The sequence below is a fragment of the Lentzea albidocapillata genome, assembly GCF_000719115.1.
Classification (GTDB): domain Bacteria; phylum Actinomycetota; class Actinomycetes; order Mycobacteriales; family Pseudonocardiaceae; genus Lentzea; species Lentzea albidocapillata.
Window position 1 is genome coordinate 1 of record NZ_JOEA01000008.1, and the last position, 55923, is coordinate 55923.

The following is a 55923-nucleotide window of genomic DNA, read 5'->3' on the forward strand; positions in this document are numbered from 1 at the left end:
GCGACCATCGCGTCCAAGCCGACCTCGCGCGTGTCGCCCTGGGCGACCGTGTTCGTGGCGACCAGTCCGACGGTGCCCTTCCTCTGCAGGAGTGAGGTCGCACGAAGAAAGAAGTAGGCGACAAGATCAGCGTTTCCCTTTGTTCCTCCTGCAAGCTGGTTGACCAGCCACTCGCGCACCTCGGTGCTCACAGCACCACTGATCTTTTTACCGCCCAGGAAGGGCGGGTTACCGACGACTGCATCGAAGCCACCGTTGTCGATCATGACGTCGGGGGCCTCGATGATCCAGTGCAGAGGCTTCCAGCGCTCGTAGTCCGTTTTCACCGTCGGCTTGAGACGGTCGTCGATGAGCGACTCGAGAAACGCACTGTCGCCCTCGCCCTTGTCTGGGTACGCAGCACGAACGGCGACGCGGAGGTTCTCGTACGCCTCGTCTAGTGCCTTGCCGGGTTTTCCACCCAGTGGAAGACCAGCGGCTACGACGCCGTCAGCGAGCTTGCGAAGATCCGAAGTCACCTCGCGGAACTGGGCGAGCTGACGGCGTTTCGCCGTGCTGTTGCGGACAGGGTGGGTTTCGTCGATCTCCTCCAGCAGTCGGCGCCGGATCTCGGCGGCGCGGTGGAGAATCGCGTCGACATCGATGAGGCGGCTGAAGAGGGATTCTCCGCGGTCCTTGGCCGGGTTGATGTGAAGCCGTTGGAGCTGGTCGATTCTGGTGAGGCCGAGCAGTGAGTTGCCGACGAAGACCTTGTCATCGACGAACGAGAACGGCAGGTCGCGGTCGAGTGACACGAGCCAGAGCGAGAGCTTGCACATCTCGACGGCCATGTCGTTGATGTCGGCGCCGTAGAGGCAGTTGGCAACAACCTGCCGCATCGCGCGGGTGTAGAGGTCCTTGCGTCCGATGTTGGCCGGGTCTTCCGCGGTCAATGCCTCGACCACGCGTTCGGAGAGGTAACGGGCTGCTGCGACGAGGAAGGCGCCGGAGCCGCACGCGATGTCAGCGACCTTGAGCTCCAAGAGCTCGTTAGAGGGCCTGAGCTTCCACTGTTCCTCGGCAGCAGTCTGGTGTGGACCGGGTGAGTAGCAGAGTGGCTGAAGTGCGTGGAGGACAACCTCTTCGGCCAGTGACTTGGGCGTGTAGTGGGCGCCGGCGTTCTTGCGGGAAGGCGTCTCCTTAACGATGAGACCGTCCTTGAGGACGACGAAGGGGCGCTTGCGGAGGTCAAGGCGGATCAGCCCGAGCCACGGCTTCACCCGGTCACGCAGATGAAGATCGTCTCCGACGGCCTGCGTGAGCGCGCTGACCACACTGGGCTCGACTTGGGCGTCGGTAGCCTTAGCGATTGCGGCTGCGGAGGACGGCTTCGACGAAGGTTGATCTTCCTCGACGAACGCACGGATCGCGGCGGCAAGCTTCTTCGGATCAGCGTGCTTGGCAGCGAGCGCTTCAAGCTTCGCAAGCGGGATCTCAGGTTCCTCGCCTGGGGTGCCCTTCAGTCCGACGGTGGTTTCGCCAGCAATGACCGCGGTGTAGCCGAGCAGGCCCTCGTAGATGTAGCCGATCTGCTCAACGTCGATGTCGCGGAAGGAGATGCGGCGCGCTTCGCCCTTGATGTCGGCGATCTGGACCGACCGAAGGACGTGGAGCATGACTCGGTCCGACACCGTGATCGCTAGCGTGCCTTGTTCGTTCGTGTCTGTCAGGAAAGGGAACCTCACCGGGTCGAACAGTGAACCGCCGTAGGCTGGCATACGGAGGTTCTCAAAGCTGGCGCCCTGGTAGAGGGCCTGGCTTGTGGCGAGAAGTCGATGCCAGGTGAGCGATGTGGAGTCGAGCGCTTCCTCGCTCTCCTCGGTCTCGCGTTCGATGAGACGGTCGAGTTCGCGGGCGATGCCGTAGCCCTGTTCGAACAGCTCACCAGATGGCAGGAGCCCTCGTTCCTCGGCGAAAAGCAGGAAGACGACTCGCATCATCACCGTGACAGCGCCCTCGTAGCTGTCATGGGTGCGTTCCGGCAACGGGTCAGGGAGACCGCGGAGACGTTCATCGGCGGCCGATTCAGAGAATGACTGGACCAGCAGTTCGACGGCTCGCCGCACCTGAGCGCCGAGAGCCTCGGTGATCTCCTCGGCTGCGGCGACCGACTCCTTGAACAGAACAGGCAGACGCTCCGCCGGGTCGCCACCAATGAGGTATTGGCGCCCGATCAGGGTGAGGAACGCGTCGCGTGTCCGGGGCTCCTCAATCCAGGTCAGTGCATCGATGATGCCGGATGCGGCCATCATGCCTTCATGTGCGCAGACCAAGCCCCACCAGCGACCGTCGGTGACGATGCCGATTGGGATCTTGTTCTCCCGCAACATCACCTCGACCCGATCAATCGGGTTCGCCGCCCACAGGTCACCAGATGTCTGGCGCAACGAGTCGACAGGTTCGACGACGTGGACGAGGGCGCCGATGCCGTCGGCACCGTTGAGGGCTGCCTGCGCTCGGATCGTGACGGCATGGCTAGGTGACTGCGCCTCGATGCCTGGAACCTCGCCCCACGACAGCGACTCGGCCCAACCCGCGACATCACGCAGAACCGTTTCGATCCACTTGTCGCGGGCGACGCGGTAGTCATCGAGGGCAGACTCGGAGTCTGGGGATCGGTCGAGGCTCTCCCACGCAGACTCGAAGTCCTTGCGGGCACCGGTGAGTGCGTTCTTGCGGTCAGCTGCGAGGCTGGGCATCCCCTGTGGCCACACCCGCTTGAGCGGCGGAATGGCGAGGAACGGGCCTTCGGCGTCGACGAGTTCGAGCCATGCCCTGTGTTGGTCGGTAGCGTTGATCACCTTGCGACCACGTGACGTTGCGCGTGCCATCACTCAGACCACCTGTCTGCATCGCTGCGGGTCAACGCGAACACGACCGCTGCTGCGGTGGCGTGCGGCTTGACATCTGCATAGCGGTCAGTGATGGCCGCAATCTCTCGCGTCTCTTCGTCGTCAAGCTCGTCAAGACGACGGGACATCGCCTCGATGTCACGCCTCCACTGTCGCTGCTGGTCGGGGTCGCTGAACAACTGCCCACGCGCCTCGGCTTCTTCGTCCCTCAGACGGGCGAGTGAGTCTCGCAGGTTCGCGCGGAAAGCCGCGAAAATCTCCTTGGCACGCTGTACGTCTGCGGCCTGACGCCTGGTGAGCTGCTCCAGCACCAACTCATGCCGCCTTCCAGCACGAGCCTCCATCGACTCTTCGAGCCGGAGACGAAGTGGAGCGTCGGGGACGTTCCACAGGTTGCAGAGTTGATCGCGCACTCGCTCGTCTGCGGGCGATAGGCGCTCACGGTCAAGTGCCTTGTCGAGCGCCAACTCGGCCTTCTCCTCGGCCATTGCCCGGCGTCCCTTCAATCGGACACCGGCGAGGAAGACCTCCTCATGCAGGCGAACGCCACCGCGGCCGACCAAGACCATACGGGTGACCGCTGCGACGAAAGACTCGTCAAGATCGTCGACCACGACAGCGGTAACGCGGCTAAGCGGTGAGTCGACGCTCCAGAGCGAGCGGCGCAGAAGTCTTTGAGCTTTTTGCACAATCGGATGTCCCAAGTGGACGTAGACCAGATCGGCACGTCCTTCTGCCGCTTCGGAATCGAAGGTGATGGGGCGAAGAACGCCGGGATTGAGACGGGTATCGAGTCCGCGCAAGGTGCCGTGCCAGCCAGCCGTGAGGACCGGGACTGTAAAGACCTCAGCATCCGTGTCCTGCGCGAAGTCGTAGTTCGGTATGAGCGGTGACTGGTGATTGATGCGCAGTGCAGTGTCGACGACTCGCCGGAGGTTGGCTGGATCGAGGTGCATCTCGGTGCGCGACACGCGATAGCGCTGCTCCAACTGTGTCAAGCGAGCGTTGAGCTCCATACCGCCGGCGAGAGCGGAGTTGATGACCTCGTTGGCGTCGAGACGCTTTGACTTCACCTTGGTCAGAGCCCGCTTGCCGAAGTGACCCTGGATCTCTTCGCCGACGACCTGGTTGGCCGACCCCAGGTCGTATTCGACCTGGGCGATCTTGCGGGCGATGCGCTCCATGAAGCTCAGGTCGGCACCGTAGGTGGACGAGTCGGCCACGGGGACGAAGTGGAACACCCGGGGTTCCTCGGTCTGGCCGTAGCGGTCGATTCGACCGATGCGTTGCTCAAGACGGGACGGGTTGAACGGGATATCGAAGTTCACCAGGCGATGGCAGTAGGTCTGGAGGTCGATGCCCTCACCTGCGGCATCGGTGGCGAGCAGAACCCGCACAGGCTCCTTCGCAGGGTCGGCAGTGAACTGCGATCGGATGTACTCGCGCTCGTCGGTCGGTGTCGAGCCCTGGATCACCGCGAGGCGGTCGCCTGCGTAGCCGCGCTGGTTCAGGACGCGGGCGACCCAATCGATCGTGTGGGCGTATTCCGTAAACACAACGACGCGCTCGTTGGACCATGTACTGCCGTCGGGACGGCAAACGGCCTCAAGGAAACCGATCAGCCGGTCGAGTCGAGAGTCAGCACGGCTCTCGTAACTAAGCCCCCACTCCATGAGGGCTTCCAACTGGCCTGACTCGGCAGCGATCAGCGGGTCAGAGCCCTTGGACTCCCGAAGCTTCTCAGCCTCGTCCTGCTCCCACAGGCCTTCTTCCTCATCTGCCTGACCCTCGCCGAAGATGTCGTCGTACTCATCGTCCGACAACCCACGACCTGCCTTGGACGACAGATAGTGGCTCAGCGTCATCCCGAATGCGAACGGGCTGGAGAGGAAGCGCTTCTTCAGCAACATGGTGACGATGTCACCGCCAGGTTTGGTGCCGTTCTGCTTTGCGCTCTTGGTGACGATCTCGTCCAGCAGAGAGAACATCTGCTGCTCGGAGTCTGACGGAGTGACGTCGAGAATGCTGACCTTGCGCTGCTTGAAGCCCTTGCCGGTCAAGTCGGTCTTGAGCCGCCGAACCGTAACGTCCTTCAACGCGACGGGGTCCAGGTTCGCACCGCGGGCGAATCGACGTGGATCGATCATCGCCATCAGAGCGGTGAACGACTCCGGGTGACCGTTATGTGGGGTCGCGCTCAGGAACAGGCGGTGCTCAGACTTTTCTGCGATCTGACGGACCGCGACCGTACGTTGCGTGTCCACTGCGTAGCCGCGGCCACCAGCGATGGCCGACGGGCTGGAAGGTGCGACGTGATGAGCCTCGTCGACCACCAGAACGTCGAACGCGTACCGTCTCCCGGTCCTGGGATTGGTGGCCTGGGCGTATACATCACGGAGCAGCCGTTGAGCGCGGACCTGCGGAAGCCAGGCCATGCTGACGATCACACGAGGGAAGAGTTGGAACGGGTTGGCGTGCAGGCCATGGGTGCGACGCACCTGCGCCATCAACTCGGAGTTGACGACCGTGAACTCGAGTCCGAACTTCTCGCGCATCTCGTCCTGCCACTTCAGCGCAAGGCTCGGCGGGCACACGATCACTGCGGTGCGTGCACGGTGCCGCAGAAACAGCTCCTGAATGACCAGGCCTGCCTCGATCGTCTTGCCGAGACCGACGTCGTCCGCCAGGAGGAGGTTGGCGCGGGGTGCGCCGAGGGCGCGGCGGAGCGGTTCGAGTTGGTATGCCTCGACGTTCACGCCTGACCAGAAGGGCGCCTGGTAGCGGTTCGGGTCGGCACTTGTGACCGCTCCCCAACGCATCGCGTCGATGAATCCAGCGAGTGTTGCCGGTTCGTCGAAGGCGTCCGCGTAGACGATGTCCGGCAAACCCTGCGCCGGCGTGACGGTGTGGCCGACTTCCAGCTCCCACACCACCGAGAGCTGCTCACCGAGACGTTCCTCGTCCAGCGACTGGAGGACGACGACGTGGGAAAGCTGCGCGGTCGCCTCATCAGCCGGACTGCGTGGCAGCCCTTGAGCGCGAACATCGGCGACGGCCCATGTCGAGCCACGCACCTCGACAACCTGCCCAGGCTCGGGCAGGGGCGGTATAGCCGATGTGCTGCGCTTCGAACTCTCCGCAGCGACCGTGGCGGTATCAATCCCAGGCACGACTAGAAACTTATCAGCGACCTGCACCGAAAGCGTCCCCTTCGCGAATCCCTCCGACACAAGACGCTGGCTGAGCAGCACGATTCACTCTTTCGGCAGCAGCAAGAGGCGATCCATGTCGGTGTCGTCCCGCTGCGTCGCTGGAGATCCGACCAGCGCAAACCGATCCAGGGCTCGATATCGACCCCGCTGTCAGCCGCCTGCTACGAGCGTGGCCAGCAGAAGTCGTCCAGGAGAAAGTGGTCTGGATCTGGGCAGCAGACTCGCGCCAGCAACTGGATCTCCCATCGCCTGTAACACAGCGCAGGTAATAGTCGATATCTTTCTCCAACGCCAATCAATCCGCTGGACGAGCCACGGTCCCAGCACAAATTGGTCAATGACCGTCTCTGCAAATACGCCACGCGCTCGAGGGGCCGCTGACACTCGAACGTGAGACGCAGGTCACTGCATGGGGTTTCCGTCGCTCGTGACGTTCTACAGCCGACACGAACCTGAAGACTGTTCGCTTTCTTCTGACAACTGCGAGTCGGGGGACGTCGCCGAGCCCCTACATGCTGGCCTTCACCGCATCCAATGCCGCCTGCCACGGGTACGAGTCCATGACCTTGCCGCCAGTGCGAGGCGGATGCGGGATGAAGCCACCTTCCCCAAACAGCACGGTCACATCGGACTCTCGCAGCTCTGCCACGCTGCGATGGAAGACCCGGTTGTTCGCCAACGCCGTGTTCACAAACGGAAGCACGGCGATGGGTACGCCGAGTCCAGTCAGCTCGGCCAGCTGGGTCAGCACGTAGGTGTCGGCTATGCCGGCAGCCCACTTGTTGATCGTGTTGTACGTAGCAGGGGCCACGATGACAGCCGCGGCTTTGGGCAACGCCGGCTGTCCGGCCCGTTGGTGACCCGTCCGTACCGAGTGACCGCTGAGGGCTTCAAGCGCCTCCAGGTCGAGGAAGTGTTCAACCGCGGACGGCGAGGCGATGCACCACACGTCCCAGCCGTCCACCTGGGCCAGCTTCACCATGCGGTCGATGTGGTCGGCTGGACCCGCTCCGCAGATCATGAGGTATAGAACGGGTGCACTCACGCTTCGACTCCCGCACGACTGGCCATCTGACCGACGAGCCGGGCTGACTCGCCGCTGGTGCTACCCAGAAGCGATCGCAACAGGCCGTGCGCAAGCGGCCGACAGCGAACCTCCTCGGGTGCGATCTGTTCGGCGCGACCCAGCATCCGCACCGCCTGGCGGTAGTTGCCGACGCCGGTATGCGCCTCGGTGAGGTCGAGCAAGTAGTTGGACTGCCGCTCGGCAGACAAGCCAGCGACCGCCTTGGGGTCGATGCTGGCGGCAAACTCCAAGGCCTGTCCGCACTCACGGAGCCGCACCAACGCCGCTACTCGGTGAATTTGGGTGTTGGTCATCCCGAAGAAGGTGTGATGGTCGTTGTAATGCGGCTCGTACCGCAGGGCCGTCGCGCGTGCTGCTTCGTGCATGTCCCGCGCAAGACCTGGATCCTCCTGCTCAGCCGCAGTAATGGAAGCGGCCAGGTACAGCATCCCGTGCAGCGATAGCAGCTCGGCCGCGTTGGTGTTGACCTCACCATGCATGCGATCTGCCATCGCCAGCAGCGTGGTGATGGCCTGAGCCTGTTCATCGATGCTCGTCATGGCGCGGGCGACACTGCGGGTGGCTCGCGCAAGAGACCAGGTGTCGTCGACGAGCATCGCGGTGTGCATCGCTCGGTCAGCCGCCAGCCAGGCGACGTCGTTGGCCTCGAATTTGAGGAGCATGGATGAAGCCAAGCGGTACACGGTGACCAGAACGCGGTAGGCCGCCACCTGGTCACGGCCAGAGGCCGTCTGGACGGCTCTTTGCGCCTCAGCCATCAGCGACGGCAGATGCCGCGCCACGACGGTGAAGCGCGAGGTCATCCACGCATGGTCCAGATAGAAGGCTTGGCCCGTGACGGCTTCCAGTGCAACGACTTCGGGCTTTCCTGACTGCAGGCCGGGATAGGCCGCCAGCGCGCGGCGAATCGACTGCACCTCGCAGGCGTCAACGCACTGCCGGGCGCGCTGGGCGCGGGACTCGTCGCTCAGGACGGCCGGGTCCAGTCCGAGCGCCTCGGCCACCCGCTCGATCATGGGCAGCCGCACCAGGTCGCGTTCGCCGGATTCGATCTTGTCCAGCCATGAGGTGGAGCGCCCGACCATGTCGGCGAACTGCTTGCGGGACAGCTTGCGCCGTTCCCGCCAATACCGCACTCGCGCGCCAATGTGCTCGTCAGATGGCTCCATGCATCACCTCCCCGGCTCCTGCGAAGACGGTTTCACTCTACCGATCAGACAGTCACACATTTTGTACAAGCCGTGACGCGCTGTCGCTCTAACGTCCTCGTTGGCACCCGGCGGCGGGTTGACAGACCTCTCCCCGAACCGCAGGCGAGCAGCCTCACATAGCTCTCCCTCGCTCGTCTGCGGCTGAGATGTCCCCACCGCTGGGTGCCGCCAAACGCCCGCAACCAGGAGCACCGATCATGGCGACGACGCTAGCCCGCGTGATTCCGTTGGTACGTAAAGCAGTGGCGCCACTTCGGCCCCTGCCCGAGCCGGCCGACCTGTACTGCCGCGTCGTGATCGCGTTGTTTCTCCACACGCCGCAGAAGGCCTCGGGGCTGTGCGAGGCCTGTGGTGAGGGGTGGCCGTGCGCCCAGATGAAGCGGGCCTGTTTCCTGATCGAGGCGTTCTAAATGATGGCAGTCACAGACGACGAACTGCTGCAACTCCTCGCTGTCCCCCGCGTGGTCTACGGCTACCTCCGTCCTGAAACGTCTGGCGCGCTTGAGATTGCCGCCTGGCACAAGGACATGGCGCATTTCTGCGGCGAGGCGGGCTACCAGCTCGCGGGCGTGTTCACCGACCGCGGCGTACCGCACGACTGCGTCAAACGAGCGGGCCTGAGTGGCCTGCTCGATGTGCTCGAACTACCCGAGACGTACGGCCTGGTCGTGCCGAGCATTGAGCACTTGTCACGCGACGACACCACGCTGAAGATCCTGGGTTTGCTCATTTCCAACACCAAGGCCCACATCATCGTCATGGATCGTGCCTGATGGACGGGCCAACCCAACTCGCGTTCGTTGTCCTCGGCCTGATCGGCGCGGGCGTCCTGTGGTGGGTGCTAGCCGACGTACTGAAAGAACGGCGACGCGTGAGGGCTGAGGTCTGGGCGCTAAAGCAAGTGTCACCAGACGCCAAAGCGCCCGCGTATCCGGCAGAAGACGACCATCCAACGCTGGTGCTGGCCGCCTGGCAACTGGAAGAACCACCCGAACTTGTGCGGCCCTACATGCGGGCTCGCGGCAACACCAAAAGTGTGCCGTCGCCGCATCGCCCCGGTAAGCGCACGTCATAAGCCGCCCTCCTTGGAGGGATCTAGGAAACCAGTTATCCGAAGGGAGGTGACGTATGACCGCACCCGAAGAGTTGGTGCTCGGCGTCGAGCGGACGCCGATCGTCCAGGACCGCACGGAAGTGCAGTTGTCCGATGGCGCGCAGGGCGATTGGGGCGACACCCGTGACCCGTAAACCGCCAGCTCACTAGTTCGCACTCGTAGTCCGGGAGGGACTCCGCTCTGCCCACAGCGGGGTCCCTCCTGCCAATTCGGAGGACTCTGTTATGAACCATCATCGATTGGTTGGCGCTATCGAGAAGGCGCTGTGTTGGGACGGCCCGTCAGAACTCGGCGACACGTTCGCCCGAGGCAAGCTCGCCGATCGCGACCTATGCGGGCGGCTGATGACCCCTACCCGTCTCCTTGATCTCATCATGCGGCGCAGCCTCAGCGCCGCTCGTATCAGTTGCCTTCAAGACGGCGACTACGTGCACCCGCAGACATACCTGACCACGAAAGCGATGCGGCGCGCCGAGGCCGTTCAGATGGTGGACATGGAACGGCTCGGCATCCTCCTCAAGGAGGGTTGCACGCTGGTGCTAGACGGCGTGAACGCCTACGACGCGACGCTGGAAGTGGCCTGTCGGGCGCTGCAATGGCGGTCGCGCGAACTGGTGCAGGTGAACGCTTACCTCACCACCGGGAGCGCGGCAGGCTTCCAGATGCACTGGGACGATCACGATGTCGTGATCGTGCAGGTGGCCGGGGAGAAGTCCTGGGAAGTGCGTGGCCTGTCGCGACCCGTACCGATGTACCGCGACGCGGTGCCGAACCCGACGCCGACTGACGAGATCGTGTGGAAGGGCACGCTCCAAACCGGCGAGGTCATGCACATCCCGCGCGGCTACTGGCACCAGGCCACGCGGCAAGAACGCGGCGATGGGTTCAGCCTGCATCTGACGTTCGGGTTCCCCAAGCGCACCGGCGTGGACTACTTCACGTGGATTGCCGACGAGTCGCGTCAGGCCGAGCTGATGCGCCATGACGTAGACCGCTGGGGCACGACCGGCGCGCGCAAAGAGCAACAGCTGGCCTTCACAGACATGGCGGTGCGACTGGCCGCCACTCACTCGCTGGACGACTTCCTGGCGGCGCGTGAGGACCAATCGTCCAGCGCTCGTCATGTCATCACCCACGGGCTGTTCGGGATGCCGCTCTCGGTCGTCTGCATGACCGAGTTTCCGCCGCGTATCGAACAGGACGGTGACCGCATCGTCGTGGCTGCCGCTACACGGCGCATCACCTTCGCCGCCAAGGCGTTGCCTGCTGTTGAGCTCTTGACGTGCGGCAGGCCGGTCTTCGTCGACAAGGTGGCCGCAGCGACGGGCCTCGACGCGATGACTATCGCGGAGACGCTCATCCGCGAGGGCATCTGCGCCGAGGTCACGCCCGAACTCGCAGCCGGATACGACGGCTTGCTTACCCCTGAAGCTCCTTGACCAGCCCTGCCGCGTGGGCCTCGGCTGGTTTGAGCAACGGCCCGGCGTAGCCGGCGGGGGCGGCCATGATCTCAGCACAGTGGTAGAGGCGTGCGAGTTTGCCAGTGGGGCTGTCAAGGTCGGCCTGGCACGCACGGTAGACGCGGTCCGCTAGCTCGGGCACGGCAAGCGACGCACTCCACAGCGCCGAAGCATCGAAGCCGCGGGGCGCCATACCCCAGTCCTCCCAGTCGAGGAAGTAGCAGTTCGGGGCGGTCAGATTGCCCCAGGCGAGATCTGCATGAGCCACCCGCCACTCCCCGATGTGGGAGTCCAACTCAGGGAAGGCCTGGTGGATGGTGGCGCTGAATCGCCTTTGCGTAATGGGTTGCAGGTGCGGGGTGGCCGTCCGGGTCGTGGTGTGCGCGGCCAGCGTCGTCATTGAGGCGCTAAAGGTCGACCACCACGATTCGGACAGGTCCGGCGCGGCGGTGAGAGTGCCACCGAGCTTCACAGCCTGGTCCGAAACACACTCGGTTTCGTCTGCTCGCCACATCACACCGCGTTCGTGGTCGATCCAGGAAACTCCTTGGTACCAGGAAGGCATAGCGATGCCAGTCAGCATCGCCGCGCATTCAATGCCCCAGCCTTGACCGTCGATGCGGTCGAGACTTCGGACCTCAATGCGCACCCACGTACCGCGGCCTGCGCGGAAGCCCAACGAGCGCCGTTTTCGCACTTCGGTGTCTATGTCGAAGCTAGTCTGCAATGCCGTCTGCGCGCGGGCAATGATGTCATCGCACGAGACTTTACGAAGATCGAGGGACATACAGAATAATATAGCGCACGTCGAAGCAAACTAGACACATCTCGCAATTGGAGAATGAATCCACCTACGACTCGAACCGCCGACACCATCACCTGCATGAGTGACGCACGGGCACCACCAGTCAGGTTTTCCGCAGAGGCCGTCGCGCGATCGACCTGCAGTCACCACCGCGCAGTTGCTACCGAATCGGCCGATGATTGCACCGAACGCCCACTCATAGAAAAGGCAGACGTTCGATATCCCTCCGGTGTCGTCCCACAGTTTGTTCCGCCCATAAGACCTACAGGCGGACGGACTTTTCGACTGTTTGACTTGACGGTTGGCAAGCTTGATCTTGAGTTCGTCACCGCGAGCGACCGCTCGTCGGGAAAGCTGACTGACGGCTTGAGTGCACTCCTGCCGACGGTCTTTTGGTCAGCTCTCGACGCAGGTTTGTTGCAGCCATCGGCGGCGCGAGAGCTGGTGGTTCCAGGCGGTTTGCCTGCACAGGCACTATTTGATCGAGCACACCGTGGGTGGCCCACGCGTGCCGAGCCGCGACGTGGCGCTGGTGCGCCTCGTGCCAGGCCGCAATCTCGGCGACGAGCGCTGCCACCGCTATCAAGAGCGCGATGAACTGGCCGGGTGTGGCCCGTTGGCGTGCTGGATTACGCATACCTGCTCTGATCAGTTGGTTGGCAGCCGTACGCAGATCGCGCGACACCGCTGCCCACCGCCGCAGCAGGATCTGCTCGGGTACGCGGCCGGCCCGCGCGTATGTCTCCCATGCGTCGATCAGCAGTGGCACTCGATCCGCATCCGCGACAACGACGAGAGCCAACAGCATGTCGCCTGTCGCATGAGCGATGCCCTGCATAGCCTCCTGTCCGAACTCGGTCTTGTTCAATGGTCCGCGGTGCCGCATCCGCTCACGTGCAGGCAGAACAACCTCATCGACGATCACCTGCACCGAGGCAGGCACGGCCGTCTCCACCGATTTCCACCGGCTCATGAGCTTCGAGTAGGTGAGATCCGGACCGAGCTTTCCTCCGGCGAAGTACAGCGGATCACCCGACGCGGTGCGGCACGCCGGGTCGGAGGCGTCCGTGACCGAGTAGCCGAGGATCCGGCCGTGGTGACCTTGACGGACGCGTACCGTCGCATTCGCCAACGCCAGGTACTCCAGGAACTCGTCCCAGTTCCGCGCGGCAGCAGCGGCGCTGGATACCTGGCGGCGCAGCCTGATGCGAATCGCAACGTCCGCCTGCCTCTTGCCGGCGGCGTGGAGCCTGGAGGCCTTCTCCAGCTCAGCGCGAGTGGGACGAGGTGTCGCTGTCCGGTCCGCGGCGCCGGTGCTTGTGAGGCGATATCGCTCCTCGGCTGCGTTGCACGCCTCCTTCACCCGCCGGAAGTCGTAGTTGCGGTGCGGGTGCACAAGTTCGCCGGTGTCTTGTCGAACCAGCACCGCGGCGATGTGCACGTGGTCAGGCGCGTGACGGATCGCTATCCATCGGCAGCCGCCGGGATCGTCGCGCTCGGCAATCCCCGTGCGGTGCAGTACGTCCGCCACCACCTCTGCCCACTGCTCGTCCGTCAGCAGAGGGTCGTCAGGATGGTTGCGCAACGAGCACTGCCAGACAGGACCTTTCGGAACCCGGCTGACAGTGCCTGGCCAGCCGTCCTCACGCGGACGCCGTTTCGGCACCCCGGCGAGCGCTGCAGGTGCCCGAAGAGCTGCGACCAAGGCACCGATGTCGAACCGGTCGGTTCCGAGTTGCTCGGGCTGGTGCACCTCGGGACGACTGTCCCACGTCGCGAAGACGTGCTGATCCGTGTGCGCCGACTGCTCGGTGCTTCCTGGTCCCATCAGGTAGCGGATGAGGCCGTAGACGTTCCAGCCGCGCGTCACCTTTCCGATCATGTCGACTCGAAGCGATCGACGATGCGTGCCAGGAGTGCATCGACTGCGGACAAGCGCTCATCCAGTTGAGCCACGACTCGATCGATGTTCGCGATGACGCGAGACGAAGCGATGCCGACTTCGCCGGTCGTGTTCGCTACAGCCGCCAACTGGTTCAGGTTGTTGCCGTGCAGGACGCTCGCGCGACGTAGCTGCTGAAGCTCCGTCTGTACCTGCATCAGCTGCTGCCCGATCGCCTTCGCGGCTACTCGCCGCGGGTTGTTGTCAGCGAGTGCCGCTTCAACGGCTGCCTTTGCGATCCATGCACCGACTTGGAGCTGTGCTCGCGCTGCGGCTGAAACGACTGCACTCATCTCGGGCTCGTTGAACCGTGCTGTCTTCGCGAAGTCACGCTTCTGCAGAGCGTGCGGTCGGTATCCCCCGATGCTTCCGTTACGCGCCATGCCATCCCCCCGGATGAGCCAAGCTTGATGGCCGTCGGCCAGCGAGGCCAAAGGCTGCTTTTTGTCTACCTTGCTCCTGTCGACACTCCTGCTGGGAGCGGCGAGGTGCCGGTGTCACAACGCGCACCGGCACCCCGAAAATCAAGCCGGTCAACGACATCCGCCGCGTGGACTGGAGTCGTCGCCGGTCGACAAGATCGCGGCAATCCTCAGCCGCTGCCGCGCGCTGAACGGCGGCGCGCTACGCACGATCTCCTCGACGTAGTCGTCGATGTGACGAGCAGGTTTTTCGCGTGTCCTTCTACTGCGGGTCACGGGTCACCCCCGCTACCCGATGGGCCGCCGCGAACGCGTCGAGGTCGTCGACGGCGACCCGCACGAGCCGTCCAAGACGGATGTGCGGGAGCTTTCCGGCCCTGATCGCCCGGCGGATTGTGACCTCGGAGACGGACAGATGTGCGGCCGCCTCCGACACAGGGAGGTAAGCAGGTGGAGTCTTGTCTGCCACGGTGTGGCCTTTCCTGAACAGGAAGGCCAGCGACGCGCTATGCGGCTACAGCGTTCCCCCGAACGCGCACAGCCCATCCCGGCCCTCGCTGCAACGAGCTGCGAGGGACGCGGCGTCCTGGAGCACGGGCAACGCGCGGACCGGTGACGACAAGTCGACCTGGTGGACGCGCTCGACGCGCGGGTGGCGCGTTCTGCAACGGCTCGGTAGCCGGCGGCGCGACGAACTCGCCGGCGAGGAGGTCAAGCAGCCACAGCAGGACCGACACAGGAAACTTTTGTTCGGCAGCCCTGGACAGCAACACCAAGAGCCGGATGAGTCGCATCGCAGCGTCGACCTCAAGCGCGATCGTTGGTCGATCTGCGGACTTCACACCGAAGCCGTACGCACGGCCAAAGTCACGGCTTACGGACCGCTTAAACGGGTCATGTTCGCTGAGGATCATCAGCTCTTGGTGAACCGTGAACGGAAGATCCATCACCTTCGCCAGCAGCCTGAGCCGCTTCGGATGACTCGCGGAAACCCGCGTGTTCGCCGCGTCGATTCGGTCGGCGAAGGCCTCGAAGCCCCCGAGCAGACCGCGAGGCAACGCCGTTTCGATGGCCTGCATCTCTTCAGGCGGAAGGGACTTACGCAGCTCGCGAACGAGGTGCACTCGTCGATGGATCTCACGCGCGGAGTAGCACTCGGCGCGAGCGGCGGGCGCGGTTACCTGACGCACCACTGCGTCCCGCCGCGCCTCTGAGCTCCCCCGAGTACCCATGTGACCACAGTAGACAGCTCAGGAACGGGCTTCCAAGAGATCCGTGGCCAGATTGCGAATCGCTTCGCGAGTGGCTTGATCGTCGTCCCGTTCGAACTGGATCTTGACCGACTCGGGCTTGAAGCCCGGGCCACCTCGGGACGGCATGATCGTGACCGTGACACCCATCGCCGTGAGGAGTGCCCGGCGCTGAAGCACGGTCAGTTGCTTCCAACGCTCCTGCGCTTGAGGCCCAACCATCTCGGTGACCATGTCGCTGGGAACACCGACAACCAGACGCATGGCTTCTCGGTCAGCCTCTTCAAGAGCCGGCCGGAGCTTCGCGTTGATCCTGTGGAACTGCTCGCGATCAAGCAGGTCGTCCGCGTAGTCGTCGGCTGCGGCCTGGAGCCGGGCGCGGATGCCAGCGGCATGCTCTCGTGCGGCTTGCGCGGCGACATCGTCCCGAGTCAGCAGGTCGCGGGCATCGGGTTCCTGGAGCCGTCGCACAACCACGCGTTCCACCAGGTCGTCCACCCATTCCTGACGCCGCCCGACGCACGAGGACGCCGCATCACAGACGTAGAGCGGTGTCTTGCCGAGCTCCTTGCGGCGCTGGTTCACCCACCTGTTGGAGACTCGAAGCGCTGAACCGCACTTGCCACAGCAGCCGATTCCGAACGTCAGAAGATGCTGTCGGGCACCTCCACGCGTCTGCACTCGCGAGGGATCGGTGAGGAGCGCGACCACCTGATCGTGCTTGTCCTGCTCGACGATCGGCGGCCAGGCTGCCGGTCCGAAGTCCTCTCCGGCGCGCTTCCGACGAGCGATGTTGGACAGCCGAAGCGCCAACTTCCGGACTGAGCTTGTGCCCCACGATCGGTCGCCGCCGTACGGCGTTGGGACCTTGCGGGCGTTCAAGTCCGCGGTGATCACGTTCAAGGACTCCCGTGCGAGCAGGCGATCGACGATCTCGCGCACGATGGCCGCTTCCGCCTCGTCCACCTCGTCGGTGAAGCCCAAGACACGACCGTTCTTGTCTTGCTCGTAGACCCGCCGCCACCCGTATGCCACGGCACCGTTGGCACGGCCCTCCTCGGCGCGCTGCAGTGCGGCACGGGCAACGCGTTCGCCTTTGAGCTCTGACTCCAACGTGTCGGCTTCGCCGAGGATGCCCGCGACCATGCGGCCGGCTGCGCTCGTGAGGTCGATGTCGGAGCCTTTCACCAGCGAAATGGACACGCGGGCCGCTGCCAACAGCTCGATCGCGTCCACGCGTTCCTTGCGATTGCGCCACAGCCTCGCCATGCCGTAGGCGACGATGCGGGTGATCTCGCCGCGCGAAGCCGCTTTCATGAGCGCCTCGTACGCAGGCCGCGGTCCCCCGCGCAGTGCGCTCAGGTCGTTGTCGACCCACTCGTCGAGGACAGTCCACCCACGGGACTGCGCGAGTACACGACCGTCCTCAAGCTGGCGGGTGACGCCCTTCTCCTGCAACATCGGGTCTTCGCTGATGCGCGCGTAGATCCCCACGACCTCGGTCATGAGAATAGGCTACCGATGTTCACCGCTAGTGTGATTTACTCTTTCCGGGGGGTGTGGGGAAGACCACGTCCGCCGACAACTTCGCGTCGCTGATCAACGACGTCGAGGACCGGCTGTTCGCCGTGCTGCCCGACGACACGTGGTTCTACCCCGGTCACGGCGACGACTCGACGCTCGGCAAGGAGCGCCCCTCGCTCGCGGAGTGGCGTTCGCGCGGCTGGTGACCTGACCGGACGGGGAGCCTGCCAGTGCGGGCTCTCCTGGCGACCGCGATCAGACCTCGATGATCGTGACCATGCCGTCGAGCCCTTTGAAGTCCTCGGCATTTCGCGTGTAAAGCGGCAATCCACGCGATGACGCGACAGCGGCGATCATCAAATCCGTCCGCCGAGGCTTCGGATTCCGGTTCGCCGCCATTGTGAGCGCGACCAACGTGCCGTACCGGGCGGCTGCCTGACCGTCGAAGGGCAGTGGCTCGAAGTCCACTATCGCCGCTCCGAGCTTCTCGGTGCGTGCGGCCCTGGAGGCCGCGTCCTTGGCCATCACCACACCCTGGTGCAACTCAGCCATCGTGACGCGGTGAGTTCAGGTATCGCCGGCAGTTCGGCCGGGTCCAGAAGACCGAGGTCGATGTAGGCGCACGTGTCGAGCACCCCGGATTCGGGACGTTCAGCCACGGTTGCGCTCCCACGGATCGAAGTCGCCCACGCGGTCCTCGTCGCGGTAGAGGCTGATGAGCAGGGCAGGCCACGGTCGACCGGCCATCGCGGGTGACGGCCAGCACGCCGATGACGATCAGCACCGCACCGGCGACGCCCAGCCAGTCGATAATGCCCGAGGTGCCCGGCCTCAGACTGAAGAAGTGCACCTGCGACTCGACCGACGCGACCAGTACACCGGCGCTGCCCAGGACGAGCAGCCACTGCCTGTGTCTCGTGAGACACACGCCGGCGATCACCGCCAGCGCCGGGAGGCCGAGCGTCGCGACGGAGTACTTGCTGACGCCGAAATGCGCGCCGCGCTTCGACAGCAGGGCATAGTCGCTGACGTTGAAAAGAGCGAGGAGCACCAGCGCCACCGGGCCCCAGAGCCATGCGAACTCGCGGCGACTGTTCTGCACGGCGCGCAAACCAGCGCGGCGGACGGCTCGGCCGTCGTGGTTTCGGCGTCAGTCGACCACGTCGAGCAGGTCCAGATATCCGGTGGTCGTGCGCCACAGGGCGTCGGAGTACGGCGTGAGCTTGCCAGGGCTCCAGCGGTGGTCGGTGTAGGCCTGGTTCTCGCGCCGCAACGCCCTCAGGCTCACCGCGAACTCGTCCTCGACGCGCTGCCGCAGGTCCTCCGCCGACGGCGCGGCCAGGCGCACGAGCTCACCCGTGCCGTCGCTGACCGCGACGAGCGCTTCCTCGTTGATGCCGTCCGCCGCGCTCCAGACCAGCGCGGGCCGTTCGATGCGGTGGTTCCACACCGGAGCGTCCTTCGATCGCCACCGCGCCTCGAACGGGTTGCGCGACAGCCGCGTCGAGTTCGCCCAGTGCTCGGCCCCGACCGGTTCGCTCATCCACGGCACCTCCTCGACCGGCAGGTCCGTGACCAGCGCGACCTCGATGGCGTCGACATCCCGGGGGACGTCGAGCAGCTCGCCGAACACCCACACCTCGACCACCTGGAATCGGGAGAACGAGGCCGGCAGCTCGCCGCACTTCTCGGCGAGTTCGGCCAGGTGGTGCACAGCGCGAGTCCATTTCACGAGGTGGATCATGCCTGACCGCGTGGCCGAGGCGATGGCACGGCTGGCTTCGATGGAACCCACGCTGTGTGCGTTCCACGAGGTCTTCCGCACACCCTCTCTTGAGGTCGACCCTTCGCTGCCGTTCGCGGGCATGCCCATCGCGGTGAAGCGAGGCGAACGCCGAAGCCACCGGGAAGCGTTGGTCGCCATGGGTTGCGTACCGATCGGCCTGACCACCACGCCCGATGGCAGCACCCCGTGGCAGACGTGGGGCCGCAACTCTCGCGGCCTCACACGCAACCCGTGGAACCTGAACCGCACACCGGGCGGTTCATCAGCGGGTTCGGCCGTCGCGGTGGCGTCCGGCATCGTGCCGCTGGCCACCGGCGTGGACGGCGCGGGCTCGATCCGCATCCCGGCCGCGTGGTGCGGCGTCCTCGGCCTGAAGACGACCTCGGCCGAACGGGCGGCGGTCGGCGTCTTCACCCGCGACCCGTCCCTGCTCGCGACCTACCTCGGCATCACCGAGGTCAGCTCGCCCTCTGCCGTCTGGTCCACGGACCTGGGCTTCGCCGCGGTCGACGACGAACAGGCGTCGATCGCCCGGCGTGCGGCCGCCGCCCTGCGCCCGCGCGCTGTCTCGCTGTCGCTCAAGGACCCCGCCTCCGACTGGTTCGCGGACCGCTGCGGCCCGAATCCGGCGCTGGACTCGTTGTTCGAGACCACGGACCTGCTGCTCACGCCGACCACCCCCGGCCCACCGCATGGGCACGACGGCCCGGGTCCGCGCATCAACACGGCGCTGACGTGGGCGTTCAACCTCAGCGGCCATCCGGCGATCAGCATCCCGGCCGGGTTCGACTCGTGCGGCCTGCCGGTCGGGCTGCAGGCCGTGGCGCGGCATGGCCGGGAAGCGGACCTGGTCGCCGCCGCCCGCGCCGTTCTGCAGAACCGCCCGATCGAGTTCTTTGGCCCCAATTCACCTCGCTGATCACGGCCCATGCGGTGTCCTCGTCACCCGAAGGAGGCCACGGGCGAGCTGGCTGCCGCACTAGACCGTCACGGCACGATGTCGAGAAACGGCGAGAGGCTGCGACACAGGGCTATGGACACACGTGTTGACGACTACATCGCCGGGCTGCCGGACTGGCAGCAGGACATCTGCCGCGAGGTGCGCAGGCTCGTGCACGAGGCCGACCCGGACGTCGAGGAGACGATCAAGTTCACGAACCGGCCCTACTTCGTGCTGGACGGCAACGTGTGCGCGTTGCTCGGCACCAAGGACCACGTGAACGTGATGCTCTACGACAAGGCGATCGTGCCGGACCCGCACAACATCATCACGAGCGGCCACGGCAACAAGACCGCGCGCATGATCTCCGTGTATCGAGACCAGCCGATCAACGCGCCGGCGCTCGTCGAGATGTTCCGCCACATCATCGCCAACAACCGTCAGCGCAAAGGTGTCGGACCGCGTCGGTAGCCTCATGCCGCATGGAGGTCGAGATCTACACCGACGGTGCGTGCAGTCCCAATCCCGGACCGGGTGGCTGGGGTGCCGTGCTGCGTTACGGCGCGCACGAGAAGGACATGTACGGCGGTGACATCGGCCCGACGACGAACAACCGCATGGAACTGATGGCGCCCATCATGGCGTTGGAGAGCCTCACCCGCGCGTCCACCGTGAACCTGTACACGGACAGCACCTATGTCCGAAACGGCATCACGTCGTGGGTACACGGCTGGAAGTTGAACGGCTGGCTCACGAAGGCCCGTGAGCCGGTCAAGAACTCCGATCTGTGGCGCCGCCTGGAGGAAGCCGCCGATCGGCACGAGGTCGAGTGGCACTGGGTCAAGGGCCACGCGGGTCACCCGGAGAACGAGCGCGCCGACCGTCTCGCCGTGCGCGGTGTCGAAGAGGTGACGGGGCGTGAAGTCAAGCAGCCCCAGGCGAAGCCGAAGAAAGCCGCGAAGCCCAAGCAGCCGCGCGAACTGAGCGGCGAACCGTGCGGCGCGCCCACGAAGAAGGGCACGCCCTGCCCGATCACGGCGGGCTCGAACGGCCTGTGCCACATCCACGACCCGGCGTTGCAGTGCGGTGCCACCACGAAGAAGGGCACGCCCTGCTCCATCGCCACCGGTGGCGGGCGGTGCGAGCACCACCAGAACGCGCTCGAACTGTTCGGGTGAGCGCTCGCAGACGTCCCTCCCGCAGGCTCACAGCAGCACCTTCGCCAGGCGCGCCATACCCTCCCCGATCTCCTCCACCGTGTTGGCCGTGAACGACAGCCGCAACGTGGCGTGGTCCGGCGTCGTCGCGAAGAAGGCCGCACCGGGCACGAAGGCGACATCGTGCTGCAGGGCGTCCTTCAGCAGCACGGCGCTGTCCGCGTCGCCGGGTAGCCGCAGCCACACGAACATGCCGCCGTCCGGGTCGCTCCACGTAGTGCCGGCGGGCATGGTCGCGGGCAGTGCGGCGAGCATCGCGTCGCGGCGGGCGCCGTACTCGGCGCACAGGCGGGAGATGTGGGCGTCGAGGTCGTTGTTCGCCAGGTAGACCGCGGCGGCGGCCTGGTCCACTGTGGACGTGTGCAGGTCGGCGGCCTGCTTCACGATCGTCAAGGTGCGCAACAGGTCGGCGGGGGCTCTCAGCCAGCCGAGGCGCATGCCGGGGGCGCCGATCTTCGAGAAGCTGCCCAGGTAGATGGTCCTGTCGCTCATCGACGCGAGCGGGGGCACGGCGGAGCCGCGGTAGCGGAGTTCGCCGTACGGGTCGTCCTCCACGATCCACAGGTCATGGGCCGCGGCGATCTCCGCGATCTCCGCCCGGCGCGCGGCGGAGAGGGTGCGGCCGGTCGGGTTCCCGAACGTCGGCACCAGGTAGAGCAGTCCTGGGTTCTCGGCGGCGACGACGGACCGCAGCGACGAGGGAACCAGTCCGTCGGCGTCGCTCGCGACGGGCACGATCCGGGCACCGGTCATCTGGAAGCACTGCAGCGCCGCCAGGTACGTCGGTTCCTCGACCGCCACGACGGCGCCCGGCCCGAGCATCGCGGTGGCCACGAGCGCGAGCGCCTGCTGCGAGCCGGTCGTGATCAGGACGTCCGAAGTAGGCAGTCCACGACCGGTCAGGCGCGCCGAGACCAGGTCGCGCAGCGCCGGATCTCCTTCTGTGGGGGCGTATTGCAGGACGGCGCGATCTCGCAGGGCGAGGTCGTAGGCGGCGCGCACACCGTCCAGGTCGAACAGTTCGGGGGCGGGCAGCCCGCCGGCGAACGAGATGACCTCGGGGCGGGAGGTCAGCGCGAGCAGGTCGCGCACCGGGGAACTGGCCACGGAGAGGGTGCGGTGCATGAACTTCACGTTAATCGGCGCCTCTTGGTTCCGGACGCCCATTTTGGCCATCCGCCTCGCGGGCTGAGTGGCGCTTATATGCCGATCGGGCTATATTTCTGGAATGGCATCTACATTCGCCGTGCTGGCGGATCCGAGTCGCCGGGAGATCCTCGACCTGCTGCGGGAACGCGAGCGGCCGGTCGGCGACCTCGTCGACCGGCTGACACTCGCCCAGCCGACCGTCTCGAAACACCTCAGGGTGTTGCGCGAGGCCGGTCTCGTCGAGGTGCGCACCGACGCCCAGAAGCGCTGGTACCGGGTCTCGCCGGGGCCGCTGGCGGAGATCGACGCCTGGCTCGCGCCGTACCGGCGGATGTGGGAGAAGAGCCTCGACGCGCTGGAACGCCGACTCGACGAGATCGAAGGGGACTGACCGTGGACGCCGAACTGCGGATGATCGAGGGCAAGCCCGTGCTGCGCTTCGAGCGCACACTGCGGCACTCGCCGGAGAAGGTCTGGCGGGTCGTCACCGATCCGGCCGAGATGAAGCACTGGTTCCCGGCCGAGGTCGAGATCGACGGCAGGAGGATGCGCTTCACGTTCCCGGACGAGGCGCCGGTGGACTCCGACGGCGGCGAGGGCGAACTGCTGGAGTCCGACCCGCCGAAGGTCTTCGCCTTCCGCTGGCTCACCGACGTGCTGCGCTTCGAGATCCTGCCGCGCGAGGCCGGCTGCCTGCTGGTCTTCACGGCGGTCGTCACGAACAGGCTGTCGGTGGGCCGCGACGCACCAGGCTGGGCCACCTGCCTCGACGCCCTGGTCGCGCACGCCGACGGCACGGAGTTCGAGCCGCCCGCGGAGTGGCTGTCGCGCATCGAGCACTACGTCAGGCACTTCGGCCTCGACGAGGGCACCGACGAACCGCAAGGCGTGCGCTTCGAACGCGATCTGGTGTGGACGCCGCTGGACGAGGTCTGGAAGCTCCTCACCGAGGACACGGAGAACGGCGTACCGGTCCGCTCCGCGCATCCCGGCATCACGCCGGGCGAGGTCACGAGGTCCGAGGCGCCGCGCCTGCTGGAGTACGAGTGGCTGCAGGACGGCGAGCCGAAGGGCAAGGTGCGCTGGGAGTTCGAGCACGTACCGCTGCAGGGCACCACGGTCACGCTCGTCCAGGAGAACGCCCACGGCCCCGCAGTGCTCGCGGCCTGGCACGTGCACCTCGAACTGTTCTTCGCGGCCACGCAGGGCGAGATCCGCTGCCCGTGGCCCGTGGACCGGGAGGAGGAACTGGCCCGGCGCTACGCCGGGCGCTGACCGGACATCACGAGCGCGGCCGTTCCCGAACCGAGGTCCGGCCGCGCCGAGGACCTCAGTCGTGCTGCACGCGGTCAATGAGACACACCCAGTCCGGCGCGCTTCGCCGGACGAGCCGTCTCGGTGTCCTCAACTCGTGTTCCAGCACCGCGCGCCGCCGATCTCCCGGATTCGGCGCGAGTTCCTCGAGCCGGTCGAGGTCGGCTGCGGTGAGACGGACGTCGGTCACCTTCGAGGCGTCGTACCTCGCGATCTTCCACCAGCAGGTGTCCGCGGCGCGCTCGCAGCCGAGTCTCCGGTACGACTCCTCCGCGGCGACCAGGTCGCGCAGCGCCGCGGCCTTCTCCCTGGTGGCGAGCAGGAGGTCGGCTCGTACCTGCCGGGACTTGGCCACCACCTCGGGGAAGTCCGCGGTGGCGATGACGGCCGTGACCAGTTCCTTGCCGTCGTTGTACTTCTTGTCGGCGAGGCACAGCCGCGCCTGCAGCACCGCGAGCCAGTGATAGGGCTCCGTTCCCGGTGTCAGCACCGTCTCGGCCGCGTGCGCCCGCCGGACCGCTGCCGCGAGCTCATCGGGACACCCCGTCGACTCGTGCCGAAGCAGTTGCAGTTCCGCGTGCAGCGAGGCGCACACCCCGAGCTCCTCGCTGGTCGGACCGCCGATCGAGCAGAACAGCTCCTTCGCGATCATCAACAGGTGCTCGCCCTTGCCGAGGTAGTACTCGCGGTCGTACCCGACCGCCTCGGCGGCGAGATGCAGGAAGACCCTCGCCTCGGCACGCTTCCCCCTCGCGGCCGTCTTCAGATCGCGGACCTTCTCCGCGATGTGCGTGCCGTCTTGTGCCATCAGGGTCGCCTCGCTGAAACGGTGCTCACGCAGCAGATGCCACGCCCGCCCCGCGACGAGCACCTTCGCCTTCAGCTCTTCCTCCCCCCTCAACGGCGGCCCGGACGCCAACGTCCGCAGGCACACCTCGGACAGGCGCCGAACCAGCCGGACGTCACCGCGGGCCTTGGCCACGGCCGCGACCGACTCGAACCCTCTGGCCAGTTCGAAGTCACCGGCACCGCGCTCCACCAGCTCCCGCGCCAGCAGGTACGCCTTCTCCGAGGACAGCGGCTCTGCCTGCAGACCGCTCAACGTCGCACGGGTGCGGTACACCTCGTCGCTCTCCTGCACAGCGGGCGACGAGCGGCTGCAGCTGCCCTCCTCAAGTGCTTTGAGACTCCGCACCAGTTCCTCCTCACCGTCGCGAGTGCCCGGATCGAACCGATGAACCACGAGCTGTTGCAGCAAAGCCGGCAGCGAGTTCATCTCGATCCCCGGCGGCACGACCACCACCACCGGACACCCGTCCGCCCCGACGTGGTGGTAGAGCTTCTGCCGGATCAGCCCCAGCTCGTAGCGGACACCCAGGCGTTCCATGAAGTCGTTGGACAACAACGCTTTCAGGTACGACTCCGACACGATGACCACGATGATCCGTTCGCGGACCGCGTTCTCCATCCAGGCCTGGATGGACATCGGATGAGAGGAGCTCAGATCGGCGTCCCAGAGCACGTCGAAACCGTGCCCCCGCAACACCTCGACCACCGGCGCCGCTATCTGTCCTCCGTCGCTGCAGCTGTAGCTAGCGAATATGCCCATCTCGGCGGCCTCCCCCGTCTCGCGCGCAGGGGACGAGGGGAAGGACGGGATTTCTGGTGCTGCTGCACATGGTGCGCCTCCTGGGGACGGGTTCGACGAACAGATCCGGGCTGGATCAGTGCGGCGAGGGCCAATCACCTGAAGGGGACCTGGATGGCGGAACTCATCAGGGGTCGAACGTCATACGCTGACGAACGGCGACGTTGCCTCGCCTCATGGGACTTGGGGTCGGTATTGGTTGCCATCGGGCAGGTGGCTGTTCCAGCAGCCACCCGCCCGGCCACAGCGATCAAACGCCTCCCAGTTCTTCAAGCCGCCGGTCGATCACGTTCGGGGTCTCGCTCGCGGGCAGCGCGAACTTCTCCAGCTGGTAGAAGTAGTTCAGGTACTCCTTCAGCTCCGGCCCCGCGGTGAGCAGGTTGTCCTTGTACGGCTGCTCGATCAGCAACGCGAAGTCGTCCTCGTTCTCGGAGAAGTCGAGGATGGAGAACGAACTCTTCATCGCCGGATGGATGCCCTTGGAGAACGGCAGGATCTGGATCGTCACGTGCGGCAGCGCGGCGACCTCCTTGATCCTCACGAGTTGGCGCCGCAGCACGTCCTCGCTGCCGATCACCCGGTGCAGCACGGCCTCGTCGACGACGATGAAGATCTCGGGACCACCAGGCTCCAGCACTGCCTGGCGGTGCAGGCGAATCTCGACGCCACGCGCGATGGCGACCTCATCGGGAGCGTTGCCGGCGACCAGCACGCGCGCGTAGTCCGAGATCTGCAGCAATCCGGGAATGACGTTCAACTGACACTGCCGAAGTCGGATGGCGGACGTCTCCAGCTCCAGGAACCTCGCGAACTGCTCGGTGAAGAAGCCCTTGTACTTGTCCATCCACGCGGAACGCGACCGCTTGATGGCCCTGGCCAGCCCGACGAGCTCGTCGACTCGCTCCTTGCCCGTCACCCCGTAGTAGAAGAGCAGGGCCTGGACGTCGGTGACCGAGATCTTGTTCTCGCCCTTCTCGACCCTGATCAGTTTCGAGACCGACCAGTCGAGCGCGTCCGCGACGGCCTGCTGGGTGAGATCTAGATCGTCCCGCATCTGCCTGAGCTCGTCGAGCAGGCGTTTCTGCAGAACAACGGGACTGTTCACGGCGGTAACACGTCTCCCTTCATTCTGCGTACTAGCAGAATGGTAGCGCGCATATAGCGCGACATCGTAGTGCTGTCAACCATTTGGCAGACAGCAGAAGGAGACCTATCAGATCAGACGAACACGTATGCGTGCCACGCCGCCGGTGATCACGGCTTCACCCGTTGATCGGGTGACGGCTCAGTCTTGGGACAAGGCCATCAGAAACACGAGCCAGCTCACGAACGGAACCTCGAGTCGTCGGCCGACATCCTTGGAGTCTCTGATCCACACGGTCGCGCCGTTGCTTGCACATTCAAGGCAGTCACCGCCGGTAGCGTTGCTGTACGAGCTGCGGATCCACCTGAACTCCGAAGCCATTCGTCGCTCCCATCGCACGGGGTCCCCGACCGAACCCACAGTCCTCGCCCCGGCCCGCCCGCGTGCTCAGAATAAATCAGCGAGGACGGTCATCAACACCGCCAGAGGTACGCCGTAGCAAGGGAAAGAGGACACATCAAGGACACCGCGCACACGGAACCGTTGACATCACTTGGAATCAGCGGATTAGGGTCGGAATCATGACCGAGACGCAGGCGGAACAGGAAGGCGAGCTGTGGGGCCGCATGGCCGCGCAGCGAGCAGCGCTGGGCGCGCAGATGTCCATGCCTGCCTGGAAGACCGCGATCGAACGCACGGGCATCACGGCAGGTACCAAGGTGCTCGACCTGGCGTGCGGAAGCGGCGAGTTCTGCGCCGCCGCAACGGATGCGGGTGCAGAGGCGACCGGCATCGACATCTCGCCGTCCATGATCGCGCTCGCGCGGCAGGCGAGCACCGCCGAGTTCCACGAGCTGCCGCTGGGGCGGTTGCCTTGGCAGGACGGCACGTTCGACGTCGTGACGGCGTTCAACGCGCTGTTCTTCGCGCGGGACCCCGACGAGGCGTTCGCGGAGGCGGTCAGGGTCAGCAAGGACTACGTGGTGGTGTGCCAGTGGCACCCGGAGTTCCCGAGCGATCTGCTGGTCGTCGGCAGGGCCGTGCGCGGGACGGGTGGGCGCAGGGGCGCGAAGCTGCCCGAGCCGCAGGAAGAACTCACGATCGACATTCCCCTGGTGCATCCCGACGAGGCCACGATGCTGCGCAGCTTCCTGAGCGTGGGCAGCTATCAGCGCATCATCGAGAACGAAGGGGAGGAGAAAGTCGCGGAAAAAATCAGGGCCGCGGTTGAACCGTTCCAAAAACCGGACGGCACCTATCGGTTCTCGAACAAGTACCTGATGTCGGTCTTCCGCAAAGATCAGGCGGCGAGCATCTCGTAGCCCGCCGTGGTCAGCGCGGCAGGGCCGGGACGGGTGCTGATCAGGCCCGCGGTCCTCAGACGCAGTCCGGCGAACTGGTCGGCGCAGCACAGGCCGTCGACGAGCAGAGAGCTTCCGGCGATCTCGCAGCGGCCGTCGGCGACTGCTCTGAGAACGGCCCGGTCGCGGTGTGTGAGCGATGATTCGGTCATCTTCTTCTCCTAGCGGTGAATCCTCTACTTACAGATACGTCGAAGGAGAAGGTTCCGGTTCGACATCATCGTCAGAGAATTCCGCGCGTACTCCGAGAAGACGGACGGCACGGCCGTGTTCGAAGCGGTCCAGCACGACCAGGGCGGCGGCCGCCAGCTCGTCGGCGGAGGACGTCGGTGCAGGTAGCTTCATCAGCCGCACCTTCGTGAAGAACGGCACGAACCGCACCTTCACGCCCACGCGCATGACAGGACGTCCCTCGGCGACCACGTCAACAGCCACCTGGTGCGCCAGCGCCACGACCTCGCGGCGGATGTCGTCCATCGACACAAGGTCCTGCTGGAAGGTCTTCTCGTGGGACCGGGACTTCACCACCCACGGCGTCGCGCTCACGACCGTGTCCCCCGCGCCCTGGGCGACGGTCCGGTAGTACGGACCCATCCGCGGGCCGAAACGCAGGGCCAACTCCTCCACGGGTGCGGAAGCCAGGTCCGTCACGGTCACGAGGCCCAACTCGGCGAGCTTGCGCTCGGTCTTCGCGCCGATCCCCCACAGCGCGGACGTCGGCCGGTGCCCCATCACCTCGACCCAGTTCTCCCTCGTGAGCTGGAAGACGCCGGCGGGCTTGCCGAACTCGGTCGCGATCTTGGCCCGCAGCTTGTTGTCGCCGATGCCCACCGAGCAGTGCAGACCGGTCTTCGCCAGCACCGCCGCCTGGATCGACCGCGCGAACGCCACCGGGTCGTCCGCCGAGATGCCGACGAACGCCTCGTCCCACCCCATCACCTCGACGACCACAGGGAACGAGCGCAGCACGGCCATCACGTCCGCCGACGCCGCCTCGTACAGCGCGTGGTCGACCGGCAGGTAGACGGCGTCGGGCAGCTTCTTGAACGCGGTCCGCAGCGGCAGTCCCGAGCGCACGCCGAACTCGCGCGCCTCGTAGGACGCGGTGGCCACGACCGCGCGTTCGGTCGGGTCGCCGTTGCCGCCCACCACCACGGGCCTGCCGCGCAACGACGGATCGCGCAGCACCTCGACCGCCGCGATGAACTGGTCGAGGTCCACGTGCAGGACCCAGTCCGCCATGCTGGACAGTATGAAACGGTCGGCCGGAATCCTGCTCTTCAGAAGGCGCGAGCAGCTGGAGGTGCTCCTCGGGCACATGGGCGGCCCGTTCTGGGCCCGCAAGGACGCCGGCGCGTGGTCCGTGCCGAAGGGCGAGTACACCGAGGACGAGATGCCCGAGGCCGCCGCGCGCAGGGAGTTCGAAGAGGAACTCGGGCTGCCGGTCCCGAACGGCGAGCTGATCCCGCTCGGCGAGGCCAAGGGCTCCGGCAAGGTCATCACGGTGTGGGCCCTCGAAGGCGACCTGGACCCCGAGACGGTCACACCGGGCACGTTCGAGATGGAGTGGCCGCCGAAGTCGGGTCAGCGCAAGACGTTCCCCGAGGTCGACCGCGTCCAGTGGTTCAGCGTGGAAGAGGCGAGCGCGAAGATCGTCTCCGCGCAACGCCCCTTCCTCGAACGACTCACGGCCAGATAGAGGAAACCCACTCCGGGTGGTCGATGAACGGGTTGCGGTTCTTCTGGTAGTTGTTGAAGATCACGTCGTTGCGGCGCTTCTCGAACGCGTCCGGCGGATCTCCGGCGCTCCACTGCTTGAGGACCGACAACTTGCCCATGTACGGCGCTGAGCCGTTGGACACCGAGTTGTTCATCTCCAGGTTCACGTATCCGTCGTTGCCCTCGTAGCGCACGGCCATGTAGAAGATCATCCGCGCGACGTCGCCCTTGACGGAGGCGCGCGGCTCGAACGAGTCGCCGTCGGCGAGGCTGCCCGGCGCCTCGCTGACCGGGGAACCGCCGTTGTCGAAGTCCAGGTTGCCGCGGGCGGCGTTCACGGACACGTCCTCGGGACGCAGGTGGTGGATGTCCGTGCCGGGACCGGTGGCCGTGCCGAAGTCACCGTGCGACTTGGCCCAGACGTGTTCGCGGTTCCAGTCGTTGCCGCCGCCACCGTTGGTCGACTTCGCCTGCGAACGGCCGCTATACAGCAGGATCACGTTGTTCGCGTTGGCCGGGTCCTGGTCAGTGGCCTTCAGCGCGTCCCAGACCTGGTCGTAGCTGAGCTTGGTCTGGGTGCGGATGATCGAGTTCAACGCCGACTTCAGCGCCGCACCGCTCTTGCCGCAGGCCGAGGTGTAGTAGGCCTCGCAGGCCGAAGGCGGCGCACTGGTGGTCGGCGGAGTGGTCGTGCTGGTCGTCGGTGTGGTGCCGGCGAACGCGAACGCCGTGGTCGAGGTCAGGCCGGCGTGCGAGAAGTACGCGCTCAGGGAGCCCGTCACGTCGATCTGCCTGCCCAGCAGCGACGGGTTCGACCTCATGCCCCACGCCGCACGGAACGACGACGGGATCTGCACGTAGACCATGCTCGAAGTGCTGGTCGTGGACGCCGAGTCCGCGAGCGCGAGCGCGTAGTCGTTCGGATAACCCGAACGGACGACGGTCGTCGTGGCCGTGGGTTGGCCGACGACATAACCGCGGACGGTCGCCGACGACCCGTTCTGAGTCGCGATCGCCTGCGCGACAGTGAGCGGAGCTGCTGCGACAGCGGCGGTCGACCCGTACAGGCCGACCGCCGCCAACAAACCGACGACTAAAGCAAGTGGACTCCACCGCGCCATGAGCACTCCCCGATCGTGTGGATGTTTCACACACGATCGGTGTACATGGTCAACGGATGGTTAACGAGCGGTCACGGCACCAGGACGACCTTGCCCGTCGTGCGGCCGGACTCGACCAGTTCGTGGGCCTTCGAGACCTCAGCCAGCGGCACGACGTGGTCGATGTGCACCCTGAGCTGCGGCAACGCGGCGAGATCGGTGCCAGACGCGGAGACGCTCAGGAACAGCTCGAACCGGATGCCGAGCTCGGAAGCTCGGTCAACGTCAAAACCCGGGTTGCCCGGGGTGACCGACACGAGCACGCCGCCCGGCTTGATCACCTTGGCGGAGCGCTCGGCGTACTCGCCGCCGATCGTGTCCAGCACGACGTCGACCGGCTCGATCTCGGTGAAGTCCTGGTGGCGGTAGTCGATGACCTCGTCCACGCCGAGCGAGCGCAGGAAGTCGTGCTTGGCCGCCGACGCCGTGCCGATCACGTACGCGCCCCGTGCCTTGGCGATCTGCACCGCGACGTGCCCGACACCTCCGGCGGCGGCGTGGACCAGCACGCGCTGACCAGCGGAAACGCCACCTCTGCCGACGAGCGCCTGCCAGGCGGTCAACGCCGCCACCGGCGTTGCGCCGGCCTGTTCGACGGTCAGCCACGAGGGCCGCTTCGCCAGGTTGGAGGCCTGCACCACGGCGTACTCGGCGTAGCCGCCGCCCGTGCCGGGGAAGTCGAGCAACCCATAGACCGCGTCCCCGGCCGCGAACCCCTCACCGGCGTGCTCGACGGTGCCCGCGATGTCCCAGCCCAGCGTGAACGGCGGCTCGCCGAGCGCCGGGAACCCACCGCCGCGGATGTAGGTGTCGACCGGGTTCACCCCCGCCGCACCCACCTTGACCAGCACCTGACCCGGTCCGGCGACGGGCACCGCGACCTCGGCGACCTCCAGCACGGACGCGTCGCCCACGGCGTTCTGCGTGATGACTCGCACGATGATCCCCCTTCGATGTTCTCGATGGGCACCATCTTGCAGTTAGCGCCAACTTGTAGAAAGTAGGCACTTGTAGGTGACTAACTCTCCCTCAGATACAGGTCGCGGAGTAGCGCGACCTCCGCGAGGTGGTGGATCACCTCACGGTTGATGTGCAACACCAGCGTCGCCATGGGCTCCTCCGCGAACGGTCCCTCCGCCGGCCCGACGGCCTTCGACAGATCGGCTGTGCGCGCGCCGGCCATCCACCCGTCGTACGCGTCGTCCAGCTGCTTCAACGCCTCGTCGGCGCTCTGAGCGAACTGCCAGGTCGTGTAGTCGGCCGGTGGGCCACCGAAGTGCGAAGCCGTGCGCGCGTTGAACACGCCGACGATGATGTGCGCCATCCGCCACGCGATCGTGGTGATGGGCGTCGGTTCGGGCGCCGGGTACTGCCAGTCGATCGAGTTGTCCTCGCGGATGGTCCACGCGTCGGGCACGGGCTGCCAGAAGTACTCCTCGTCCGTCAGCCCTTCCAGCCGCGGCCGCGCGTGCACGGTCCAGTGGAACTCGAGCTGGTCCGTCAACTGCTTGTTCCAGTCCATGCCCCGACCGTAAATCCGTTTGCGGACAACCACCGCCCTGGAAACACTCCGACCGTGGAAATCCGTACCTCGCGACCGGAAGACCTTCCCCAGATCGAGAAGCTCATCGTCTCGCGCATGGACCCCAGCGACGGCGTCGACGCCCGCCTGCTGATGACCGATCCGGACGCGGGCTGCGACTGGGTCGGAGTCGCCGACGACGACGGCCGGATCGTCTCCACCCTCACGTTGATGGACGAGACGGTGATGCTGGCCGGCCTGGACATCCCGGCAGGGCAGGTCGAACAGGTCGCCACCGACACCGAGTACGAGGGCAGGGGCCTGGTGCGGCAGCTGATGAGCTGGGCGCACGACAGGTCGGCCGAACGCGGTCACCTGCTCCAGTTCGTGATGGGCGTCCCGTACTTCTACCGGCAGTTCGGCTACACCTACTCGATCCCGGTCAAACAGACCCGGCCGCTCGCCACCAGGCCCGAAGCCGTTGCGGGACATACGATCCGGCGCGCGACCGAGGCCGACATCCCGGTGCTGAACAGGCTCCAGGACGACGCCAGCACGGCGCGGACCTGCGCGTGGCCCATGGCGCGCCGTGCTGGCGCTGGCTGATCGGCCGCACCGGCTCGACCACGTGGATCGTCGACCGCGACGGCATCCCGGTCGCCACGGGCCGCAGCACGCCGGAAGAAGAGGGCGACGTCGTACTCGGCGAGATCGCCGGCATCGACGACGACGCCGTGAAAGCTCTGGTGACACTGGTGAATCCGGCCGAGATCGGCGAACGGCACCCGGCACTGGAGGAACACCTGGAGGCCAGGCGACCGGACCTCGACCAGTACATGGTGCGCATCCCCGGCATCCCGGAGCTGCTGGAGCACCTGCGTCCGGTCTTCGCGCAACGTCTGCGAGGCCACGAGCCCGACGACGTGGTGCTCGGCTTCTACCGCTCGCACGTCCGCTTCCACTGGGACGGCACCGAGATCGGCACGTACGAGTGGGGTGGCACGTTGCTCGGCCCCGGCGCACAGGGCGGCGCGGGCATCGCCCCGGACCTGCTGGCACCGCTGCTGTTCGGGCCGCACGGCATGGACGGCCTGCGCCGGATCTTCTCCGACGTCTATCCCGGTCCGAAAACAACACTGATGACCAGGCTGTTTCCGCCGGTCACGAGCGATCTGCTGACCTTCTACCTCCCATAATCCAGAATAAACCGAGCGCTCGGTCTATTATTGGCCGCATGACGACTGTGCAGGAGACCGCGGCGGTCCGGTACGGCATCTGGGTCGCGTGCCCGGCCGCCGGCGCCGCCGCGGCGTGGGGGCTCACGCTGGCGGCCGGGTGGATCACGACCTTGGGCTGGTTCCCGTTCCAGGGCGTGTTCGAGCTGGTCACGGACATGGCGCAGCCGTGGCGGACGATCGGGGCGCTCGCCGTCGGCGCGGTCGCGGGCTTCGTGTTCGCGCTGATCTGGGCGAGCGAGATGATGTCGGTCGAGGTCTCCCACGCGCGGATCACGCTGCGCAAGGACGACAGGACGTTCGACTTCGGCCGCGACCAGGTCGAGTCGGTGTTCGCGGACGGCAAGCAGCTCGTGCTGCTCTCCCCGAGCGGCGCCGAACTGGCCCGCGAGAAGTCCGACCTGAGCAGGGCGAGGCTCGAACGGGCCTTCACCGAGCAGGGCTACCGGTGGCGCGCCGCGGACCCGTTCGCAGGCGAGTTCCGGATGTGGGTCGAGCACGCCCCCGAACTGACGGCGGACGTGAACGCGCTGTTCACGGCCAGGAGGAAGGCCATCGCGAAGTACGAGAACGAGGAGGCCGCAGAATTGGCACGGGAGATCCGCAAACGCGGCGTCTCCGTGCGGGACGAGAAGAAGAGGCAGTACTACAGGTGCGAACGGTAGATCCGGTCAAGCACGCGGAGAAGAAGCGGCACATCACCGACACCGCGGCGGGGTTGTTCGCGCAGAAGGGTTTCGAACGCACGACCGTCGCGGACATCTGCAGGGCCGCGGACATCAGCACCGGCAGCCTCTTCCACTACTTCCCCACCAAGCGGGCGATCTTCCGCGAGATCTTCGTGCAGGACGCCGAGGACAACGCGGCCATGTTCGCCCGAGCCCGCGAACTGAGCCCGTGGGACGGTGTCCTGCTGATGGTGGGGCATCTGTGTGCGCCCGCGCTCGACCGGTCCGTGGCCGGGCTGGTGCTGGAGGTCGTGGCGCAGGCCAGCCGCGATCCGGAGCTGTGGGAGCTGGTCGGCCGCAACGAACAGGTCGTGCGCGACGAACTGGCCGCCCTGCTGCAACAGGCGCACGACGCCGGCCAGATCGCACTGCCGGTGAGCGCATTGACGGCCGCGAGCTGGGCGCAGGCTCTGGTCGACGGCCTGTTCGGCAGGCTGATCGACCCCGACTTCGACGCGAACGAACAGGTGAGGACCCTCCGGTTGATCCTTTCCCGATTCGTGGGTGCTCCAGCACCATGAGGGCATGGCTTATGACGTCGCTGCGGTCCGCGCCCACTTCCCCGCGTTGCGCGAGGGTGCCGCGCACTTCGACGGGCCCGGCGGCGCGCAGGTGCCCGACGTCGTGGCCGAGGCGGTCAGGAACACCCTGACCTCGGCGGTCTCCAACCGGGGCAGCGTCACGGCCGCCGAGCGCCGGGCCGAGGAGATCGTGCGGACCGCACGGCGCACGATGGCGGAGTTCCTCAACGCCGGCAGCATCGTGTTCGGGCGCAGCATGACCCAGCTGACCTACGACTTCGCCCGCACGCTGTCGAAGAACTGGCGGCCGGGCGACGAGGTCATCGTGACCAGGATCGACCACGACGCGAACATCAGGCCGTGGGTGCAGGCCGCCGAGTCCGCGCGGGCCACGGTGCGATGGGCGCCGTTCGACCGCACGACCGGTGAGCTGCCCGTCGAGTCGGTGACGAAGCTGCTGTCCGACCGCACCCGCGTCGTCGCGATCACGGCGGCGTCGAACCTGCTCGGCACGCGCCCGGCCATCGCGGAGATCGCGCGGGCGGCGCACGAGGCGGCGGCGTTCGTCTACGTGGACGGCGTGCACTACACACCGCACGTGCCCGTCGACGTCGAGGCGTTGGACGCCGACTTCTTCGTGTGCTCGCCGTACAAGTTCCTCGGCCCGCACCTCGGCGTGCTGGCGGCGGCGCCCGAGCTGCTGGAGACGTTGCGGCCGGACAAGCTGCTGCCGTCGAGCAACGCCGTGCCGGAACGGTTCGAGCTGGGCACGCTGCCGTACGAGCTGCTCGCCGGGACGACCGCGGCCGTGGAGTTCATGCGGTCGCTGGAAGGCCTGGAGGAGTACGAGCTCGGCCTCCGCGAGAAGCTGGAGACCGGGCTGCGGGAACTCGGCGTGCGCATCTACGGCAAGGCCTCGTCGCGCACGCCGACCGTGCTGTTCTCCGTCGACGGGCTGGACCCGGCCGAGGTCTACCGCCGGCTCGGGGCCGAGGGCGTGAACGCGCCCGCCGGCCACTTCTACGCGATCGAGTGCTCGCGGTGGCTCGGCCTGGGCGACAAGGGCGCGGTGCGGGCGGGCATCGGGCCGTACACCGACGAGTCCGATGTGGATCGTCTGCTCCGGGCCGTGGCCAAGCTCAGATGAACAGGACCAGCGCGGCGTAGACCGCGCCGACGAGCACGCTGATGTTGAGCTTGCGCGTCACGCGGTCGCCGGGGTGTTCGGCGATCAACGACCGGGCGCGCGCCCACATCACCTTCTCGCCCGCCTCCTTGTCCGGCAGGTGCGGTGTCGTGAGAACGTCGCCGTGCGGGCCGAACGCGAGCATGAGCTGGGGGCCGGACCGCCGCACGCCGTGCAGCTGCGCCCACGGCACGCGGTAGGTGAAGATGCCGGTGTAGAGCACGACCGAGTTGTGGTCGAGACGCAGCATCGGCTGGAACCGCGTCACCGCCGACAGAACGCACTGCACGCCGATCAGCCCGAGCACGATCAGCTCCGGGTAGGACTTCAGCGCGATCAACGCCCCGGCGGCGCCGAGCAGCAGCGCCACTCCCTCGATCCGCCGCCGGTCGCCCGGCCAGATCGCGTGCGGCAGGTCGACCGGTGTGCCCGCGGTGACCGGCACGCCCGGCAGGTGTGCACTGTGGACGGTGTGGCGCGGGCGGACGCGGTTCAGCGTGCTCGTCGCCATGACCTCTCCCTCGACCAGCAACGCCACCTGGCCGCCGTGGTGCCACTCCCCCGCGACGAGGACCTCGGCCGGGTCGAGCCGCGGCGGCGGGTCCTCCTCGCCGCGCCACACCCGGCCGAACTGCTCGGTGTCGTGGTAGAGCGGCTCCTCCAGCCCGAGGTCGGCGAGCGTGGCGACCGTGGCGACGTCCTCCTTGCCGTGCCGCAACAGGATCCGGCGCGGCCCGAGCGGACGCGCCTGCAGCCGGATCGCCTTCACCGGGCCCGACCACAACGCGCGGCGGCGGCGTTCCCGCGCGGCCAGCATGATCGCGAAGAACACGGCGGCACCGCCGATGGTCAGCCACCAGGTGACATCCTCGGGTTCGTTCTCCATCCGCACCCACGTGCCGTCCGCGAGCACCGGCACCTCGTCGCCGACCCGGTAGGACTCCGGCGCGAGCGGCTGGAACGCGGTGCGCTGCCGGTCCGGCAGTTCCACCCACACCTCGTAGGAGTCCTTGATCTCGACGACCTGGGCCTCGACGCGGCTGGCGTTCGCGATGTGCTGCTCGATCGCGTCGTTGATGAGGCCGTACTGCACGAAGGTCAGGAACCCGAACACGACCAGCAGCACGGCGACCACGCGCAGAACTCCGCGTTGCGGCGGCAGGTCCGGCAGGGAAACGATCGTCGCGCCCGCCGCCTCGTGCTGTTCAGCACGCGCCCTGACCGTCCACAGCGCGACCAACGCACACGCACCGGCGTGCAGCCCGAACGCCAAGTTCGCCACCGCACTGCCGTCGAGCGCGATGTCCAGCACACCGAACAGCACGCCCATCGCGCAGCCCGTGAGCACGCGGTTGAACAACAGCAGCAACGGCGTCGCCAGCAACGGCACCACCGCGAGAGAGAACAACGGGTCCGGCAAACACGGCTGCGCGGCCGTGCACGGCGCCTCGTTCGCGCTCACGGCGAAGTAGAAGGCGGCGATCCACCCACCGACGAGCCCGACCTTGGTCACCCACCACGGAACCGCGGCTGCTTGCCAGCGCTGGACGTCCACGGGACCGATCATGACACGTCCGTTGCTCCGAACGGCGCGGTTCCCCCTCGATGAAGTGGGTATCCGCACCTCAACACAGTGCTCTACCAATTGGCAGGAGGTGGACACATGCTGGCCATCATCGCCGCAGTCTCGTTCGGCCTCGCCCTGATCCTGGACCTGGCGAAGGCGGCGCTCGGTGAAGTGATCACGGTCAACACCCTGGTCGTGCTCGGACTGTTGCTGCTCGCGTTGCACCTCGCCGGTGTCGGCACCGGCACCCGTTCCTTCGGATGGCGCCGTGCCCGCAGGTAAGACCGTCAACGGCCCCTCCAGGTTGCCGAAAGGCGCCTGGTGGGGCGTTCTCAAGCGGACTGTCAAAGAGTTCAGCGACGACAACCTGACGGACTGGGCGGCCGCGCTCACCTACTACGCGGTGCTGTCGTTGTTCCCCGGCATCATCGTCCTGACGTCCGCGCTCGCGCTGCTCGGCGACGCGACGACGCAGGAGCTGCTGAAGTACGTCGACCAGGTCGCGCCCGGCCAGGCCGGCGACGTGGTCAAGTCGTCCATCGAGGAGCTGCGGAAGAGCCAGAACGCCGCGAGTCTGCTGGGCATCATCGGTCTGCTGACCGCGTTCTGGACCGCGTCGGGCTACCTCGGTGCGTTCATGCGGGCCTGCAACGCCGTCTACGACGTCGAGGAGGGCCGGCCGTTCTGGAAGTTGGTGCCGCTGCGACTAGCGCTGACGCTGGGCTCGGTGGTGCTGGTGTCGCTCACGCTCGGCGCGCTCGTGCTGACCGGCGGCGTCGCGGACGCGGTCGGCAACGCGATCGGGCTCGGCGACACCGTGGTCACGGTCTGGGACATCGCGAAGTGGCCGGTCATCCTGCTGCTCGTGAGCCTGGCGTTCGCAATTCTGTACTGGGCGGCGCCGAACGTGCGGCAGCCCGGCTTCCGCTGGATCAGCCCCGGCAGCCTGCTCGCGATCGTGCTGTGGGCGCTCGCGACCGTCGGTTTCGCGATCTACGTGGCGAACTTCGGGTCCTACAACAAGACCTACGGCTCGCTCGGTGGCGTGATCGTCTTCCTGGTGTGGCTGTGGATCTCGAACATCGCCGTGCTGCTCGGTGCCGAGTTCGACGCGGAGCTGGAGCGCGGCAGGAGGCTCGCGCAGGGGGAGAAGGAACCCTCACCCGAGCCGCGTGATCTCCCCGGGTAACTCGGCCTCGACCGCCGTCCACACCCCGTCGGGCCCGGCCTCGATGCGTTCGCTCTTGTCACCGGGGACGAGCACCCACAGCTGGTCCTTCTTGGACAGCCACACGACGCCGATGCCGTCCGCCCGCGAGCTCGTCGCGTACTCGTAGGACTTGCGGAACACGTCGCCGCCGTTACGGTCGGTCACCCGTACCTCGCTCGCGCTCTCGGCGTGCGCGACGAACTTCCCGCTCGGCGACTGCTTGGGCGCGCCCGGTCTCGCGAACCGGTCCTCGCCGTCGCCGCCACAGCCGGTGAGGACCAGGAGCAGGGCGACGAGCGCCGCCAGGGCCCTCATGACAGTTCGCTGCGGTAATTGCCGTGCGTCATACCGCCAAAGGTAGCTAGCGTGATCCTTCGTGCTCACCATTCTGGAGAAGTTTTACGACTCTGTGCCCCGACCGGGATCTCGCGTTGAGGAACACGGTGAGCTGGTGTTGTTCGTCCAGGCGGGCGACGGCTACCCGTTCTACGCGCGTCCCCGGTTCCCCGGCGGGCGGCCGACGGTCGCCGACGTGCTGGAGGTGCGCGAACGACAGCTCGAAATCGGTGTGCCCGAAGCGTTCGAGTGGGTGCACGAGACGACGCCGGGCCTGCTCGACGTCGCCCGGCAGGCCGGCTTGGCGGTGCTCCAAGCTCCGTTGCTGGTGCTCGACCCCGAGAAGCTGCCGGAACCTCATCCGCACGTACGCGTGCTCGGCACGCTGCCTGCCGAGGTGTCCGTCGTCGCGGAACTGGCGTTCTCGTCGCCGGGCACGGGACGAGGCGAAGCCGGTGTGGCGGAACGGGACGCGGCGCTCGAAGGCGCCGTCCCGGGGAGCACCCGCCACCGCCACGCGGTGGCCGACCTGCCAGGCGAGGGCGTACTGGCGGTGGGCACCGCGCAACGGGCGGGTGATGTCGTCGAGATCGCGGGCATCGGCACGTTGCCGGCGGCACGGCGGCGTGGCCTCGGTGGCGCGGTCACCGCCGAACTGGCACGTGATGCCCTGGAGAGGGGCGCTGAGCTGGTGTTCCTGTCGGCCGGCAGCCAGGAGATCGCGCGGGTCTACGAGCGCGTCGGGTTCCGCCGGATCGGCACGGCCTGCATCGCCTCGACCTAGTGGTGTGGCACGCGAAACAGGCAGTCGACGCACGGCATGCCGGACGGCTGGGCGAGCAGTTCGGCCTCTCCCTGACGGATGAGTTCGCCGCAGTAGGCGGTCAACGCGAGCGGCGTCTCGTCGTCAGGCACGGGCACGAGGTGGCACGCGCGTTGTGTCTCGCCTACGACACCCGCACGCTTGCGGACCAGCAATACAGCCATGCGTAGAGCGTGGTGGCCGCACAGTGGTTTGCGGGCCACGTATGCGGAACTCGCATACAGCGGCTACCGGAGCTGCGCCGTGAGCTCGGCCATCGCGGGCGTCGCGGCCCACGGCCCGAGCCTGGCCAGCTCGTTCACGATGAGCTGCGAGCCCGTCACCCGGGCCAGGTCCAGTGCGACGAACCCCAGCTCGACGGCCCGTTCCACATCACCGGCGGCGGCATGCGCATAGGCGAGGGTGGCCGTGTGCACGCCCTGTTCCCACTGGCACGCGCTGCCCCACCGCGGCATGAGCTGCGTGTAGACGTCGATGGCGCGACGGTGGTCGGCGAGGTCGACGAGGCTCGCGGCGCGTTGCAACTGCACGTGCAGGTCGGTGAAGCAGTAGCCGATGGAGTACTCGTCGGACTGCGGCGGAGGCACCTCCAGCACCAATGCCTGCGCGAGGTCGAACCGCGACATGCACGCGTCCTGGCCCGCACGTGCGAGACCACGCGCTTCCTGCCGCAACGCCATCGCGCGCACGACCGGGCTCGCACCGGTCTCGCGTTGTGCGGCGCGCGCCAGGCCGATGACGCGGTCGTCGTCACCGTCCGCCTCCGCGAGCTGGCTCAGCCGCACGTAGCAGTACGCGACGACGTCCCTGTCGTCCGCGGCCTGCCCCTGCTCCAACGCCCGTGACGTCCACGCGGCCGCGTTGCGCAGGTCGCCGACCTCCTCGTGCAGCCAGCCGAAGAACTCCGCGTACATCGCGCCCGTGCCGAGCAACCGACGGCGGACTTCGCCACGCGCGTTGCGGCGCAACGCGTCGATGACGTCGTACATGCTGCGAACAGCGGGCATGAGGGCGCCGGTCGCCCGCCAGTTGTGCGCGTCGTTGACGATCCGGCGCAGCACGAGCAGCTGGCTCACCGCGTCGTCGTCGTTGTCCGCGTTGAAGACGGCGGAGGCGCACAACGCCATGAGCGCCTTGCCCTCCATGCCGACCACAACGTCACCCGACCGCATCGGCACCGTGCGGTCGGTCAGTCCGAGCAGGTGGGCGGGAACGCCGAGCAGCCGTTGCAACGTGCGCAGGACGCGCAGGTCGTAGGCGATGTTGCTGCCGGACTCGAGCCGTGAGATCGCCGACTGGGAGAACCCGGCCAACGCGCCCAGCTCGTCCTGGCGCAGGCCGTGGGCCCTGCGCGCGATCGCGATCACGGCGCCGGGCGACTCCGCGGCGACCGCGTCCCGCACGGCCCTCGACTCCCAGGTGGACGGCGGCAGCATCGGCAGCGGCCCGTCCGGGACGACAACGGCGTTCACAGCAGGGTCGCTCAATCTCAACGCCTCCCACGCTCGGGCCGCCATCATGCCGCTCACGGCGAAAACGCTCCACCTCGTCTCGGCAGGGCACGAGACCGACTATCCTGCGCGCGTGATCAAGGACTTCGGTGCCGGTGTCGGTCTGCTGCTGCGTGGGTTCCGCCTGGTGTTCAGCTCACCCAAGCGGGTGCTGGTCGGCGCGTTGCCCGCGGTCATCACGACGGTGCTGATGATCACCGGCTGGGTGTTCCTGCTCACGAACATCGACTCGATCGCCGGGTGGCTGACGGGCTTCGCGGACTCGTGGAGCGACACCTGGAAGGGCATCGTCGAGGTCGCCGTCGGAATTTCGGTGATCGCGGCAGGGCTGGGCCTGAGCGTGCTGCTGTTCACCGCGATCACGATCATGATCGGTGGCCCGTTCTACGAGTACATCTCCGAAGAGGTCGAGGACGAGCTCGGCGGTGTGCCGGAGGCGGAGCAGATCGGCTGGTGGCGCGGGTTCCTCGTCGGGCTGCGCAGCACGGTCCTGCTCGTCGGCACGTCGATCCTGTTCGCGGTCCCGCTGTTCCTCTGCGGGTTCATCCCCGTCATCGGGCAGACGGTCGTGCCGGTGCTGGCCGTGTGCATCAACGGCTACCTGCTCGGCATCGAGCTCACCGGCATCCCGTTCACCCGCCGCGGCCGGTCGTTCAAGCAGCGCAGGCAGATCCTCGCGACGCGGCGCGGGCTGGTGCTCGGGCTCGCCGTGCCCACCTACCTGCTGTGCCTGGTCCCGCTCGCCGCGCTGGTCGTGATCCCGGCGGCGATGGCAGGCGGCACGGTGTTGTCGCACCGCCTGCTCAACGGGGACCGCGCTACCGTGTGAACGGCAGCCAGGCCTGCTGGGCCAGGCCGTTGCGCGCGTTGATCTGCACGCCCGCGCTGGAGATCAACCACAGCTGGTCGCCGATCACGATCGTGCGCCGCTGCCCGCTGCCGTAGTCCTGACTGGACGGTTCGGCGATCTTGCCGACGTCGCGCAACTGGTTGCCGTCGACGCGCAGCACCAGCGAGGACAGCTCGTAGTGCGCCTTGTACGACGCCACGGGGATCACCAGCGTGCCGTCCTGCGGCCAGAAGAGGAACGCGTGCGGGTCGAACTGGGCCTCGGAGTTCGTGTCCGGCAGGTGGTACTGCGCGATCCGTTGCGGTGACGCGGGATTGGCCACGTCGAACAACGACACCTGGGTGCCCGTCGTCCTGCCCTGGTCGGTCGCCTCCTGGCCGACGCCGATGAGCTTGCCGTCACCCGCCGGGTGCAGGTAGGCGGAGAACCCGTTGATCTTCAGCTCGCCCATCACCCTGGGCTGCCGGGGATCGCTCAGGTCGAGCGTGTAGAGCGGGTCGGTCTGGCGGAACGTGACGACGTAGCCCATCTTGCCGATGAACCGCACGCTGTAGATCCGCTCGCCCTTGCCCAGGCCGCCTGCCTGGCCGAGCTTCGTGAGCTGGTTGCCGTCGCGGCGCAGCGTCGTGACGAAGCTCTCCGACTGCGGTGGCGCGGGTTGCCGCTGCGGCAGCAGTTCCGTCGGCATCCGCCAGCAGCAACGGGTTTCGGTGCCCGTGGTGGTGGCGACGCGCAGCACACCGTCGTGCTCGGACAGCGAGTACTGGTTGAGCAGCGTGCCGTTGACGTCGCCGGACGCGACGTGCTTCGGCGGTCCGGGCGCGCCGATGTCGAACTGGTGGATCGCTGTCGTGATCGGGCGCTGAACCGGTGGCCTGGAGGGGAGTTCGGGCAGCAGGCGGTGGTCGTCGGCGATGTAGAGGCTGCGGTCGGTGCCGTAGACGGTGTCGCCGTCGGCCACGATCGAGACCGGCTGACCGGTGCCGAGCTTGCCGGAGAGCTCGAACGTCAGCACGGTCAGCATCGACGTTCCCGAGTGGACCACGGGGTGGCTGACGTTCGCGCAGTCGACCAGGGTTCCGCTCGACTTGGCGCCGCTCTCGTCGAGCTCGTAGCGCGGCAGCCACGACGTGATGGGCTCGCTCTGCAGGATCTCCCTGTTGCGGCGCAACGATCCCGCCTCGTTCGTCGCCTGGTCCGGGTACACCCACGGCATGCGCGGCTGCGAACGGACGACGACACGGGCGGTGCCGCCGATCTGGCGGGCGTCGAGGTAGAAGCCGTCGGTCTTGAGGCTGCTGATCTCCTTGAGTCCCTTGAGGTCCACCAGAACGAGCTCGGTGCCGGACTGCGGAGCGAACGACGGGCGGCCGGGTGGCAGCGTCGGCTCCAGCATCGGCACAGGGCTTTCGGTCACCACCAACCCGCGGTCACCGGAGACCAGCAACTGGCTCGCACGGCGTTCGCCCAGGTCGACGGTGCCGGTGACGGCCTTGCTCGCCACGTCGATCACGCGCAACTTGCCGTCGGCGATGGAGAAGACGCGTTTCCCGTCCGTCTTCACGACGTCCGGCTCGTCGACGCCCTGCTCGTGGACGTTGGTCGTCGAGTGGCCCTGCTGCTGCGCGGGCGGCGTGGCAGCGGTGCGCGCGTCGGGCACGCTCTTCTGCGCGACCCCCGCGCTGTTGTCCGTCGCCATGCCCTCGGCGAACGTGATGTTGCGGCCCCCGAGGCCGTACGCGCTGACGTACGGGGCCATGGCACGGCGGAGTTCGGCCACCGCGTTGTCGCACGAGTCGAACGCGACGAGACGCACCGGCCCGTAGTCCACGATCGGTGGTGGCGCGGGGATTTCGTCCCGCGCCGCGGAGCTCACACACACTCCGGCGACGGCCAGCACGGCGGCACCGGCCAACAACTTCTTGCCGTTCATGTCATGAGGACGTAAGCGAGGCCGGGAAGGGTTGCCGCCCTTCCCGGCCTTTCTCTGCAGCTGGTCCGCGTAGGCCATTCGGCCGCGCGCGCCCTCGCGTGATTGGATCGACCGCGAACAACCCCGTTCCGAGAGGAAATTGTGATGGCCCCCACGAAGCCTGAGGTCGACCCGCACGACGGCCCGGCGCCCGCCGACCTGCTGATCGAGGACATCACCGTTGGCGACGGTGCGGAGGCCACGGCCGGTCAGTTCGTCTCCGTGCACTACGTCGGTGTCTCGCACTCCACCGGCGAGCAGTTCGACGCGTCCTGGGACCGCGGCGACGCGTTCCAGTTCCCGCTCGGTGGCGGCCGTGTCATCGCCGGCTGGGACCAGGGCGTCCAGGGCATGAAGGTCGGTGGCCGCCGCAAGCTGGTCATCCCGCCTCACCTGGGCTACGGCGACCGCGGCGCCGGTGGCGTGATCAAGCCCGGCGAGACGCTGATCTTCGTCGTCGACCTGCTGGGCGTGAACTAGTTTACCGAGCGGCGTTCCACTGGTCCGTTCAGTGGAACGCCGCTGGTCTGCGCGGCCGATTTGGTCCCGGTGTGGAACTGGACCGGATCGGGCTGCGTCATCCTTGAGTCCGTCGCCGCCTCAGGAGGGAAACACAGGTGCCCGAGGACATCGCCGGGTCCGAGCAGATGCTCGCGAGCTGGAACAAGAACGTCCAGGAACGCGCCGCGCGCTATCAGGAGATGGCGACGCGTGTGCAGGGGATGACGATCTCCGAGCGCTCCGCGGACGGTTCCATCGAGATCCTGGTCGGGTCCAACGGGATCCTGCAGAACCTCGTGATCGGGGAATCCGCCTCCGGCAAGCGCATGTCCGAGGTGAGCGGCGAGATCATGAAACTGCTGCAGCGCGCGCAGTCCCGGATTCCCGAACTGCTGCAGGAAGCCATGGCCGAGACGATCGGCACGCAGGACGAGACGGCCAACGTGTTGTTCAACGAGGCCAAGAAGAACTTCCCCGCGCCGCCCGCCGAGGAGCCGGCGCGCACGCCGTACGACCGCAACGAGATCAACTTCCGGGTCGAGGAAGACGCGCCGCCGTCACGGCCGACGCCGCCGCCTCCCCCGCGCCGCCGCCCGCCGTCGGATGACGACGACGACTTCGGCGGGCAGTCCGTGCTCTCCTGATCTTCCTGTCCGTTGCTCGAACTTGAGGGGGTTCGATGACCGCCGGTGGTTTCAACGTCACCTCGGACGTGCTGGAAGCGCACGCCAAGGCCTTGGAGGGCCTGCACGGGCGTTTGCAGGGGGCAGTGGACGCGGCGAACACCGTGTCGATGCCGACTGACGCGTACGGGATCATCTGCCAGCCGTTCCGGATGCTGCTCGACCCCGTCGAACAGTGGGGCATGGACGCGCTGAAGGGCGCGGCGGAGGCCATGGACGTCACCGCCAAGAAGATCACCGCGACCGCCAAGCACTACCAGGAGGTCGAGGACCAGATCGCCCAGGCGCTGAAGGGCGGCGCCTGATGTCGTCGCCGAACCCGCTGGTGGCTCAGGCTCCCGCCGAGCCGTCCGGGTTCTTCAACGCAGGCACCGGTGACAACGGCTGGGCGACCGGCTTCTCCATCGCCGACTCGGCGGTGGACGCGTACAAGGGCATCTCCGAGGGCAACTGGATCGAGGGCGGCCTCGGCGTCGTCGGCTTGGTCGCCGACGCCGCCTCGATGGCGATCGACCCGTTCGGCACGCTGCTGTCGTCCGCGGCGTCGTTCCTGATGGAACACGTGCAGCCGTTGAAGGAGGCGCTGGACTGGCTGGCGGGCGACCCGCCGGTGATCCAGTCGTACTCGACGACGTGGGGCAACGTCTCGCAGGAGCTCGGCAAGATCGCGGGCGACTACAAGTCCGCCGTCGACGGCACCGGCGAGTGGACGGGTGCCGCGGCCGACGCCTACCGCAAGTCCGCGGGCGAGCAGCTGGACGCGTTGTCCGGCGCGGCTTCCACCGCGGGCTCGGTCGGCACCGTCGTCGGCGTGATGGGCATGGTCGTCGGCTTCGTGCGCGAGATGGTGCGCGACCTGATCGCCGACCTGGTCGCGAAGCTGATCACGTGGGTTCTGGAGGCCGTGTTCACGCTCGGGTTCGGCACGCCGGTGATCGTCGCGCAGGCCGTCACCGCGATCTCGAAGTGGGCGACGCGCATCGGCGAGCTCATCCAGAAGCTCATCAAGACCATCAAGAAGGTCTCGCCGCTGCTGGGCAAGCTGGTCGAGATCTTCACGAAGATCATGAAGGTCGTCGGCAAGCTGGTCGGCAAGGTGACCGGCCTCGACGTGATCTCCACGAAGTCCATCAAGCCCGGCGGCCTGTTCCACAGCACCAACTCCCCGGACCTCTCGCCGTCCTCTCCCGGTTCGCCTTCGTCTCCCGGCGGGTCGCCTTCTTCGTCCACTCCGGACAGTTCGCCGTCCTCGCCCTCGTCACCGTCGTCGCCGTCGTCGCCGTCGTCGCCGTCGTCGCCGTCGTCGCCGTCCTCTCCGGACAGTTCGCCGTCGTCTCCTTCTTCGTCCTCGCCGCCGGGGTCGCCTACCTCGCCGTCGTCTCCCTCTTCGCCGGGGTCGCCTTCTTCGCCCTCGTCGCCGGACGCACCGTCGCGGGCTCCGGACAGCTCGTCGCCCTCGTCCGCGCCGTCGCCTTCGCGTACCCCGGACAGCTCCGCGCCCGACGCCCCGTCGCCGTCGCGCACTCCCGACAACGCCTCGGCCCCTTCGGCCCCGCGCACGCCCGACAGCTCTCCGGGCTCTCCCGGCTCGCCGTCCGCACCGGCGGGCCCGAGCGCCCCGCACACCTCGTCGACCCCGGACGCACCCCGCAACACGGGCCAGACCGTCCAGTCCTCGGTGGCACCGCCGGACGCACCACTCCGCCCGGACGCCCCGCAGGCCCCCACCCGCGCCCCGGACAGCTCCCCCTCGTCGACGCCCGCCCAGGCAGGCCCGATGGGCGGCGGCACCCCGAACGCCGGCGGCGGCGGCAACGCACCGTCGTCTCCCGCGGCGGGAGGCCGTCCGCCGACGGGTGGCCAGGGCTGGACCGGCACCCCCGGCAGCAGCGGCGCCCCCAGCGCCCCCGCGCCACGCTCCCCCGACATGTCGACGTCGGCCTCCCGCGCCGACGCCCCGCCCCGCCCGGCCTCGATGCCGAGCGCACCGTCGGCCCCATCGATGCCGTCCTCGCCCTCGACACCTTCGATGCCGTCCTCGCCGTCGATGCCTTCCGCGCCTTCGGGTGGAATGCCTTCGGGCGGCGGCATGCCGCACGCACCATCGGCCGGCGCCCCGCACTCCCCGTCCGCACCGACGGCCCGCCCGGACGCCCCGAACGCACCGTCATCACGCCCGGACGCACCCCAAGGCCGCCCCAACGCCCCGCACACGGGCCCGTCCGGTCCGCACGGCGGACCGTCGCGTCCCGACGCGCCCAACACCCCGTTGCGCCCTGACGCACCGCACGGCAACACAACGCCGTCGTCACGTCCCGACGCACCGCACAACGGCCCGTTCGCGCCAACACGCCCGGACTCGCCGAACGCGCCTCACAGCCCGAACGCTCCCCACGGCGGCCCCAACTCGCCGCACGCACCCAACGCACCGCAGGCGCCAAACGCACCACGCGGCGGCCCCAATTCGCCGCACGGGCCGAACGCACCACACGGCGGTCCGAACGCACCGCATGCGCCGAACGCACCACACGGCGGCCCCAACACCCCGCACGGCGGACCGTCCCGTCCCGACGCCCCCAACCGTCCGGACGCACCGCACCGCCCCGACAGCCCGTCCCGCCCGGACGGCAGCGGCCCAGGCAACCGTCCCGAAGGCACCCGCCCTGACGGCTCACGTCCTGACGGCACCCGGCCCGACGGCTCGCGTCCGCACAGCCCGGACGGCCCCCGCCACCGCGGCACCGACACTGCCCAGGCACCGTCCCGGCCCGACGCACCACACCGTCCCGACGCACCCCATCGCCCCGACGCGGACGCACCACACCGCACCCCGGACAGCGACGCCCCCCACCACGGCCCGGACGGAAACAAGCCGCACGACAACACCCCGGACAAGCCTCACGACCCGGACGCGCCGAACAACCACGACCCCGACGCCCCGCCCGCGGACCGCCCGTCCCCGGAGGACGCGCACGCCCGCCACGCGGAAAGCACCCCGGCCGGCGTCTCCCACCACGGCGGCGACAAGGACATGGGCGACCTCCCCCACAAGGTCCCCGACGACCCGCGCTACTTCACCGCCGACGTCCACATCACGCCGGACGGCAAGGCACGCATCGGCGGCCACGACTACACCCCCGCCGAGTACGCCGACATGCTCCGGCGCAGCGGCTACGACGGCAGCAAACCGGTCCGCCTGATCGGCTGCGACGCGGGCAGCAACGACTTCGCACAGCAACTGTCCAAGAACCTCGACGCTCCAGTCCTCGCGCCCACCAAACCTGCCTGGACCGACAGCCAAGGCCGCGTCTTCACCAGCGACGCCGAAATCCGCCCCGACGGCACCCGCGAACCGAAGATCCCGCCGAACGGCGAATGGGAAACCCACCACCCGGACGGCTCCAAGTCCAAGGCAAGCGATGACGGCTTCGCACCCGGCACCCACGACAAGGACAAGGACGTCGACCCGGCCGACGCGCGGGACCGCATGGCGCAGCGGGACATCCCGGACAAGGCGGTCGACATCGAAACGCGCGAACCCAAGGCCTTGATGGAGGAAAAGCTCAAGGACAAGGACTACCGCGACAAGTACTACGACGGTCCGGACAAGAACGGCGACTACAGCCGCAAGAACGCCAACCAGACCGACGCCAACGGCGACGACGTGCCGAAGCTCGTCGAGAGCCCGAAGGGCTCCGGCAACTTCGAGCCGTCCTCGGACGCCTACACGCCCGCGAAGTTCCGCGAGGACATGCCCGAGGTCAAGCACAACGCGACCCCGGATCAGAAATCGGCGGCGCAGGACATCATCGACCGCCGCGAAGCCTCGCTCGACCGCACCAAAACCGCGGAAGACGCCTACCAGAAAGAGATCGCCGGCGACCGCGACGCCAAACCGGAAACGGTCGAGGAACGCCGCGCGGCACACCACGAACGCACCGACGTCGGCGAAGAGCTCGGCGAGCACGCGGCGGCAGACGCGGTACGCGACTCGTTCCCCCCGGAGAAGTTCGACCTCAAGCCGTTGCACGACCCGGATCTCAAGGGCTCCGGTCGCTTCGACCAGGTCTACGAGGTCCACAACAAGGAGACCGGCGAAACCCGGTTGGTCATCGTCGAGGCCAAGGGCCCCAACGCCGACCTCGGCACCCGACGCCACGAGGGCGAGAACTACCAGCAAGGCCATCCGCAGTACGTCGACAGCGTCATCGAGAACATGCTGGAACGCGGCACCGACGCGGAGAAGGACCTCGCCAGGCGGCTGAAGGACGCCAGGATCGACGAACTGCTGGACTTCCAGGTCGTCAAGGCGAAGGTGAACGGCACTGGTCCGACCGCCGAGTACGGTGGCTACAGCCAGAAGCACTTCGACATGTCGGATTTCTAGACGGAGGGGATTCAGTCCGGTGGTGACCGTCGCACGACACCAGATCGACGTCGTCAAAGCCCAGCACGAGGCGGACGACATCGCAGGCGAACGAGAACGGATGACCAGCCGGATCCACCGCTCCGTGAAGGCGTTGCAGTACCTCCAAGCGGACGCGATCAGGGAAGCCGCGTGGCGCACCGTGGTCGACCCGACGGCGTCCCGGGGTGACACGTGGGAGGCGGTCGGCCTGGCCATGCAGGCGTCGACGGCGGTCTTCGTCGCCTCGGGCGAAACGACGGGCGAGGTCACCTTCCGGGTCCTGGACGTGGACTACACGATCCCCGCCACGGGCCCGACCCAGGACGCCGTGGTCAGCCTGTGGTCGAGGGCGATGTCCCTGGCTATGATCTGCCGTGAACGGCCCCGCGTCGACGTGCTGGCGCGGACCTCGATCGACGCGCTGCGCCAGCGGACCGGCGAGACCGACGAGTTCCAGTACGACTGGGTGGAGGCGCTCCAGGCCTACTGGCGTTCCGAGGAAGGCCTGATCGACACGCTGCTGCGCGCCATGCGGGGCGCCGACCCCGAGTCCGACACCGTCGCGGGCGCCGAGATGGTCGCGCACGTCCTCTACCCGCCCATGGAGCTCTTCTACCTGCTCACCCAGCGCGAGGACGAGAAGTTCAACGAGTCACTCACGAAAGCCCTCGAGCTCCACAAGCGGTACTGGACCGCGTCGGCCGAGCGCACCACCGACTCGCACGGGTTCGTCGCCTGGCGCGTCCTCGCCATCGCCTGCCTCGCCAAAGACGCCGGAGTCGACATCACCGTCGAATCCGACTACCTCCCCAAGAACCTCCTCGACGGCACCTGGGTCGGCGAAAAGCAACTCTGAAACGCCACCCGGACGCCCCGCCCAAGAGCACGCCGTTCGGCCGCGAAGCCGACGCACGGCACCTGGTCGAGCCGCTGATCGGCTGGAACCGCGGGGCCCTACACCCACTCAGAGTGTGATGAACGGCGTGGGGTGTGTGACCGGCCCGCGCGCGTCACGGCAGCCCGATAAGATCAGCGGGCTTTCACGGGGAGAGGGGCGAGGACCACATGAGCCAGCCGGCTACACCGCTGAGCGAGCAGGACCAGCAGCAGCTGGTGCGGCAGATCGGCCGTGCCATGCTGCCGGCCGTACCGCAGGGCTGGCAGCGCATCCGGGCCGAGTACCGGGCGGCAGGCAGGCACATCGAGGTCGACCTGGCGTTCGCGGGGCCCGATGGCCAGCTGCGACCGGTGCGGCCGCCGATGGATGTCGTGCAGATGTTCGGGCACCTGCGCGGGGGCATGTACCACCCCGAGCGGGGCACGTGGCTGAGCGCGACGTACGAGATCGAGGCGCCCGCGGCGTTCACGGTGGACTTCAACGCCGAGGACGAGCCACGCTGGCGCAACGCGCCGCCGCCCATCGGTTTCCGCGACGAGCTGCAGACGTTCCCGCGGCCGGACCGGCAGATCCCGGACTGGTGGCGCCAGCGCGTCGGCCTGCCGCCGCTGCCCGCGCCCGAGCCGGAACCCCAGCAGCCGCCGCAGCAGGAGTACCAGGTGCCGCCCGCCCAGCCGCAGGCCGGTTCGGATGAGCTGCGCACGGCACGCGTGTACGACGGCAAGAACGACGACGGCCGCATCATGGTGAACCGTCAGCCGGTCGACCCGCAGGTGCTCGACGGTCTGCTGAACTACCTCGAGTCGGCGCCGGTCGTGCTGGCCGCGCGCAGCTACGACCTCGACGAGTTCTCGCAGAGCGGTGAGCAGGACGTGCCGCTCAACTTCCGCACCGACGGCACGTGGATCTGGGCCGGCGCCGTGCCGCACTACCTGCGCAAGTACGGCCTGCCGCCGGAGCCGGAGCTGGTGGCGCACGCGGTGGCGCGCGGCTTCCAGATCGCCGAGGTGAACGAGCAGACGCAGGATCGGGCGGTCTCGCTCATCACGGGTCAGAGCTAGTCGAGGGTTCGCAGGTACGCCTCTCCCCGCGGGGAGAGGCGATACCCCACTTCGAGGGACTCGGTGAGCCCCTTGGCCTTGAGCTTGCGGACGTCCGCCTTGAACGGCAGCTTCTCGCGGCCGACCGACGCGGCCAGGTCCGCGGCCCGCACGCCTGGGTTGGCGGCGATCAGCCGCAGCAACGCGAGAGCGTCCTCCTTCAGCTCCAGTCCGTCCACATCGGACGACGAACGCAGCTCGACGCGAGGGTCCTCGCCCACGAAACGCAGGCGGATCCGGTAGAGCGTGCCCTCTCGTCCGTCCACTGAGGACTTCAAGGCCGTCACGGTCGGGAACCCGGCCGCCACCGCCTCCGCCCGCGACACCCGCGACACGACGTCCACCGCGTCGATCGCCAGGACGCCCTGCGACGTCCGCAACGTCCCGCCGGCGCGCACAGTCGGCCGTTTCCACCGCCGGAACTGCAGCGTGATCTCGCCGGACCGGATCCGTTCCCAGTCAGCCACTCGGATCAGCACCGAACGAGGGTCTCAGGTTGCAGGCCCCGGCGACAGCCGAGACGATCTCGGACCATGCAACGCTGGTGGCTCTTCACGGTGCGCGGGGTGTTCGCAGTCCTGTTCGGACTGGCCGCCCTGATCTGGCCCGGCCTCACCCTGCTCGCGCTGATCATCCTGTGGGGCGCCTACGCGCTCTTCGACGGCGCGACGATGCTGTACCTGACGCTGACGCACAAGGAGTGGCCCGCGCGCTGGGCGCTCGGTCTCATCGGCGTGCTCGGCCTGGTCACGGGCTTGATCGCGTTGTTCTGGCCGGGCATCACCGCGACGGCGCTGCTGCTCCTCATCGCGGTGTGGGCGCTCGTCACCGGCGCGCTGCAGATCGTCGACGCCATCCGCCTGCGCAAGGTGATGACGAACGAGTGGTTCTACATCGTCACCGGCGCGCTGACGGTGCTGCTCGGCATCATCCTGGTCGTGAACCCGGCCGCGGGCGCGCTGGCGTTCGTGATCACCATCGGTGTGTTCGCGATCCTGTGGGGTGTGGTGCTGGTGCTGTTCAGCCTGCGGTTGAAGCAGCTCGACGGCGGTCTCGCACCACGCGTACGGCAAGCGTGACCAGCACGGCGACCCCGACGAACACGTAGAGGTTGCCGATCACCTGCTGCCACCACACCCAGTCCCGCTCGACGTCGTTGTCGCGCGGGAACAGCCAGTGCGGCCCGATGGCGAACACCGCCACGATCGCCCACGACGCCCAGTGACGGCGCAACGCAGGCCGTGAGAGCAGCACGAGCGCAGGCGCGATCCAGACCCAGTGGTGACCCCACGACACGGGCGAGATCAGCAGGCCGCCGATCGCCACGACGAAGAACGCCTCGATCTCCCCGAGCTGCGAGGCCAGCCACCACACCGTCGCCACGACCAGAAGCGCCAGCACGAGCCACACGCCGACCTGGGCGCCGTTCTCCAGGCCGAAGCGCGCGAGCGTGCCGCGAATGGCCTGGTTCGACGCGTAGGTGAGGCGACCGACGCGGGCCGGATCGAGCAGCGCGTGCGTCCAGTACTCCTTCGCGTCGCCGAACGAGACGAGGAACCCCACCAGCACGAAGAAGAAGAACGACCCGATGGACACGAACACGGGCTTCCACTGCCGTCGCGCCAGGAAGAACAACGCGAAGAACGCCGGCGTCAGCTTGATCGCGGCCGCCAGCCCGATCAACGCGCCGCGCGGCCACCAGCGGGTGCGTTCGAGCAGGCAGTCGGCCATCACCAGCAGGCCCAGCAGCAGGTTGATCTGCCCGAACCACAGCGTCTCGCGCAGCGGATCGAAGATCGACGACACCGCCGCCGCGCCCAGCCCCCACTTGACCGCGTCCGGGCCCCAGCCGACCACTCGTCCCGCCGCGATCAGGCACAACCCCGTGAGCATCGCGAGGTTCGCCGCCGCCACCGCGAAGATCGCGACGCCGAGCGGCACGAGCGCCAGCAGGCTGAACAGCACTGCGGCGATCGGCGGGTAGGTGAAGGGCAGGTCAGGACCGCCCAGCGGTTTCGCGAAGCCCTCGGCGTAGAGGGGGATGTCCTTGAGGAACGCCGCGCCGCCGTTGCGGTAGACCCGCAGGTCGAGCGACCACCCCGGTGGGCGGAGCATGACGTAGGTGACTGTGGCGACCATGACGGCGGACCACGCCACCACGACCCGCTTGGCGGTGCGGTCGAGCTGCATCGGGGAATGGTATCGATGTGCCAGATGAGGCCCACGTCACCGGTCCGGACCGGGAATTCTCACGTAGCGTCGTCACGTGAGCGCGCAACGTCGATCGTTCCTGCTTAGACCGTTCGTAGGGCGCACAGATGCGCACGCACGGGTTATTCTGTGCGCATGAGTCCAGCCTTGGAGACGGTGCTGGCCAAGGCCGGCCTGCAGGTGAGTCCCGACGAGTTCCTGGCCCTCGTGGCCGACGCGGCACGAAGGCTCGCCCCGCCGCACCCGGAACCGGCCACCTACTTCACGCCGGACCAGCAGGCGGCGTTGACCGACGTGGGCCTCGACCTCTCGCCCGCGGGCCCCGGTGACGCCAAGCCACGCACCCGCACGGTCGTGGCGCACGCGGTGCTGCGCGACTCGGCGCTGACCGTGAACGAGGCCGCGCGCCAGCTCCAGGTCGACACCAGCCGCATCCGGCACCGCCTCGGCGTCGGCAGGCTCGTGGGCTGGAAGGACAGGGGCAGCTGGCGCCTGCCCGCGTGGCAGTTCGCGGGCACCGGCGTGCTGCCAGGCCTGGAAACCGTCCTGGCGGACATCCCGTCAGACCAACCGGCGCTCGTCGTCGCCGCGTTCATGACCACCCTCCAGGAGGACCTGCCTGTGGACGGCAAGCCCGCGACCCCGCGCGACTGGCTCCTCGCCGGAGGGGACCCGCGCCGAGTCGCCACCCTGGCCTCCACGCTCGGCACACCTGCCTGAGCGTTCCCGAACACCCGACAGGACCCGAATGTCACGGCTTCCGCAGCCGCCTGCCCCTGCCGTGCTCCAAGCGCAACTGCGCCGTACCGAGGACGTGGTTGCGGTGCACCGGGCGACCCGCCTGGTCCGCGTCTTCACCGCGAAGGGCTCCCACCCCCAGCGCTGGAACACGTTCCGCTACACGGGCCCACTCACCCACGCGCGCTTCGACGCACAACAACCGGCCGACGACGGCAGCCCGGTCCAGGACCACGAGAACGGCGTCCTGTACTTCGGCCTGTCCGTCCGCACGTCGATCGCCGAGGTCTTCCAGGCCACGTCGATAGTGGACCGCCGCACCCGCTCGCCGTTCCTGGTGGTGCTCCGGCCTCGTCGCACCCTGAGACTGCTGGACCTGGGCGGGTTGTGGCCCACGCGCGTCGGGGCCTCGCAGGAGATCTCGACCGGGCCGAAGCTGGTGACCCAGGCGTGGTCGCGGGCGATTCGGGCGGCCTACCCGGAGCTGGACGGGCTTTGGTACCGGTCGTCGATGGACTCGGGCGATCCCGCCATATGCCTGTGGGACCCGCCTGGGGCTTCCGGGTTGCCGGCCGCCCCGGACGTGTTGCTTCCTTTGGACCATCCGGGTCTGGATCTGCCGTTGGCGCGCGTGTGCGAGGAGCTGAACTACACGTTGCTGGGGTGATCAGGCCTTGAGGTAGCGGTCCCACCACTCCAGCACAGCGTCGAACCGCTGCTTGCGGTGCCGAGGCTGCCCCGAGCGGGTCAACTCGTGCCCCTCACCGGGGAAGATCAGCATCTCCGTCTCCACCCCGCGCCGCTTCAACGCCACGAACATGCGCTGCGCCTGTTCCAGCGGGCAGCGCCAGTCGTGCTCGGAGTGGACGACGGCGAACGGCAGGTTGATCTTCTCGGCGTAGGTCAGCGGCGACATCGCGCGCTGCGCCTCGGGGTCGGTGCCGCAGTAGGCGTCCGCGAAGAAGTAGCCGATGTCCGACGAGCCGGAGAACGAGTCCCAGGCGTTCACGGCGCGTTCGCTCCAGGCCGCCTTGAAGCGTTCGCCGTGGTGCGCGGACAGCCACGAGGTCATGAAACCGCCGTACGAGCCGCCCATGACGCCGACGCGTTCGGGATCGCAGTCCTCACGGGCGAGTGCGACGTCCAAAAGGGACAGGACGTCGTCCACGTCGACCGTGCCGAACTTACCGATCACCGCTTGGCCGTGGGCCTGGCCGTAACCCGCCGAGCCGCGCGGGTTCGGCAGCACGACGGCGTATCCGGCGGTGGCGTAGACCTGGGCTTCGTCGAAGAAACCCCAGCTGTGGTACATGAACGGGCCGCCGTGCACGGCCACGACGACCGGGTGCGGGCCGTCGCCTTCGGGCAGCACGAGCCAGCCGTGCACCGGGTAGCCGTCGGAGGCGGAGCCGGAGAGCTCGACGACTCGGCGCGCGGGGACCGACGAGAACGCCGTGCGCACACCGGCTCCGACGAACTCGACCTGACCGGGGCTGTCCGGAGTGGACACGACCACGACCACAGTGGACCCGTCGGAGGCGAACGACCGGACGGCGGCCGAGGAACCCGCCAGCACCTCGCCGGGCCCGCCGTCGAACGGGATTCGCTGCAGTTCCAACGCGCCGC

At 67.5% G+C, this 55923-nt stretch carries 58 protein-coding genes and 2 pseudogenes (1 of these 60 only partly in view); 31 read left to right on the forward strand and 29 right to left on the reverse strand.

Annotated elements, in window-relative coordinates; translation table 11 throughout:
- From IG04_RS0112460 to IG04_RS0112475, 4 genes are all read right to left on the reverse strand, one after another.
- Positions 1-2840: Eco57I restriction-modification methylase domain-containing protein (locus tag IG04_RS0112460; protein WP_248782522.1), on the reverse strand; the 2840-nt coding region annotated here is incomplete at its 3' end.
- A 29-nt stretch (positions 2841-2869) separates the two neighbouring features.
- A complete protein-coding gene (gene drmD, locus IG04_RS0112465) occupies positions 2870-6142 on the reverse strand; it encodes a DISARM system SNF2-like helicase DrmD (protein ID WP_245816342.1) in 3273 nt (1090 codons plus the stop codon).
- Between the two features lie 469 nt (positions 6143-6611).
- A complete protein-coding gene (locus tag IG04_RS0112470; protein WP_036014494.1) occupies positions 6612-7124 on the reverse strand; it encodes a flavoprotein in 513 nt (170 codons plus the stop codon).
- A gap of 20 nt (positions 7125-7144) precedes the next feature.
- Positions 7145-8359: a helix-turn-helix domain-containing protein gene (locus IG04_RS0112475; protein ID WP_030476767.1), complete on the reverse strand. Its 1215-nt coding sequence runs from the start codon at positions 8357-8359 to the stop codon at positions 7145-7147.
- 239 nt (positions 8360-8598) lie between these two features.
- On the opposite strand from IG04_RS0112475, the gene IG04_RS46420 reads away from it, so the two are divergent.
- The 4 genes from IG04_RS46420 (at position 8599) to IG04_RS0112495 (ending at position 10955) form a co-directional block, all read left to right on the forward strand.
- Positions 8599-8811 (forward strand): hypothetical protein, encoded by a 213-nt coding sequence (locus IG04_RS46420; protein ID WP_144065437.1) that lies wholly within the window; start codon positions 8599-8601, stop codon positions 8809-8811.
- The gene (locus tag IG04_RS0112485) at positions 8812-9174 is read left to right on the forward strand and encodes a recombinase family protein (protein WP_051769701.1); all 363 of its coding nucleotides are present in this window, start codon (positions 8812-8814) and stop codon (positions 9172-9174) included.
- Positions 9174-9476 carry a hypothetical protein gene (locus IG04_RS46425; protein ID WP_144065438.1) on the forward strand — a complete coding sequence of 101 codons (303 nt, stop codon included), beginning with the start codon at positions 9174-9176 and terminating at the stop codon, positions 9474-9476. Before IG04_RS0112485 ends, IG04_RS46425 begins: the two co-directional genes overlap by 1 nt.
- Before the next feature lie 264 nt (positions 9477-9740).
- Complete coding sequence (locus IG04_RS0112495) at positions 9741-10955, forward strand: JmjC domain-containing protein (RefSeq protein WP_030476769.1); 1215 nt, start codon at positions 9741-9743, stop codon at positions 10953-10955.
- On the opposite strand, the gene IG04_RS0112500 is transcribed toward IG04_RS0112495, so the two are convergent.
- The 4 genes from IG04_RS0112500 to IG04_RS0112515 form a co-directional block, all read right to left on the reverse strand.
- Positions 10936-11763, reverse strand: coding sequence for a phosphotransferase (locus IG04_RS0112500; RefSeq protein ID WP_030476770.1), 828 nt, complete (start codon positions 11761-11763; stop codon positions 10936-10938). The two genes, IG04_RS0112495 and IG04_RS0112500, sit on opposite strands and share 20 nt — an antisense overlap.
- 343 nt (positions 11764-12106) lie before the next feature.
- Positions 12107-13534, reverse strand: a complete 1428-nt coding sequence (locus tag IG04_RS0112505; protein ID WP_159460481.1) for a relaxase/mobilization nuclease domain-containing protein — start codon at positions 13532-13534, stop codon at positions 12107-12109.
- 125 nt (positions 13535-13659) lie between these two features.
- A complete protein-coding gene (locus IG04_RS43925) occupies positions 13660-14016 on the reverse strand; it encodes a plasmid mobilization relaxosome protein MobC (protein ID WP_159460482.1) in 357 nt (118 codons plus the stop codon).
- A 391-nt stretch (positions 14017-14407) separates the two neighbouring features.
- Positions 14408-14614: a helix-turn-helix domain-containing protein gene (locus tag IG04_RS0112515; protein WP_030476773.1), complete on the reverse strand. Its 207-nt coding sequence runs from the start codon at positions 14612-14614 to the stop codon at positions 14408-14410.
- Here IG04_RS0112515 and IG04_RS0112520 point away from each other — a divergent pair.
- Positions 14604-15359 carry a hypothetical protein gene (locus IG04_RS0112520; RefSeq protein ID WP_144065440.1) on the forward strand — a complete coding sequence of 252 codons (756 nt, stop codon included), beginning with the start codon at positions 14604-14606 and terminating at the stop codon, positions 15357-15359. The two genes, IG04_RS0112515 and IG04_RS0112520, sit on opposite strands and share 11 nt — an antisense overlap.
- Before the next feature lie 36 nt (positions 15360-15395).
- Here the strand turns inward: IG04_RS0112520 and IG04_RS0112525 are convergent, their stop codons facing one another.
- Positions 15396-16901: a recombinase family protein gene (locus IG04_RS0112525; protein ID WP_051769710.1), complete on the reverse strand. Its 1506-nt coding sequence runs from the start codon at positions 16899-16901 to the stop codon at positions 15396-15398.
- 32 nt (positions 16902-16933) lie between these two features.
- Here IG04_RS0112525 and IG04_RS45155 point away from each other — a divergent pair.
- A pseudogene (locus IG04_RS45155) lies at positions 16934-17125 on the forward strand (MBL fold metallo-hydrolase); the annotation flags it as partial.
- Positions 17126-17174: 49 nt separating this feature from the next.
- On the opposite strand, the gene IG04_RS42545 reads toward IG04_RS45155, so the two are convergent.
- Genes IG04_RS42545 through IG04_RS0112550 form a run of 3 tightly spaced genes read right to left on the reverse strand, consistent with a single transcriptional unit; the run spans position 17175 to position 18651 of the window.
- Positions 17175-17444 carry a PIN domain-containing protein gene (locus IG04_RS42545; RefSeq protein WP_245816346.1) on the reverse strand — a complete coding sequence of 90 codons (270 nt, stop codon included), beginning with the start codon at positions 17442-17444 and terminating at the stop codon, positions 17175-17177.
- A 19-nt stretch (positions 17445-17463) separates the two neighbouring features.
- Positions 17464-18021: a hypothetical protein gene (locus IG04_RS48080; protein ID WP_245816348.1), complete on the reverse strand. Its 558-nt coding sequence runs from the start codon at positions 18019-18021 to the stop codon at positions 17464-17466.
- Between the two features lie 48 nt (positions 18022-18069).
- Complete coding sequence (locus IG04_RS0112550) at positions 18070-18651, reverse strand: DUF7711 family protein (protein ID WP_144065441.1); 582 nt, start codon at positions 18649-18651, stop codon at positions 18070-18072.
- A gap of 10 nt (positions 18652-18661) precedes the next feature.
- On the opposite strand from IG04_RS0112550, the gene IG04_RS48910 reads away from it, so the two are divergent.
- The 3 genes and pseudogenes from IG04_RS48910 to rnhA all read left to right on the forward strand — a co-directional run.
- Positions 18662-19624, forward strand: coding sequence for an amidase family protein (locus tag IG04_RS48910; RefSeq protein ID WP_030476778.1), 963 nt, complete (start codon positions 18662-18664; stop codon positions 19622-19624).
- A 114-nt stretch (positions 19625-19738) separates the two neighbouring features.
- Positions 19739-20116 carry a DUF1801 domain-containing protein gene (locus IG04_RS0112560; RefSeq protein WP_030476779.1) on the forward strand — a complete coding sequence of 126 codons (378 nt, stop codon included), beginning with the start codon at positions 19739-19741 and terminating at the stop codon, positions 20114-20116.
- Positions 20117-20127: 11 nt separating this feature from the next.
- Positions 20128-20571, forward strand: a pseudogene (gene rnhA, locus IG04_RS45160) (ribonuclease HI); the annotation flags it as partial.
- A gap of 279 nt (positions 20572-20850) precedes the next feature.
- Here rnhA and IG04_RS0112570 read toward each other — a convergent pair.
- Positions 20851-21987 carry an aminotransferase-like domain-containing protein gene (locus tag IG04_RS0112570; protein WP_030476781.1) on the reverse strand — a complete coding sequence of 379 codons (1137 nt, stop codon included), beginning with the start codon at positions 21985-21987 and terminating at the stop codon, positions 20851-20853.
- A 103-nt stretch (positions 21988-22090) separates the two neighbouring features.
- Between IG04_RS0112570 and IG04_RS0112575 the strand changes: the two genes are divergently transcribed.
- Together IG04_RS0112575 and IG04_RS0112580 are read left to right on the forward strand one after the other, a co-directional pair.
- On the forward strand, positions 22091-22402 hold the full coding sequence (locus IG04_RS0112575; RefSeq protein ID WP_030476782.1) for an ArsR/SmtB family transcription factor: 312 nt from the start codon (positions 22091-22093) through the stop codon (positions 22400-22402).
- 2 nt (positions 22403-22404) lie between these two features.
- Positions 22405-23286, forward strand: coding sequence for an SRPBCC domain-containing protein (locus tag IG04_RS0112580; protein WP_245816350.1), 882 nt, complete (start codon positions 22405-22407; stop codon positions 23284-23286).
- A gap of 55 nt (positions 23287-23341) precedes the next feature.
- Here IG04_RS0112580 and IG04_RS0112585 read toward each other — a convergent pair whose 3' ends face one another.
- The 3 genes from IG04_RS0112585 to IG04_RS48915 all read right to left on the reverse strand — a co-directional run bounded on the left by IG04_RS0112585 (position 23342) and on the right by IG04_RS48915 (position 26438).
- Positions 23342-24934 carry a hypothetical protein gene (locus IG04_RS0112585; protein WP_144065442.1) on the reverse strand — a complete coding sequence of 531 codons (1593 nt, stop codon included), beginning with the start codon at positions 24932-24934 and terminating at the stop codon, positions 23342-23344.
- A 289-nt stretch (positions 24935-25223) separates the two neighbouring features.
- Positions 25224-26078, reverse strand: a complete 855-nt coding sequence (locus IG04_RS0112590) for a helix-turn-helix domain-containing protein (RefSeq protein ID WP_051769713.1) — start codon at positions 26076-26078, stop codon at positions 25224-25226.
- 180 nt (positions 26079-26258) lie between these two features.
- The gene (locus IG04_RS48915) at positions 26259-26438 is read right to left on the reverse strand and encodes a DUF397 domain-containing protein (RefSeq protein WP_084401624.1); all 180 of its coding nucleotides are present in this window, start codon (positions 26436-26438) and stop codon (positions 26259-26261) included.
- A 200-nt stretch (positions 26439-26638) separates the two neighbouring features.
- On the opposite strand from IG04_RS48915, the gene IG04_RS0112595 reads away from it, so the two are divergent.
- Complete coding sequence (locus IG04_RS0112595) at positions 26639-27379, forward strand: class I SAM-dependent methyltransferase (RefSeq protein ID WP_030476786.1); 741 nt, start codon at positions 26639-26641, stop codon at positions 27377-27379.
- Here the strand turns inward: IG04_RS0112595 and IG04_RS0112600 are convergent.
- Together IG04_RS0112600 and IG04_RS0112605 are read right to left on the reverse strand one after the other, a co-directional pair.
- A complete protein-coding gene (locus IG04_RS0112600; protein WP_030476787.1) occupies positions 27358-27570 on the reverse strand; it encodes a hypothetical protein in 213 nt (70 codons plus the stop codon). The two genes, IG04_RS0112595 and IG04_RS0112600, sit on opposite strands and share 22 nt — an antisense overlap.
- Positions 27571-27598: 28 nt before the next feature.
- Positions 27599-28660 (reverse strand): DNA polymerase IV, encoded by a 1062-nt coding sequence (locus tag IG04_RS0112605; protein ID WP_051769715.1) that lies wholly within the window; start codon positions 28658-28660, stop codon positions 27599-27601.
- A gap of 10 nt (positions 28661-28670) precedes the next feature.
- Here IG04_RS0112605 and IG04_RS0112610 point away from each other — a divergent pair, with 10 nt between their 5' ends.
- The gene (locus IG04_RS0112610; protein WP_245816352.1) at positions 28671-29117 is read left to right on the forward strand and encodes an NUDIX hydrolase; all 447 of its coding nucleotides are present in this window, start codon (positions 28671-28673) and stop codon (positions 29115-29117) included.
- On the opposite strand, the gene IG04_RS0112615 is transcribed toward IG04_RS0112610, so the two are convergent.
- The 3 genes from IG04_RS0112615 to IG04_RS0112625 all read right to left on the reverse strand — a co-directional run bounded on the left by IG04_RS0112615 (position 29104) and on the right by IG04_RS0112625 (position 31819).
- Positions 29104-30258, reverse strand: coding sequence for an endonuclease (locus IG04_RS0112615; RefSeq protein ID WP_030476790.1), 1155 nt, complete (start codon positions 30256-30258; stop codon positions 29104-29106). The genes IG04_RS0112610 and IG04_RS0112615 overlap by 14 nt on opposite strands.
- A gap of 71 nt (positions 30259-30329) precedes the next feature.
- Positions 30330-31235, reverse strand: coding sequence for an NADP-dependent oxidoreductase (locus tag IG04_RS0112620; protein ID WP_211257745.1), 906 nt, complete (start codon positions 31233-31235; stop codon positions 30330-30332).
- Positions 31236-31315: 80 nt separating this feature from the next.
- Positions 31316-31819, reverse strand: a complete 504-nt coding sequence (locus IG04_RS0112625; RefSeq protein ID WP_030476792.1) for a DinB family protein — start codon at positions 31817-31819, stop codon at positions 31316-31318.
- A 54-nt stretch (positions 31820-31873) separates the two neighbouring features.
- Here IG04_RS0112625 and IG04_RS0112630 point away from each other — a divergent pair, with 54 nt between their 5' ends.
- From IG04_RS0112630 to IG04_RS0112650, 5 genes are read left to right on the forward strand one after another with little or no spacing between them, the layout of a single operon-like run.
- Positions 31874-32425 (forward strand): GNAT family N-acetyltransferase, encoded by a 552-nt coding sequence (locus IG04_RS0112630; protein ID WP_030476793.1) that lies wholly within the window; start codon positions 31874-31876, stop codon positions 32423-32425.
- Complete coding sequence (locus tag IG04_RS0112635) at positions 32392-33015, forward strand: hypothetical protein (RefSeq protein WP_030476794.1); 624 nt, start codon at positions 32392-32394, stop codon at positions 33013-33015. The genes IG04_RS0112630 and IG04_RS0112635 overlap by 34 nt, the downstream gene beginning before the upstream one ends.
- Positions 33016-33053: 38 nt before the next feature.
- On the forward strand, positions 33054-33719 hold the full coding sequence (locus IG04_RS0112640; protein WP_036014498.1) for a YqeB family protein: 666 nt from the start codon (positions 33054-33056) through the stop codon (positions 33717-33719).
- On the forward strand, positions 33707-34303 hold the full coding sequence (locus tag IG04_RS0112645; protein ID WP_030476796.1) for a TetR/AcrR family transcriptional regulator: 597 nt from the start codon (positions 33707-33709) through the stop codon (positions 34301-34303). Before IG04_RS0112640 ends, IG04_RS0112645 begins: the two co-directional genes overlap by 13 nt.
- A 4-nt stretch (positions 34304-34307) precedes the next feature.
- Positions 34308-35450, forward strand: coding sequence for a cysteine desulfurase-like protein (locus IG04_RS0112650; protein WP_030476797.1), 1143 nt, complete (start codon positions 34308-34310; stop codon positions 35448-35450).
- Here IG04_RS0112650 and IG04_RS0112655 read toward each other — a convergent pair.
- Positions 35443-37056, reverse strand: a complete 1614-nt coding sequence (locus IG04_RS0112655) for a hypothetical protein (RefSeq protein ID WP_030476798.1) — start codon at positions 37054-37056, stop codon at positions 35443-35445. The genes IG04_RS0112650 and IG04_RS0112655 overlap by 8 nt on opposite strands.
- Positions 37057-37152: 96 nt before the next feature.
- On the opposite strand from IG04_RS0112655, the gene IG04_RS0112660 reads away from it, so the two are divergent.
- Entirely contained in the window at positions 37153-37338 is a 186-nt protein-coding gene (locus IG04_RS0112660; RefSeq protein ID WP_030476799.1) for a hypothetical protein, read from the forward strand.
- Positions 37325-38245: a YihY/virulence factor BrkB family protein gene (locus IG04_RS0112665; RefSeq protein ID WP_030476800.1), complete on the forward strand. Its 921-nt coding sequence runs from the start codon at positions 37325-37327 to the stop codon at positions 38243-38245. The genes IG04_RS0112660 and IG04_RS0112665 overlap by 14 nt, the downstream gene beginning before the upstream one ends.
- On the opposite strand, the gene IG04_RS43930 is transcribed toward IG04_RS0112665, so the two are convergent.
- Positions 38216-38581 (reverse strand): hypothetical protein, encoded by a 366-nt coding sequence (locus IG04_RS43930; RefSeq protein ID WP_051769718.1) that lies wholly within the window; start codon positions 38579-38581, stop codon positions 38216-38218. The genes IG04_RS0112665 and IG04_RS43930 overlap by 30 nt on opposite strands.
- Positions 38582-38717: 136 nt before the next feature.
- Between IG04_RS43930 and IG04_RS0112675 the strand changes: the two genes are divergently transcribed.
- On the forward strand, positions 38718-39386 hold the full coding sequence (locus tag IG04_RS0112675; protein WP_211257746.1) for a GNAT family N-acetyltransferase: 669 nt from the start codon (positions 38718-38720) through the stop codon (positions 39384-39386).
- Here IG04_RS0112675 and IG04_RS0112680 read toward each other — a convergent pair.
- Positions 39383-39589 (reverse strand): hypothetical protein, encoded by a 207-nt coding sequence (locus IG04_RS0112680; RefSeq protein WP_030476803.1) that lies wholly within the window; start codon positions 39587-39589, stop codon positions 39383-39385. The genes IG04_RS0112675 and IG04_RS0112680 overlap by 4 nt on opposite strands.
- Before the next feature lie 63 nt (positions 39590-39652).
- Complete coding sequence (locus IG04_RS0112685; RefSeq protein WP_084401626.1) at positions 39653-40945, reverse strand: helix-turn-helix domain-containing protein; 1293 nt, start codon at positions 40943-40945, stop codon at positions 39653-39655.
- Between the two features lie 64 nt (positions 40946-41009).
- On the opposite strand from IG04_RS0112685, the gene IG04_RS0112690 reads away from it, so the two are divergent.
- Complete coding sequence (locus IG04_RS0112690; RefSeq protein ID WP_030476805.1) at positions 41010-41765, forward strand: EI24 domain-containing protein; 756 nt, start codon at positions 41010-41012, stop codon at positions 41763-41765.
- Here IG04_RS0112690 and IG04_RS0112695 read toward each other — a convergent pair.
- Positions 41755-43719 (reverse strand): beta-propeller domain-containing protein, encoded by a 1965-nt coding sequence (locus IG04_RS0112695; protein ID WP_030476806.1) that lies wholly within the window; start codon positions 43717-43719, stop codon positions 41755-41757. The genes IG04_RS0112690 and IG04_RS0112695 overlap by 11 nt on opposite strands.
- A 144-nt stretch (positions 43720-43863) precedes the next feature.
- Here IG04_RS0112695 and IG04_RS0112700 point away from each other — a divergent pair, with 144 nt between their 5' ends.
- The 6 genes from IG04_RS0112700 (at position 43864) to IG04_RS0112725 (ending at position 51309) form a co-directional block, all read left to right on the forward strand.
- The gene (locus tag IG04_RS0112700) at positions 43864-44238 is read left to right on the forward strand and encodes an FKBP-type peptidyl-prolyl cis-trans isomerase (protein WP_030476807.1); all 375 of its coding nucleotides are present in this window, start codon (positions 43864-43866) and stop codon (positions 44236-44238) included.
- A 137-nt stretch (positions 44239-44375) separates the two neighbouring features.
- Positions 44376-44903, forward strand: coding sequence for a YbaB/EbfC family nucleoid-associated protein (locus IG04_RS0112705; protein WP_030476808.1), 528 nt, complete (start codon positions 44376-44378; stop codon positions 44901-44903).
- 35 nt (positions 44904-44938) lie between these two features.
- Complete coding sequence (locus IG04_RS0112710; RefSeq protein ID WP_030476809.1) at positions 44939-45247, forward strand: type VII secretion target; 309 nt, start codon at positions 44939-44941, stop codon at positions 45245-45247.
- A complete protein-coding gene (locus IG04_RS0112715; protein ID WP_051769721.1) occupies positions 45247-49329 on the forward strand; it encodes a hypothetical protein in 4083 nt (1360 codons plus the stop codon). Before IG04_RS0112710 ends, IG04_RS0112715 begins: the two co-directional genes overlap by 1 nt.
- A gap of 22 nt (positions 49330-49351) precedes the next feature.
- Positions 49352-50206: an immunity 49 family protein gene (locus IG04_RS0112720; protein ID WP_144065446.1), complete on the forward strand. Its 855-nt coding sequence runs from the start codon at positions 49352-49354 to the stop codon at positions 50204-50206.
- 209 nt (positions 50207-50415) lie between these two features.
- Positions 50416-51309 (forward strand): hypothetical protein, encoded by an 894-nt coding sequence (locus IG04_RS0112725; protein WP_030476812.1) that lies wholly within the window; start codon positions 50416-50418, stop codon positions 51307-51309.
- Here the strand turns inward: IG04_RS0112725 and IG04_RS0112730 are convergent.
- Positions 51306-51827: a hypothetical protein gene (locus tag IG04_RS0112730; RefSeq protein WP_036014502.1), complete on the reverse strand. Its 522-nt coding sequence runs from the start codon at positions 51825-51827 to the stop codon at positions 51306-51308. The two genes, IG04_RS0112725 and IG04_RS0112730, sit on opposite strands and share 4 nt — an antisense overlap.
- Before the next feature lie 54 nt (positions 51828-51881).
- Here IG04_RS0112730 and IG04_RS0112735 point away from each other — a divergent pair, with 54 nt between their 5' ends.
- Positions 51882-52427 (forward strand): HdeD family acid-resistance protein, encoded by a 546-nt coding sequence (locus tag IG04_RS0112735; protein WP_036014503.1) that lies wholly within the window; start codon positions 51882-51884, stop codon positions 52425-52427.
- Here the strand turns inward: IG04_RS0112735 and IG04_RS0112740 are convergent.
- Positions 52369-53538 carry a glycosyltransferase 87 family protein gene (locus tag IG04_RS0112740; protein ID WP_051769727.1) on the reverse strand — a complete coding sequence of 390 codons (1170 nt, stop codon included), beginning with the start codon at positions 53536-53538 and terminating at the stop codon, positions 52369-52371. The genes IG04_RS0112735 and IG04_RS0112740 overlap by 59 nt on opposite strands.
- A 156-nt stretch (positions 53539-53694) precedes the next feature.
- On the opposite strand from IG04_RS0112740, the gene IG04_RS0112745 reads away from it, so the two are divergent.
- Both IG04_RS0112745 and IG04_RS0112750 read left to right on the forward strand, forming a co-directional pair.
- Entirely contained in the window at positions 53695-54279 is a 585-nt protein-coding gene (locus IG04_RS0112745; protein WP_030476816.1) for a hypothetical protein, read from the forward strand.
- A 28-nt stretch (positions 54280-54307) separates the two neighbouring features.
- Positions 54308-54964, forward strand: a complete 657-nt coding sequence (locus tag IG04_RS0112750) for an RES family NAD+ phosphorylase (protein WP_030476817.1) — start codon at positions 54308-54310, stop codon at positions 54962-54964.
- Here the strand turns inward: IG04_RS0112750 and IG04_RS0112755 are convergent, their stop codons facing one another.
- A protein-coding gene (locus IG04_RS0112755; protein WP_030476818.1) for a S9 family peptidase crosses the window boundary here: on the reverse strand, positions 54965-55923 show its 3' portion. It continues 901 nt past the right edge of the window; the window shows 959 of its 1860 coding nt (coding positions 902-1860); its start codon lies off the right edge, out of view; the stop codon is at positions 54965-54967.

Excerpts from the sequence above, each read along its gene's own strand:
- IG04_RS0112595 (WP_030476786.1), top strand. The coding sequence starts at position 26,639 with ATGACCGAGACGCAGGCGGAACAGGAAGGCGAGCTGTGGGGCCGCATG.
- IG04_RS46425 (WP_144065438.1), top strand. The coding sequence starts at position 9,174 with ATGGACGGGCCAACCCAACTCGCGTTCGTTGTCCTCGGCCTGATCGGC.
- IG04_RS0112695 (WP_030476806.1), bottom strand. The coding sequence starts at position 43,719 with ATGAACGGCAAGAAGTTGTTGGCCGGTGCCGCCGTGCTGGCCGTCGCC.
- IG04_RS43925 (WP_159460482.1), bottom strand. The coding sequence starts at position 14,016 with ATGAGTGCAGTCGTTTCAGCCGCAGCGCGAGCACAGCTCCAAGTCGGT.
- IG04_RS0112710 (WP_030476809.1), top strand. The coding sequence starts at position 44,939 with ATGACCGCCGGTGGTTTCAACGTCACCTCGGACGTGCTGGAAGCGCAC.
- IG04_RS0112625 (WP_030476792.1), bottom strand. The coding sequence starts at position 31,819 with ATGGACTGGAACAAGCAGTTGACGGACCAGCTCGAGTTCCACTGGACC.
- IG04_RS0112500 (WP_030476770.1), bottom strand. The coding sequence starts at position 11,763 with ATGTCCCTCGATCTTCGTAAAGTCTCGTGCGATGACATCATTGCCCGC.
- IG04_RS0112745 (WP_030476816.1), top strand. The coding sequence starts at position 53,695 with ATGAGTCCAGCCTTGGAGACGGTGCTGGCCAAGGCCGGCCTGCAGGTG.
- IG04_RS0112685 (WP_084401626.1), bottom strand. The coding sequence starts at position 40,945 with ATGATGGCGGCCCGAGCGTGGGAGGCGTTGAGATTGAGCGACCCTGCT.
- IG04_RS0112605 (WP_051769715.1), bottom strand. The coding sequence starts at position 28,660 with ATGGCGGACTGGGTCCTGCACGTGGACCTCGACCAGTTCATCGCGGCG.
- IG04_RS0112740 (WP_051769727.1), bottom strand. The coding sequence starts at position 53,538 with ATGCAGCTCGACCGCACCGCCAAGCGGGTCGTGGTGGCGTGGTCCGCC.
- IG04_RS43930 (WP_051769718.1), bottom strand. The coding sequence starts at position 38,581 with ATGAGGGCCCTGGCGGCGCTCGTCGCCCTGCTCCTGGTCCTCACCGGC.
- IG04_RS0112485 (WP_051769701.1), top strand. The coding sequence starts at position 8,812 with ATGATGGCAGTCACAGACGACGAACTGCTGCAACTCCTCGCTGTCCCC.
- IG04_RS0112495 (WP_030476769.1), top strand. The coding sequence starts at position 9,741 with ATGAACCATCATCGATTGGTTGGCGCTATCGAGAAGGCGCTGTGTTGG.
- IG04_RS0112655 (WP_030476798.1), bottom strand. The coding sequence starts at position 37,056 with ATGATCGGTCCCGTGGACGTCCAGCGCTGGCAAGCAGCCGCGGTTCCG.
- IG04_RS0112610 (WP_245816352.1), top strand. The coding sequence starts at position 28,671 with ATGAAACGGTCGGCCGGAATCCTGCTCTTCAGAAGGCGCGAGCAGCTG.
- IG04_RS0112650 (WP_030476797.1), top strand. The coding sequence starts at position 34,308 with ATGGCTTATGACGTCGCTGCGGTCCGCGCCCACTTCCCCGCGTTGCGC.
- IG04_RS0112680 (WP_030476803.1), bottom strand. The coding sequence starts at position 39,589 with ATGGCTGTATTGCTGGTCCGCAAGCGTGCGGGTGTCGTAGGCGAGACA.
- IG04_RS48915 (WP_084401624.1), bottom strand. The coding sequence starts at position 26,438 with ATGGCTTCGGAGTTCAGGTGGATCCGCAGCTCGTACAGCAACGCTACC.
- IG04_RS0112735 (WP_036014503.1), top strand. The coding sequence starts at position 51,882 with ATGCAACGCTGGTGGCTCTTCACGGTGCGCGGGGTGTTCGCAGTCCTG.
- IG04_RS0112600 (WP_030476787.1), bottom strand. The coding sequence starts at position 27,570 with ATGACCGAATCATCGCTCACACACCGCGACCGGGCCGTTCTCAGAGCA.
- IG04_RS0112640 (WP_036014498.1), top strand. The coding sequence starts at position 33,054 with ATGACGACTGTGCAGGAGACCGCGGCGGTCCGGTACGGCATCTGGGTC.
- IG04_RS0112475 (WP_030476767.1), bottom strand. The coding sequence starts at position 8,359 with ATGGAGCCATCTGACGAGCACATTGGCGCGCGAGTGCGGTATTGGCGG.
- IG04_RS0112725 (WP_030476812.1), top strand. The coding sequence starts at position 50,416 with ATGAGCCAGCCGGCTACACCGCTGAGCGAGCAGGACCAGCAGCAGCTG.
- IG04_RS0112575 (WP_030476782.1), top strand. The coding sequence starts at position 22,091 with ATGGCATCTACATTCGCCGTGCTGGCGGATCCGAGTCGCCGGGAGATC.
- IG04_RS0112700 (WP_030476807.1), top strand. The coding sequence starts at position 43,864 with ATGGCCCCCACGAAGCCTGAGGTCGACCCGCACGACGGCCCGGCGCCC.
- IG04_RS0112560 (WP_030476779.1), top strand. The coding sequence starts at position 19,739 with ATGGACACACGTGTTGACGACTACATCGCCGGGCTGCCGGACTGGCAG.
- IG04_RS0112470 (WP_036014494.1), bottom strand. The coding sequence starts at position 7,124 with ATGATCTGCGGAGCGGGTCCAGCCGACCACATCGACCGCATGGTGAAG.
- IG04_RS0112660 (WP_030476799.1), top strand. The coding sequence starts at position 37,153 with ATGCTGGCCATCATCGCCGCAGTCTCGTTCGGCCTCGCCCTGATCCTG.
- IG04_RS0112750 (WP_030476817.1), top strand. The coding sequence starts at position 54,308 with ATGTCACGGCTTCCGCAGCCGCCTGCCCCTGCCGTGCTCCAAGCGCAA.
- IG04_RS0112715 (WP_051769721.1), top strand. The coding sequence starts at position 45,247 with ATGTCGTCGCCGAACCCGCTGGTGGCTCAGGCTCCCGCCGAGCCGTCC.
- IG04_RS42545 (WP_245816346.1), bottom strand. The coding sequence starts at position 17,444 with ATGGCCAAGGACGCGGCCTCCAGGGCCGCACGCACCGAGAAGCTCGGA.
- IG04_RS0112585 (WP_144065442.1), bottom strand. The coding sequence starts at position 24,934 with ATGGGCATATTCGCTAGCTACAGCTGCAGCGACGGAGGACAGATAGCG.
- IG04_RS0112525 (WP_051769710.1), bottom strand. The coding sequence starts at position 16,901 with ATGACCGAGGTCGTGGGGATCTACGCGCGCATCAGCGAAGACCCGATG.
- IG04_RS48910 (WP_030476778.1), top strand. The coding sequence starts at position 18,662 with ATGCCTGACCGCGTGGCCGAGGCGATGGCACGGCTGGCTTCGATGGAA.
- IG04_RS46420 (WP_144065437.1), top strand. The coding sequence starts at position 8,599 with ATGGCGACGACGCTAGCCCGCGTGATTCCGTTGGTACGTAAAGCAGTG.
- IG04_RS0112570 (WP_030476781.1), bottom strand. The coding sequence starts at position 21,987 with ATGCACCGCACCCTCTCCGTGGCCAGTTCCCCGGTGCGCGACCTGCTC.
- IG04_RS0112615 (WP_030476790.1), bottom strand. The coding sequence starts at position 30,258 with ATGGCGCGGTGGAGTCCACTTGCTTTAGTCGTCGGTTTGTTGGCGGCG.